This is a genomic window from Lentzea sp. NPDC004789 (genome assembly GCF_053601075.1).
The window spans coordinates 1-54,486 of record NZ_JBSGBE010000015.1; the positions used below are offsets into that span (position 1 = coordinate 1).

Here is a 54,486-nt window from a genome sequence, read left to right on the forward strand (position 1 = left end):
CATGGTCGCGCTGGCGACGACGCCACCAACACCGAGCCCGACAATGCCATTACCAGCGACGACTCACAGGTCACGCCATGCGGCTGTAGTACTAGTGGTCAGGACGCTGGACTCTCAATCCGGAAACACGGGTTCGATCCCCGTACGCGCTACGTGGCCCGGTCTCAGTGGGGTGGACCGGGCCCGCCCGCACCGGGGTCCGTGTCAGACGGACCCAAAGAATCTTCGAAAACTTCGCCCGAATGGTCTAGGCGCCAGTTACGCTCTGCGAATGGCCGCGGTCCCCGCCTTCGCACGCTACGAGGTCGACGTACGTCGGCCGAACGCCGCGCGGATCCATGACTTCTATCTGGGCGGCGCCCACAACTACGCCCCCGACCGGGCCTTCGCCAAACAGGCGGTCCGGATCGACCCGGAGCTGCCGCTCGTGACCCGAGCGCATCGGGCGTTCCTCAAGCACGCCGTGCGCCACTGCTGGGCGGCCGGCGTCCGGCAGTTCCTCGACCTCGGCGCTGGCATCCCGACGTGCGGTGCCACGCACCAGACGTTGCCCGACGCGCGTGTCGTGTACGTGGACTCGGACCCGGTGACCGTGGCGTTCGCCCGCGGTTTGCTGCGGGGCGAGCCGCGGACGTGCGCCGTCGAGGCAGACCTGCGCCGTCCAGAGCAGGTGCTGAGGCATCCGGGCGTGGTGTCGCATCTCGACCTGCGTGAGCCGTACGCGGTGCTGATGGTCGACGTCCTGAGGTACGTGGACGACGCCACCGGGCCGGGACGGGTGGTGCGCCGGTACCGGCACGCGTTGCCGGCCGGAGGGTTCCTGGTGGTGTCGCACCCGGCTCCGGTCGAGCAGCTCATGGAGGGGCTGTCGATCGAGGCACCGTGCGTGGTGCCGGGCGCGTACGCGGGCATCGGACGCAAGCCCGGCCGTATCTGGCAAGCCCGCGGCGCCTCCTAAGGGAACGTGCGGGAAGCGCTTGAGCGGGCGAAAGCGTTGCGGTGGGCGGGAAGACCGGCGGACGCGGCGTGGGAGCTGCGCAAGGCGCTGGCCGGCACCGGTGACCGCGGCGAGCTGCTGTACCTGTTGTGGGACTGCCAGTTCGTGATGGGCGACCGGGCCGCCGCGCACGAGACCCTGCTGGAGGCCAAGGGTTTGGCCACGGGCGCCATGGTCGGGCGCGTCGCGGTCGCCGAGGCCAGCTGGCTCATGTCGCAGGGCGAGTACCGGGAAGCGTTGGCACTCGCCGGTTCGGTGGTCACCGATGATGCCGAGGTCCGTGCGTACGCGTTGAGCGTGCGCGGTGTGTGCGAGGCGTTTCTCGGCGATGTCGAACGCGGCACCGCCACCTTGGAGGAGGCGCGCACGGCCGCGCACCGCAGCGGTTCGGTCCGCGAGCTGACCAGGGCCGTGGGCAACCTGACCTTCGTGCTCGGCAGCTCCGGTCAGCACGAACGCAGCGCGCGCATCGGCAAGGAAGCGTTGGCACGCCTGAAGATCCAGGGTCTCTCACCGACGTTCAGCGCGGTGATCCGCTACAACCTCGCGACCAGCCTGCTCGCGCTCGGCCGGTGGCAGGAGCTGGACGCGCTGGAGGTCCCGGACTCGATCCCCGGCAACAAGGCCGCGCGGATCATGCTGTGCAAGGCGGAGGCGATGGCCTTGCGCGGGCAGGACGCGGACGACCTGATCGAGCACGCCGAGAAGGTCGTCGACGGGCCGGACGCGTTGTTCGTGGCCCAGTGCGCGTACACCAGAGCCGTTGCGGCCAGGGCGAAAGGCCGGTTCCGGGTCGCGGTCGAACTGTGCCGCGAGACGGTCGCCGACCTCCCGGAGGCGCTGACCGGCGGTGAGGTGCTGCGGCTGTGCGCGGCGGGCCTCGGCGCCGCGCGCGACCTGCAGGCGGCGGCCGGCCGGATCACCCGGCTCGACGATCCCGTCGCGACGGAACACGAACTGCTGGCCAGGCTGCCGGTTCCGCACGGACCGGAGGACGAGACGTGGCGGCGGCACGCGTTCGCGGAGACCGGGCAGGACTCGTGGGCGGAGATCGCGGTGGCGTGGGACCGGCTGAGGATGCCGTACCAGGCGGCCTACGCGCGAACCCGTTGCGGTGAACCGGAAGCGCTGCGGCACGCCCACCGGACCGCGCAACGGCTCGGCGCGCTGCCGTTGGTCAAGATGATCGACCGGCAGGCGCGCAGGCAGCGCATCCCGTTGCTGCACAAGGACAAGCCCGAACTGGGCACGTTGACGCCGCGGGAGCGCGACGTGCTGGAGCTGCTGGCGTGGGGCCGCACCAACAAGGAGATCGCCGCGGAACTGGTGCTCAGCGTGCGGACCGTGGGGCTGCACGTGTCGCACGTCCTCGCGAAGCTCGGCGCCGGCAACCGGTCGGAGGCGGCCCGGATCGCGCGCGACCAAACCTAGGTATTGCGACCGATGCGCGGGCGGTGGAACCTGAGTTCTCCTTGACGGGCCACCACGATTCCGGGCGCCGAGCGGTGGGCGCGGCGCCCGGAGCCCACCACCTGCGAGGGGGAGTCAGATGAACCCGACAGATCCACCCACCGATCTCGAACAGTGGGCCGTGCTGCACGTCGACGAGTTCGAGTTCCGCCTGGCCAAGCCGTGGAACCTGGACGCGCTGGCCGCGTCCCTGCGCAACGCCGCCGCACTCGGCACGCAGGTCGAGGTCCGCGTGTACGTCGAGCAGAACGCCGAGACGACCGTCCTCGTGAACCCCGCGCGAGCGCGCGTGGTGTACATCGGCAAGCGCAACGTCGTCCAGGTGCGAAACGGCATGCCCGACGTGTCCGTGAACGGTTTGACGGAGGTGCGCGCGGGGTAGTCAGCCGGGCGACAAGTACGGAGCCTGGAGGGCGTCATGACCCACCGCGTCACTGTCAAGGTCGCCGGTCTGCAACCGGTGCAGGTGCTGGCCGGACTGGCCGGTATCGCGTTCATCGTGTTCGGCGTCGTGGGCTTCACCCGCACCGGGGTGGGCGACTGGTCCACCCATTCGTTCGTGCTCGGGTTCTCGGTCAACCCGCTGCACAACCTGGTGCACGTCGCCGTCGGCGTGCTCGGTCTGCTCATGGCCATGGGGTCGGGCCTCGCCCGGCTCTACGGGTGGCTGCTGTTCCTCGGCTACGGCGCGATCTTCGTGTGGGGCCTGATGATCACCGGCATCCTCGCCCAGAACCCGGCCGCGCAGTACGGCAACCCGTTGGCGCTCAACACCAACGACAACTGGCTGCACCTCGGCCTCGCGCTCTTCGGCCTGCTGCTCGCGGTGCTGCCCGCGCGCCGCAAGGTGATCGAGGAGGAAGAGGAGCCGGTGCTCCCCGAGCAGCGTTCCGCCGCCTTCCGCGACAAGCGCGACGACACGCCGCGCATCGAGGAGATGGACCCGACCGTGAGCCCGAGGGAACACGAGCCCATCACCAAGGAGCGGGCGGCGATCGACCCGAAGACCGACCGCGTGAGCACGAACAAGATCAAGCACTGAGCACCCTGTCCGGACGGACGCGCTGTTGGAGCCCACATGCGGCTCTAACAGCGCGTCTGTTTCGATGGCGCGATGCCGGAGCTGACTCATGAGGTCGTGATCACCTGGGGCACCGCCCTGGCCGCCTTCCTGGCCGTAGCGCTGCACGGGATCTGGCGCGTCACCCGCAACGTCATCACCATCGCCCACGAAGGCGGCCACGCCCTGGTCGCGGTCCTCACCGGCCGCCGCCTCAGCGGCATCAAGCTGCACTCCGACACCAGCGGCCTCACCGTCTCGCGCGGCAAGCCCCGCGGCCCCGGCATGGTCCTCACCGCACTGGCCGGCTACATCGCCCCGTCGCTGCTCGGCTTCGGCGCCGCCGTGCTCATCACCAACGAGCAGATCCAGCTGATGCTGTGGATCAGCATCGGCTTCCTCGCCGCCATGCTGGTCATGATCCGCAACGTGTTCGGCGTCCTGTCCGTCATCGTCACCGGCGGTCTGTTCTTCTACGTCTCCTTCTACGCGACGCCCGAGGTCAGGGACACCGCCGCGTACGTCTTCGCGTGGTTCCTGCTGCTCGGCGGCGTGCGGCCGGTGTGGGAGCTGCAGGTCAAGCGGTGGCGCCGGCAGGCCCCGCGCAGCGACGCCGACCAGCTCGCCTGGCTCACCGGCGTGCCCGCGCTCGGCTGGGTGACGCTCTTCGGGGTGGTGAGCCTCGCCGCGCTCGTGGGCGGTGGCGCATTACTGCTTGGCCGGTGGTGAGATACTGAAATCCTTCAGCAGGATTTTCCTTTGGCAGGATTTCGGGAAGGTGGGCTCAGTGCTGCGTGGAGATGTCGGGCTCGAACTGGGCCAGCGGGTCGCGCGGGCGTTGCGTGCCGCTCTGGACGTGGACATCACCGCCGAGGAAGCGCTGATCCGACCGTCCAACCGAGACGGTGCCGACTACCAGTGCAACGTGGCCATGAGCCTCGCCAAGAAGGTCGGCAAGAACCCGCGTGAGGTCGCCGCGCTGATCGTCGAGCACCTCGACGCGGCGGACGCGGTCGAGCCGCCGGAGATCGCGGGCCCCGGCTTCATCAACCTCAGGCTGCGCCGCGAGTGGCTGGAGCAGGAGACCGCGAACCTCCGCGGCGACGACCGGCTGGGCGTGCCGACGACGGACGAGCCGCGGCGGATCGCGATCGACTACAGCAGCCCGAACGTCGCCAAGGAGATGCACGTCGGCCACCTGCGGTCGACGATCATCGGTGACGCGCTGTGCCGGCTGCTCACGTTCGCGGGCCACGAGGTCATCCCGCACAATCACCTCGGCGACTGGGGCACGCCGTTCGGCATGCTCATCGAGCACCTCACCGACGAGGGCCACGGTGACATCCAAAACAGGGCCTCCCACGAGATCAGCGACCTCAACGCCTTCTACCAGGAGGCGCGGCAGAAGTTCGACAACGAGCCGGGCTTCGCCGACCGCGCCCGGCGGCGGGTCGTGCTGCTGCAGGGCGGCGACGAGGCCACGCTGAAGCTGTGGCACGAGCTGGTGGGGGAGTCGCAGCGGCACTTCAACCAGATCTACGAGCTGCTCGACATCGGCCTGTCCGCCGAGGACAACTACGGCGAGAGCTTCTACAACCCCTACCTCGCCGACACGATCACCGAGCTGCAGCAGAAGGGCCTGGTCGAGACCAGCGACGGCGCGCTCTGCGTGTTCCCGCCCGGTTTCACCAACCGCGAGGGCGACCGGCTGCCGTTGATCGTCCGCAAGAGCGACGGCGGCTACGGCTACGCCACCACGGACTTCGCCACGGTCCGCTACTGGGTGCGCGACCGCAAGGTCGACGAGCTCATCTACGTCGTCGGCAACCCGCAGGCGCAGCACTTCCAGATGATCTTCGCGACGTCGAAGCAGGCCGGCTGGCTCGACGACGCCCACACCGCCGTGCACACGGGGTTCGGCACGATCCTCGGCTCGGACGGCAAGACCATCCGGACCCGCGCGGGCGGCAGCATCAAGCTCATCGAGCTGCTGACCGAGGCGGTCGAGAACTCCTACAAGGTCATGCCCGAGACGTCCGAAGTGGAGGGTGCGGAGAAGGACGCGCTCGCCCGCACCATCGGCCTCGGCGCGGTCAAGTACGCGGACCTCTCCAACGACCGCGAGAAGGACTACGTCTTCACCTGGGAGAAGATGCTCGCCACCACCGGCGACACGTCCGTGTACATCCAGTACGCGAACGCCCGCATCCTCTCCATCGGCCGCAAGGTGGGCCGGACGGCCCCCGAGGACGCGCCACTGGTCCTGCGGGAGCCGGCCGAGCGCGACCTGGCGCTGAAGCTGCTGCAGCTGCCCACGGCGATCCAGGCCGCCGTCGACGAACTCGCCCCGCACAAGCTCACGAACTACCTGTTCGAGACGGCGACGGCGTTCTCGACGTTCTACAACCACTGCCCGGTGGCGACCGCGGAGAGCCAGGAGCTGCAGGACTCGCGCCTGCACCTGCTCACGCTGACGTCCCGCGTGCTCACGCTCGGTTTGTCTCTGTTGGGCATCGGGGCACCCGAACGCTTGTAAGAGGTTTATCCCAGGTCAGACCACGGGTACGCAGTGATCGCAACTCTTCCGCCCAGCCATAGGGAGTCGCGATGACCTGCACGACCCGTCTGCCCAAGCCGGTCACCGACGTGTGGGACTGGCAGATGGAAGGTCTGTGCCGAGGACAGAACAGCGCTGTCTTCTTCCACCCGGACAACGAACGCGGCTACGCCAGGGCCGCGCGGGAGGAGAAGGCGAAGGCGATCTGCGCGCACTGCCCCGTGCTGGCGCAATGCCGCGAGCACGCCCTGGACGCGCAGGAGCCGTACGGGGTGTGGGGTGGCATGGGCGAGGACGAACGGCGCCAGATCATCGCCGCGGCCCGGCGCCGCGTTCGTGTCGCGAGCTAGTCGAGCTGATGCGGTGACCGCCGGCATTCGGGCGAAGGCCGGCGGTCACGCAGTCACTCCTCCAGCACGTCTCGCAGCTGCCGCAGCGTCTTCGCGAGCAACCGCGAGACGTGCATCTGCGAGATCCCGACCTTCTGCGCGATCTGCGTCTGCGTCATGTTGCCGAAGAACCGCATGATCACGATCTTGCGCTCGCGCTCGGGAAGCTTCTGCAGCAACGGGTGCAAGGCCTCCCGCTGCTCGATCATCGCGATCTCGGGGTCCTCCTCGCCGATGGTCGAGCCCAGCGAGATCGACGAGTCCTCCGACATCAGCATGTCGTCCAGGGACGCGCTCTGGTAGGCGTTGCCGGCCGCGAGTCCTTCGTGGATCTCCTCGCGCGACAGGCCGAGGTGCTCGGCGAGCTCCGACGGGGTCGGCGCGCGGCCGAGCGACTGGGACAGCCGCGAGGTGCCCGCGTTGATCGCGAGGTGCAGCTCCTTGAGCCGCCGCGGCATGCGCACCGACCAGCTGGAGTCGCGGAAGTACTTCCGGACCTCGCCCATGATCGTCGGCACGGCGAAGGACAGGAAGTCGCTGCCGCGGTCCGGGTCGAACCGGTCGACGGCGTTGATCAGGCCGACCGTCGCGACCTGCACCAGGTCCTCGTGCGGCTCCCCGCGGTGGCCGAATCTGCGCGCGATGTGCTGGGCGACCGGGAGGTGCTCGGTGACGAGCCGGTCCCGCAACGCGTCGCGCGCCGCGCCCTGCGGGGTCACCGCGAGCTCGGCGAACAGCGGCGCCAGGTGGTCGTAGTCACCGCCCGACCTGGTCGTCGTGGTGGTCTCCTCCGACCCGGTCACGCATCCACCGCCCCTGCCGAGGACTTCACGAGGTCGATGTGGACCACGAACCCTTCGGTCTCCTCGACTCTGGTGTCCACGGAGTCGACGAGCGCGGTCAGCACACGCCAGCCGAAGCTGTTCTCGTCCGGCCCGGCGGCCGACTTCGCCACGATCTGGGCGGACACCCTCACCGCCCCGGCCGCGTCCACCGCGAAATGACAGCTGAGCACGGCGTCCTGAGCCGCCAGCGTGATCAGCGTCGAGCACGTCTCGTCGACGGCGAGCTTCAGGTCCTCGATCGAGTCGAGGTCGAAGTCCTGCCGCATCGCGATGTCCGCCGCGACGGCGCGGGCGATCGACAGCTGCGTGGGATCCGCGGCCATCCGAAGTTCGACCCCTGACAATTGCGTCACACCCACCTCGTAGTCCGTTCTGCTGAAGGCCGGCATGTCGTTGCCGTACCCGAATCGATCCTGTTTCACACGTGTATTGGCCAGCAGGCCTGGGAAATCACCTTCTGGAGGCATGACCCACGGGAGGAGCGTTGTGCTGGTGCACGAAGACTTCCTGGCCCTCCGCTTCCCCGCAGACCCACGCGAGGTGGCGCCGGTTCGCCACCAGCTGCGCGAGTGGCTGCAGGACAGCGGTTTCGGTGAGGACGAGGCGAGTGATCTCGTCCTCGCGGTCAGCGAGGCGGTGAACAACTCCGTCGAACACGCGTACCCCGCCCCCGCCCGCGGCACCGTCGAGGTGCGCGCGAGGGTGGCGCGGGACGGCACGGTCGACGTCGACGTCACCGACCACGGCCAATGGCGCATTCCGCCACCCGCCCTCACCATGCGCGGCAGAGGACTTCTGCTCATGCGGGAGAGCGTGGACGAGGTCGTGATCGACCGCTCGGCGAGCGGCACGACCGTGCGACTGCGCCGGGCCCGGTCGCCGGTGACACTCGGGTCGCAGACGGCGGGCGACTGCGAGGTTCGGGTGCACGAGACCTCCTCCGGCGTCGTCGCGGTCGTCCGGGGCGACGTGCCGGCACAGGCCGGCCCGTCGCTGCGCCGCACGCTCATCACGGCGGCGCGCGGCGGCACCGTGCCGCTGACCGTCGACCTCACCGATCTGGGCAGCGACACGGCCGGCGTCCAGCAGGCGCTCCACGCGGTCGCGGAGGCCCTGGAGGCGGCCGGAAACCGCCTCACGGTCCGGACGCGTTAGGCACCGACAGCAGCGTCCACGGACTCGTGCACGCTGAACACCTCACCCAGTCCCGTGGCCTCCAGAGGCCGCGTCACGGCTCGTGCGGTGGCGACGACCTTGAGGGCCGCCGAATGTTGCGGCGCCAGCCGCGCGGCCTCCACCAGCACCGCCAGTCCGGCGGAACCGAGGAAGGTCACGCCGGTCATGTCCACGACGTAGGTGCCGCCGTCGGCCAGGCCGTTGACAAGGGCGTCGCGCAACGCGGGCGCGGACACCATGTCGACCTCGCCGGACACGGCGAGCACCGTGACACCGGCGGCAGGCTGAGTCGCCGTCAGTGCGATGGTCTGCTCCGCTCGCGGGTCCTGCACAGTCACCGATGTTCTCCCTCTCGCACCCAGGGAGCCGCCACTGCAGCGGCCCCGATGCGGCTGCTGGCTCAACCGCTGCGGCTTCACCGTACGGGAGCGGCCGCGTTACAGGACAGGTCGGCCAGTCGGTACCCGCTCCTCTCGCGGCTCAAACGTGCAGCGCCTCCCAAAGTCTTCGCGCGACGTCGAAGGCGGCGCGCGGCGGCTCGACGACCTCCTCCGCGCTGTCCTCCAGCGTTCCCCCGACGACGAGCACGAGCGCCGTGGCCACGTCCCGCAGCTTCACGTTGGCGTGCTGGCTGGACCGGACCAGGAGCTCGAACGCCTCGCCGGGCGCGCACTTGCGCGCTCCCATCACCAGGCCCTTGGCCTGTTCGATGTACCGGCGGTGCTGCACCATCCGCACCATCTGGTCGGCGCGCAGCACCTCGCCCGCGCAGAACTCGACCACCGCGGCGGCGGTCGCCACGAGCGGCTCGATCTCCTCGATGGCCTTGAGGTCCTCGACCCGCGGCGGGTGCGAGAGGTAGACGGTCAGCACCACCGGGCCGCCGTCGCCCCAGCTGCCCGGCACCGCGACGACGTCCACGCCGGCGACCTGACCGGAGACCTGCCGTTCGTCGCGGGAGGCTTCGACGAGCGGTCCGGCACCGGCGGCCAGCTGCTCCGCGTCCAGCTCGACCGCGGCACCGACGGCGCGCAGCAGCTTGCCGTCCGGCCACACGCTCAGGCCCACGCCCTCGCAGCCGGGCAGCTGCGAGCAGAGGTGGTCCATCAGCCGGGAGATGAGCTCCGTTCCGAATTTCACCTGGTCCACGCCCTGAGATTAGGCCAGGCCGATATGTCGCAAACGTTGTGCGGTCATCGGCGTACGACGAACGGTTGCATCGGCAAGGACCCGTTCATCCCCTCCGCTTCGGGTCCGAACAGCTCGGCGCGCGGTTTGATCCAGTTAACGCTTAGGACCCAAACAGGACACGTGTTCTGAACCACAGTCGTTCAGAATTCGTTCCCAGGGATAACGCCGGAGCCCCGGTGCGCGACATCCCTGATGTCACGGAGGGACTGAGATGAGAACCGCCATGGAGACCCAGCCGCAGGCCGCAGAGCTGCCCACGACGCCGTGCAGTGTCGTGTGGAGCAGGGGCCACGCGTACGTGCTCGAGGGTTTCCGCGCTCGCTGGGTGGGCCGTGACGACCGTGGCCGCCCGCACGCCATCACCGGCGAGGAGATGCAGCGCCGCGGGTGGACGCTCCACCGGACATCCTGATCTTTAACCTGTGTGAAACGAACGCCCCACGCCCACCCGCGACCAGCCGCACCGCGTGCCGTGACGCCATCCGGCAGCCGCCGCGCAGTCACTCGTTTAGAGTGCGGGTGTGCGTGACCCGGCTGATCGCCTGCTGACGATTCCGAACCTGCTCAGCGTGTTGCGGCTGGCCGGTGTTCCGCTCTTCCTGTACCTGTTGCTCGGACCCCGCGCGGACGGCTGGGCGCTGCTCGTGCTCGTCTTCGCGGGGCTGTCCGACTGGCTGGACGGCAAGCTCGCGCGCTGGCTCAACCAGATGAGCAACCTGGGCGCGCTGCTCGATCCCGCCGCCGACCGCCTCTACGTGTTCTGCACGTTGCTGGCGTTCGTGATCAGGGACATCATTCCGCTGTGGATCGCTCTCGTGCTCGTGGGCCGGGAGGTCGTCGTCGGCATCTGCCTGCTGATCCTGCGAGGACGGGGCTGGGGTCCGTTCGAGGTCACCTACCTGGGCAAGGCCGCGACCTTCAACCTGCTGTACGCGTTCCCCCTGCTGCTGCTCGCGCAGGGCGACTCGACGTGGTCGCAGATCGCCCAGCCGTTCGCGTACGCGTTCACGGCCTGGGGCGGAGCGCTCTACCTGTGGTCGGCGTTGCTGTACGTCTACCAGTTCTTCCAGGCCCTGCGGGTCACTCCCGGCAAGGCCGCGTGAAAAGATCACCCCATACAGGTTCAGCACGAGGAGCGCAGTCAGTTGATTCCCGAGGAGCTTCGCTACACCGAGGAGCACGAGTGGGTCGCCAGCACGGGCGAGAACACCGTGCGCGTCGGCATCACCGACTACGCCCAGGAACAGCTCGGTGACGTCGTCTTCGTCCAGCTGCCCGAGGTCGGCCACACCGTCACGGCGGGCGACACGTTCGGCGAGGTCGAGTCCACCAAGAGCGTCTCCGACCTCTACTCGCCGCTCGACGGTGAGGTCGTCGCGATCAACGACGCGTTGGTGCAGGCGCCCGACTCGGTCAACAGCGACCCGTACGGCGAGGGCTGGATGGTCGAGATCCGGTTGAGCGACCCGGACGCGCTGGAAGGCCTGCTGGACGCGGACGGGTACAAGGCGTTGGTGGAGAAGGAGTGACGTCGATCTTTCGCCGGATCTTCGGCCGGAAGGGGAGCCGCTCCTCGGGTGGCGACTCGAACGCGATAGGTTTTACCGGAAGTGACGGATCCAGCAGCAGGAGGAGAGCTCAGGTGAGCACGAACGACGGCCCAGGCGTTCCGCCGGAGCAGTCCCCGGAGCGGACCTCCGTCTTCCGGGCGGACTTCCTCGCCGAGGTCGAAGGCGCAGAGGCCCCCGCACAGGAGCCGGCCGTTGCCGGCGTTGACGCCCTTCCCGCCGGTTCCGCGCTGCTCGTGGTGAAGCGCGGCCCGAACGCCGGTTCCCGGTTCCTGCTGGACCGCGACACGACGAGCGCAGGGCGCCACCCCGACAGCGACATCTTCCTGGACGACGTGACGGTCTCGCGCCGCCACGCCGAGTTCCGCCGGGAGAGCGGCGAGTTCGTCGTCATCGACGTCGGCAGCCTCAACGGCACCTACGTCAACCGCGAGCCGGTCGACCAGGCCGTCCTCGCGAACGGCGACGAGGTCCAGATCGGCAAGTTCCGCCTCGTCTTCCTGACGGGTCCTGGCTCCTCCGGAGCCTGACGCGTGACGGCCGGGCGGCCACAACGTGGGGGACTGAGCATCGGGGCGGTGCTGTCACAGCTCCGCCCCGAGTTCCCAGAGGTCACCATCTCCAAGATCCGCTTCCTGGAAGCGGAGGGGCTGGTCCGCCCGGCACGCACCGCCTCCGGCTACCGCCAGTTCACCTCGGCGGACGTCGAGAGGTTGCGGTTCGTGCTGTCCGCACAACGCGACAGGTACCTGCCGCTCAAGGTGATCCGCGACCAGCTCGACGCCGCACCGGTGGACTCCGCGTCGGTGTCGCGGGCCGATCTGCTGGCCCAGACCGGAATCAGCGCGGACCAGCTGTCCCAGCTGGAACGTGACGGTCTGCTGCGCCCCGGCCTGGGTGGCCGCTTCACCACCGACGACATCACCGCGCTCCGCACGATCCGGACGATGACCGGACTCGGCGTCGAGCGCGAACACCTGCGCGCAGTTCGCGCTGCGGCGGACCACGAGGTGGTTCTGCTGAAGTCCTTCTCAGATCCCGAGACGGTCCGGGAATTGGCTGACCTGTTCACCTCGTTGCACACGTTGTTGGTAAGAGCGGGTTTGCGTCAGTCCGGGTGAGTTCGGTTGATCACGATCCGCCCGCAACGATTGAGCACACGGCCCGCTTGGCGGGTAGCGTCGAACGTGTACGCCGGGGGATGCTCGGGTGTGGATCCGGGTACTCCCCGAACGAGATAGAGGGAGGCGAGGCCCGATGAGCGAGATGCGTGTCGTCGGCGTGCGGGTGGAGCTGCCCCAGAACCAGCCGATCCTCCTGCTGCGCGAAACCGAGGGTGAGCGCTACCTGCCGATCTGGATCGGCTCCGTCGAGGCCACGGCCATCGCACTGGAGCAGCAGGGCGTCCGCCCGGCTCGGCCTCTCACGCACGACCTGTTGAAGGACGTCATCGGGGCGCTGGGGCGCAACCTCGAACAGGTGCGGATCACCGACCTGCAGGAGGGCACCTTCTTCGCCGAGCTCGTGTTCGACGGCGACGTGCGGGTCTCCGCGCGGCCTTCGGACTCGGTGGCGCTGGCGTTGCGGGTGGGGGTGCCGATCCACGCCGAGGAGTCGGTGCTGGCCGAGGCCGGCCTGATCATCCCCGACGAGCAGGAGGACGAGGTGGAGAAGTTCCGCGAGTTCCTCGACTCGGTGTCTCCCGAGGACTTCAGGGGCGCCGACACCTGAGTTTTCAGGGTGTCGCTGTCCGTCTCGTTTGGAACCGACGTACCACCGTTGCGTGTCGCTCTTTTGGGCTACTTTCCGCTCGATTTACCCGCTAAACGATCACTAAACGTCACCTGAACGTCCTACTTCGGGTGACGGTATGACTCTCTACCTGAGGTTGAGGGTCGACACTCCCCGCGCGTCGCGTTGACCTGCCCTCTGACCGGTCTTACCGTCGAACTCGAGTGGACGTCGCTGGTTCGCGTGAGCTGACGTAGCGGCTTGACGGCCATGAGTTTCGTGGTCGTTCCGAGGGGAGGCAGGCGTGGTCGAGGAAGCGCCCGTGCGGGCCGAATCCGGGCAGCAGGGTGAGCTGTTCCCGGACTCCTCGCTGCCGGACGAACTCGTCGGCTACCGGGGTCCCGCGGCGTGCCAGATCGCGGGCATCACCTACCGGCAGCTCGACTACTGGGCGAGGACCGGGCTCGTCGCGCCGACGGTGCGGATGGCTCACGGGTCCGGGAGCCAGCGGTTGTACTCCTTCAAGGACATCCTGGTCCTCAAGGTCGTGAAACGACTGCTGGACACCGGTGTCTCGTTGCAGAACATCAGGGTCGCGGTCGACCACCTGCGCCGCCGCGGCGTGCAGGACCTGGCGAAGATCACGCTCTTCTCCGACGGCACGACCGTCTACGAGTGCACCTCGCCGGAGGAGGTCGTCGACCTGTTGCAGGGCGGTCAGGGCGTGTTCGGCATCGCGGTGTCCGGTGCGATGCGCGAGATCAGCGGCACGATCCACGAGTTCCCGGCCGAACGCGCGGACGGCGTGGAAATCGCTCCCATGACGGAGGACGAACTGGCCCGCCGCCGCCGCGAGCGCGCCACAGGCTGACCCTCCCCCGCCTCCCGCCCCGCACGCGGGGACCCCACGTACTCCAGGAGAGTACGAAAGCTCCCCGCGTACCCATGTGCGTGCTCGCGCGCGACAGGCGGAGGCCCTGTCGTTCGGTTCGCACGCGGGGACCTCGCGTACTCCAGGAGAGTACGAAAGCTCCCCGCGTGCACATATGCGTGCTCGCGCGCGACAGACTGAGGCCTTGCTGTTCGGTTCGCACGTGGGGACCTCGCGTACTGCAGTGGAGTACGAAAGCTCCCCGCGTGCACATGTGCGTGGTCGCGCGCGACAGGCTGGGGCCCTGTCGTTCGGTTCGTACGTAGGGACCTTGCGTACTGCAGGAGAGTACGAAAGCTCCCCGCGTGTGCGTGTGTGTGGTCGCGCGCGACGGGCTGGGGCCCTGTCGTTCGGTTCGCACGTGGGGACCTCGCGTACTGCAGTGGAGTACGAAAGCTCCCCGCGTGTGCGTGTGTGTGGTCGCGCGCGACGGGCTGGGGCCTTGGTGTTCGGTTCGTACGTGGGGACCTTGCGTACTGCAGGAGAGTACGAAAGCTCCCCGCGTGCCGTTTCCGGGACTTCGGGGTGGCCTCGCCTGAGACGTAGGTCGCGCCGCAGGGACTAGCGGGGCTGCCTGCGGGTATTCTTCGCGGGTAGTCGCTGAACTCAGGCGGGAGAGACCGGGCCCCGAGTCCGGCGCCGAAGGAGCAATTCCCTCCCCGGGAACCTCTCAGGCACCCAGGACCGCGTGAGCGAGACGCCTCTGGAAAGTGGACCGCAGAAGTGTTTTCCGCGGTCCCGCCGACGGTGAAAGCCCCAGTCACGGCAGGGGTGAACCTCTCAGGCGCCCTTCGGGGTACGGACAGAGCGGGGAGGGCACCAGGACACGTGTGCCCTTAAGGCCCCCCGGAGGCGTTAGATGACGCAGGACCGCATTCCGCTCGCCGCTCTTGAGCACGGCACCCCGTTCGCCGACCGCCACGTCGGTCCGCGGCCCGCCGAACTCGCGCGCATCCTCGACGTCATCGGCGTCGGGTCGCTGGAGGAGCTGGCGCAGCACGCGGTGCCGTCGTCCATTCACGAGCGCGACCTCGTGCTGGACCTGCCCGCCCCGGCGACCGAGACCGAGGCGCTGGCCGAGCTGCGCGAGCTCGCGGCGCAGAACCGGCCGATGACCCAGATGATCGGTCTCGGCTACTACGACACCGTCACGCCGGGCGTGATCCTGCGCAACGTCCTCGAAAGCCCCGCCTGGTACACCGCGTACACGCCGTACCAGCCGGAGATCTCGCAGGGACGGTTGGAAGCCCTGCTGAACTTCCAGACCATGGTCGGCGACCTGACCGGCCTGCCGGTGGCGAACGCGTCCATGCTGGACGAGTCGACCGCCGCCGCCGAGGCGATGACGCTGGTGCGCCGCGCGGGCCGCTCCAAGTCGAACAAGTTCGTCGTGGACGCCGACACGCTGCCGCAGACGCTGGCCGTCATCGAGACGCGCGCCGAGCCGCTGGACATCGAGATCGTCGTCGCCGACCTGTCGCAGGGCATCGAGGGGCTCGGCCTGGGCGGGGACTTCTTCGGCGTGCTGCTGTCGTACCCCGGCGCTTCCGGTGTGGTGCGTGACCAGAAGGCGCTCATCGAGGAGATCCACGCCGCCGGTGCGCAGGCCGTCGTGGCCGCCGACCTGCTCGCGTTGACGCTGCTGCGCGCGCCGGGCGAGATCGGCGCGGACGTCGTCATCGGCACGACGCAGCGCTTCGGCGTGCCGATCGGGTTCGGTGGCCCGCACGCCGGCTACATGGCCGTCCGGTCCGGCTTGGAGCGTCAGCTGCCCGGTCGTCTCGTCGGTGTGTCCGTCGACGCCGACGGCTCGCTGGCCTACCGCCTGGCGCTGCAGACGCGTGAGCAGCACATCCGCCGGGAGAAGGCCACGTCGAACATCTGCACCGCGCAGGTGTTGCTCGCCGTGATCGCCTCGATGTACGCGGTCTACCACGGTCCCGAGGGTCTGCGGGCGATCGCGACCCGCGTGCACCGCATGGCCACCGTGCTCGCCACCGGCCTGTGCGAGGCCGGTCTGGACGTCGTGCACGGCGAGTTCTTCGACACCGTCCAGGTGCGCGTCGAAGGCCAGGCCGCCGCTGTGGTCGAGAAGGCTCGTGCGGCCGGCATCAACCTGCGCCAGGTCGACGCCGACGTCGTGGCCATCGCCTGCGACGAGAAGACGACGCGCGCGCACCTCGTCGCGGTGTGGGAGGCGTTCGGTGTCACCGGGTCCGATGTGGACGCGATCGACGCCGACACCGCCGACGGCATCCCGGCCGACCTGCGCCGCACGTCCGACTACCTGACCCACCCGGTCTTCCACGCGCACCGCTCCGAGACCGCGCTGCTGCGCTACCTGCGCGCGTTGTCGGACAAGGACGTCGCGCTCGACCGCAGCATGATCCCGCTCGGCTCGTGCACGATGAAGCTGAACGCGACCGCGGAGATGGAGTCCATCACGTGGCCGGAGTTCTCGACGCTGCACCCGTTCGCGCCCGTCGAGGACGCCAAGGGCCTGCTGAAGATCGTCTCGGACCTGGAGGCGTGGCTCGCCGAGGTCACCGGCTACGACGCGGTGTCGCTGCAGCCCAACGCCGGTTCGCAGGGTGAGTTCGCCGGTCTGCTGGCGATCCGCGCCTACCACCGCGCCAACGGCAACGCCGACCGCGACGTCTGCCTGATCCCGTCGTCCGCGCACGGCACCAACGCCGCGTCCGCCGTCATGGCCGGCATGCGCGTCGTCGTCGTGAAGTGCGACGACAAGGGCAACATCGACATGGGTCACCTGCGCGAGACGGTCGCCGAGCACGCCGACGACCTCGCCGCGATCATGATCACCTACCCGTCGACCCACGGCGTGTACGAGGACACCGTCCGCGAGGTCTGCGGCCTGGTCCACGACGCGGGCGGCCAGGTGTACGTCGACGGCGCGAACCTCAACGCGCTGATCGGCCTCGCCCGCTACGGCAAGTTCGGGTCGGACGTCTCGCACCTGAACCTGCACAAGACGTTCTGCATCCCGCACGGCGGCGGTGGCCCCGGCGTCGGCCCGATCGGCGTGCGCGCGCACCTCGCGCCGTTCCTGCCGAACCACCCGCTGCAGCCCACCGCGGGCCCGGAGACGGGCGTGGGCCCGATCAGCGCCGCTCCGTGGGGGTCCGCGTCGATCCTGCCGATCTCGTGGGCCTACGTGCGGATGATGGGCGGCGACGGCCTGCGCCGCGCCACCCTGACCGCCGTGGCCGCCGCGAACTACGTGGCGCGCCGCCTCGACGAGCACTACCCGGTCCTTTACACCGGTGAGGGCGGTTTCGTGGCCCACGAGTGCATCCTCGACCTGCGCCCGATCACCAAGGCCACCGGCGTGACGGTGGACGACGTGGCCAAGCGGCTCGCCGACTACGGCCTGCACGCGCCGACGATGTCGTTCCCGGTCGCCGGCACCCTGATGGTCGAGCCGACCGAGTCCGAGGACCTGGCCGAGATCGACAGGTTCATCGACGCCATGATCGCCATCAAGCGCGAGATCGACCGCGTCGGTGCGGGCGAGTGGCCCGTCGAGGACAACCCGCTGCGCAACGCCCCGCACACCGCGGCCTGCGTGACCGTCGGCGAGTGGAACCACCCGTACACCCGTGAGGAGGCCGTCTACCCGGCCGGTACGGGCGCTCCGAAGATCTGGCCGCCGGTCCGCCGCATCGACGGCGCGAAGGGCGACCGCAACCTGGTCTGCTCCTGCCCGCCGCTCTCGGCGTACGGCAGCTGACCTGTGTTCAACGGAAACGGGCGCACTCGGGGGTGCGCCCGTTTCTCATACCGCTGATCTCACCCCGCTGACGGGCAGGCGGGGTCGCCGCAGTCCTCGTCCTCGCGCAGCCCCGGCTTGGTGAGGTCGTGCTCGAACGCGTAGTGGAAGCACTCGGGGTGCATGCGCTCGAACAGCTCGAAGTCCTCCTGGCCGAGGTCGACGGGTTCGCCGCAGCGCTGGCAGATCTGGTCCTCTGACACGGCGAGATCGTCTCACTCGCAGAACGGCTCTGGCCGGTGCCGTCCGAACAGCGCGAGGGCGGCGATCCATGTGTCCGGGTCACCGTCCCAGTCCAGCGCCTTGATCTGGTCCACCGACCGCCGTCCGCCGATGGCCCGCATCAGCTCGAACGACGTCGTGCGCAACGTCCCGGCCGGCTCACCGTGCCCGAGCACGCGGTCGCCGTGCTCCAGCACGATCCGCAGTGCCGGCACCCCGTTCTCCCGCATCCGCTGATCGAGCTGCTGCAACGGTTTCGTGAGCGCCGACCGCACCGCGACGCCGTCCCGGTCGCCTGGCACGCCCAGCGCGGCGCGGAGGTCGTGCTCGTGCTGCACGATCTCGGCGATCAGCACGGACCCCATGGGCGTGTCGAACAACGGCGCCGCCAGCTCCCGGTTCGCGTCCCACTCCGCGAAGGCGTCGTCCAGCGAGTTGTCCCGGCGGTCGCGCACCTGCCGTTCGCCCCACTCGCCGGTCTCGACACCGTCGAACCGGCGGTCCACGAAGTCGCGCAGACCGCCGGCGAGGTGCGCCACCACGTCCTTGACCGACCAGCCCGGTGTCGCCGCGACGGGTGTCTGCGGGTCACGGCCCTCAACGAGCGAGGTGATCCGTTGGCGGGCCGCGTCGTAGACGGGGGCGTTGGTCATGATCAGACCTCGTACTCCAGGGTGTAGGTACCGCTGCCATCCTCCGCCCAGTCGACGGTGGCCGCACCTTTCGCGCCCGCGTACTTGCCGGTGCCGTCGACGATCTCGATGACGGCCTCGACACCGGTCCGGTAGGCGCCGACGTGCCGCAGCACCAGCGTGCCGTCGTCGGCCGCGATCTCCTCCAGCGCGGTCGTCCAGGCCACGTCGTCGCTGTAGTACATGAGGTAGCGGCACTGCGAGACGCCGCTGACGTCGCCCGCGTACGAGAACGAGACGTGCGCCTCGGTGAGCTTGCGGCCCTCGACCTCCTTGTAGGAACGGCCGTCCCAGGTGTTCTCGTCCCAGCTCTTCACTTCGATGCTTCCGGTTGCCTTCATGAGAACCACTCTGCTGGCAGAAACTGACAGTTCGTGTCAGGTTTACGGCATGAAATCCAGCCGGCTCATCCAGGTGCTCCTGCTGCTGCAGTCGAGGGGCCGGATGACGGCCGACGAACTGGCGGCCGAGCTGGAGGTCTCGCCGCGCACGATCTACCGCGACGTCGAGTCGCTGAGCGCCGCCGGCATCCCCGTCTACGCCGACCGCGGCCCCAGCGGCGGCTACCGGCTGATCGACGGCTACCGCACCCGCCTGACCGGGCTGACCGGCGCGGAGGCCCAGTCGCTGTTCCTCGCCGGCCTGCCGGGCCCGGCCGAGGAGCTGGGGCTCAAGGAGTTCGCCGCGGCGGCCCAGCTCAAGCTCCTCGCCGCGCTGCCGACCGAGCTGCGGACGCGCGCGGAGCAGATCCGCCAGCGCTTCCACCTCGACACCCCGACGTGGTTCCGCGGCGACCAGCCCACCGAGCACCTCGCGACGATCGCCGACGCCGTCTGGGAGCAGCGCCGGGTGCGGATGACCTACGAGCGCTGGGGCGGTCAGGCCGTGCAGCGCGAGGTCGACCCGTACGGGCTCGTGCTGAAGGCGGGCACCTGGTACTTCGTCGGCAGCGGCCGCACCTACCGCGTGTCGCGCGTGCTGGCTCTTCAGTCCACTCCGGACACCTTCGAGCGGCCGCGCGACTTCGACCTGGCGCGGTACTGGGCGGAGTGGTCGGAGCAGTTCGAGGCCCGCATGTACGGCGAGCGCATCACGGTCCGCATGACCCGGGCAGGCCTCGACAAGAGCCAGTACCTGCTCAGCGGTCATCAGGCCCGAGTCATCCGCGAAACGTCCCCGCAACCGGGCGAGGAATTCGGCTTTCCCACCGAGTCGACCCGGCACGCGGTCGCTGACCTGCTGAAATTCGGTGCCGACGTGGAGGTGGTCGCGCCAGTCGAGCTGAGACACGAACTGATCGAGACAATCAAGGCGATGCAGGACCTCTACAACGGTGCGAAGCTACGCGCATGGTTCCGATGATCTCGTTGAACAACGGAGTACGGATCCCTCAACTGGGCTTCGGCGTCTTCCAGGTGCCGGAGGACCAGGTGGCCGGTGCGGTGACGACCGCGATCGAAGCCGGCTACCGCAGCATCGACACGGCCGCCGCCTACCGCAACGAGTCCGGCGTCGGCGACGCGATCGCCGGCGTCCCCGACCTGTTCATCACGACCAAGCTGTGGAACTCCGATCAGGGCTACGACTCGACGCTGCGCGCGTTCGACGAGAGCCTGCGCCGCCTGCGCCGCGACGTGCTCGACCTCTACCTCATCCACTGGCCCGTCCCGTCCCGCGACCTGTACGCGGAGACGTGGCGCGCGTTGGAGCAGCTCTACGCCGACGGCAGGGTGCGCGCGATCGGCGTGTCGAACTTCCAGCCGCACCACCTGCAACGGCTGCTCGACGAGTTCCCGACGGTCCCCGCGGTGAACCAGATCGAGCTGCACCCGTGGCTGCAGCAGACGGAGATGCGCAAGCTCCACAGCGCGCACAAGATCGTCACCGAGGCTTGGTCGCCACTGGCCCAGGGCGCGCTGCTGGGCCGCATGGAGATCACCGGCCTGGCCGAGAAGTACGCCAAGACCCCGGCCCAGATCGTGCTGCGCTGGCACGTCCAGCTCGGCAACGTCGTGATCCCGAAGTCCGTCACGCCCTACCGGATCAAGGAGAACATCGACATCTTCGACTTCGAGCTGGCTCCCGACGACATGACCGTGATCGCCGAGCTCGACAACGGCACCCGCACCGGCCCGGACCCCGATCGGTTCAACGCCGCCTGAGGACCAGATCCGCAGCCCTGGCCGCGCCACCGGCCGCCGTGATCTTCCGGCCCAGCTCACGGACGCCGTGGCGCGGCTCCGACAGCACCTGATCGACCGCTTGCCGCAGGTTCCTCGGTGTCCTGCGGACGATTCCGGCTCCTGCCCGTGCCACTCTTCTCGCCACCTGGGCCTTGTCGAGCTCGCCCGGCACGACGACCATCGGCACGCCCGCCTCCAGCGCCGCCAGCACCCCGCCCCACCCGCCGTTGGTGATCATTGCGTCGGTGCGCGGCAGGAGCAGGTCGTGGGGGATGAACTCGGCCGCGCGCACATTGCCCGGCAACGTTCCCAACGCGTCGACCGGCGCACCCCCGGTCGTGGCCACCACCAGCGCGTCGTGCCCAGCGAGCGCCTCGATCGCGGGCTTGAGCAGGTCATCGGCGCCGGTCTCCAGCGTGCCCTGCGTCACGTGAACCACTGTCCGGCCGTCGAGCTCCGACCACCACTCGGGCAGGTCGTTCCGCGTGGCAGGACTGATCAACCGTCCGACGAACTCGACCTGCTCAGGCACGCGCACGGTCTCCAGCTCGCGAACTCCTTGCGCCAGCACGAGTTCCGGCGAGTAGAAGGCCTCCAGCCCGCCGGATTGAGGCTTCAGGCCCACCTCCGCGCGCATGCGGTTGAACATCCCGTCGACGATCAGCCGCGACACCACCCTGGCGAGTGGCCTGCTGACGACCAGCGGCGTCACCGCGACCGTCACCTGGGGCACGTTCCTGATCTCGGCGGCCATCGCGGCCCCGAACGCCAGGTGGTCCGTGACGACCAGGTCGAACTCGGCCTCCAGCACGTCCTTCGCCTGTGCCGCACCGGTTCCGACCAGCACGTCGCGGACGTTGGCGAAGTTCGCCCGCATGCCCTTGCCGTCACCGACGGCTGGGAACACCTTGTTGAGCTCGGCGTCGTCGAAGTCCGGCGCGTGCTTCCACGGCAGGTGCTCGGCGCCCTCGAACCGGTGCCGGTACTTCGCGCCCGTGTAGGCCACGACGTGGTGGCCGCGCTTGACGAGCTCGTTGGACACCGCCGCCATCGCGCCCACGTGCCCGGCGAACGGCAGTGATGCGACCAGGATCCGTTGTTCCCCCATGCCGGACAGAACGGCCGACGTCGCGGCTCGGTTCCCGTCAGGCCTTCGTCGACAGCACCTGGCCGAGCGCCGCTTCGATCCCGTCGTTCTCCACCACGGAAACCGATCCACCGGTGGTCTGCGCGATGTCCGTCAACGCGCCCTTGTCCACCTCACCGCCGATGGCGATGAAACTGATCGCCAGGGCCGTCCCGTGCAGCTGGGACTTCAACGCCGCCAGGTCGATCCCGCCGTCCGACTTCCCGTCGGTGATCACCACGACGCGGTTGACCCGCCCGGCCACGAAGCCGTCGTGCGCGCTCTCGTAGCAGGCCGCCAGCGCGCTGTAGAGCTGCGAGCCCTCCGCCGTCTTGAGGCCGTCGATCGACCTGCGCAACGCCTCGCGCTTCTCCGTGACAGGCGCGGTCGCGACGAGCTGCTTGTAGGGCTTGGTGCCGTCCAGGTCGCGGGCGAACTCCCAGAGCCCGAACGACCCGGACACCGATCTGTCGACCTGGCCGCGCAGCGCGGACTTCACCTTGTCCAGCCGGGGTTTCATGGACGTCGACACGTCCGTCAGCACCGTCACGACCTGGCCGCCGCGGTCCGCCGACGCCCAGGCCGAGGAGATCTGCTGGGTCGTCACGGCGTCGGCGGCGACGAGGTTCTCCGTTACGGGCGCCCAGGAAACGCCGGGGGAGGGCGACGGACGGTCCTGAGTGGACTCGACGCGCAGGCCGCCCTTCGCCAGGATCTTCTGCTGCGCGGGCTGGGTCATGAACTCGCGGAACGCCTGTGCCGCACGCTGTTCCGCCTCACCGACCTCGGAACCTCCCAGTGCCACGTACGGGAAGTCCGCCACGGGCGCGGGGCCGGCGGGCAGCACGCCGACGAGGGGTTTGGACGGCGCGTCCTTGCCGGTGTTGTGCTTGAACAGGTCCACTTCGGACACCGGTGTGACGGAGAAGCCCGCCGCGTTGACCGTCGCGCTGTCGCCGAGGCGTCCCAACGCGTCGCGCGTGGTGGCCGGCACCTCCGGCGGCACCGTGGCCGCGAGCTTCGACAGCTTCGCCTTCGCGGCCTCGGACGCGAGCGACTCCGCCGTCACGGGGCCCTTGCCGCCGGCCAGCGCCGCCTGGATCGCGAGTGCGGAGGCCGTGTTCGTGGCCGGGTCGGGCATCGCGACGCTGAACCGTCCCCAGGACTGGCCGAACCTGGTCCAGTCCGTCACGTCGGGCATGTCCGACCAGCGGAAGTCCTTGAGCACCGGTGCGGCCGCCTCGGGTGCGGCGAGCAGCACCGGCGAGGTGCCGACGGACTTCGGCGCCGCGCCGACGAGCTTCGCGTTGAGCGCGGTCAGCCGGTTCGCCCACAGCGTCGAGTCGGGCAGCCACGCGTGCGGGCGCTTGCCGAGCTTCGCCTCGTCCCAGGTCGTCGTCAGGCCTTCGAGCACCGCGGAGGAGTCCAGGGACGTCACCTCGATCGCGATGCAGTGGTCGTACACAACGGGCCGTGTCGCGCTGTACGCGCGCGCAACGTCCGCGACCGACTCCGCAACGCTGGGCGTGGCGGCGACCCGCAGCACCGAGTCGCCCTCGCTGCAGTTCTGCGCGAGAGCCTGGGAGCGCCGTTCGAGCACCCCGCCGGCCCACGACAGGGCGAGCCAGCCGAGGCCGATCAGCACGACGAACACGACGATGAGCACGGGCCACTTGGCGATCCCGCGCCGCACCTTCGCCCGCAGCGCGCGGTGTCGAGACATCGATCCCTCACAACTACTCAGCGGCCCCCGACGTCCACCAATCACGCTAACAGGTGAACTTTGTCAGCGAAGTGAAGTCACTCCAAGTATCGACTGGCATACGAACACGAGCCGTTCTCGCAACGGCTGTGCCCGCTCGGCGAACGCCGCCTGCCTGCGCACGTACTCCGCGCGCCCCTCGGGGGTCTCGATCGGCACCGGCCCGTACCCGAGCCCCGCCAGGTCGTACGGGGAGGCCTGCATGTCGAGTTCGCGCACGTCAGCTGCCAGTTCGAAGCAGTCCGCGACCAGGTCCGACGGTGTCGCGGGCTCCATCTTGTAGGCCCATTTGAACAGGTCCATGTTCGCGTGCAGGCACCCCGGCTGCTCGTTCGCGATCTGCTCCTCGCGCGTGGGCTGGAGGGTGTTGCGAGGCCGCGCGGGCTGCGTGAAGAACCGGAACGCGTCGAAGTGCCCGCACTGGATCCGGCTCGCCTCGACCACCCGATCGGTGCCGTCACTGCCCAGCCGCAACGGCCACGCGTTGTGCCGGACCTCCTCGGGCTGCTGCCGGTAGACCATCGCCCATTCGTGCAGCCCGAAGCACCCGAGCCGCGCCGGCCTGCTCAGCGTCGCGGTGAGCAGCGCCTGGACGAACTCCACGGTCTTGGCGCGCTGCTGGAGGAAGCTCTCGACGTCGAGCGCGACACCGTCCGGCGTGGCCTTGTAGTGCGGAAACTCCAGGTACTCGGCCGCGTCCTCAAGCACGACACCCGGCCCCGGATGCCACCGTTCGAGCCGCACGGGCCGATGGCTGTAGTACGTGAAGAGGAAGTCCATCACCGGGTGCTTCTCCTTGCGAAGCTTCCGCTCCTGATGCGGCCCGGTGAACCGCCGCATGCGCGCCACGTGCGCGTCGCGCAGCTCGTGCCATTGGGCTCGGGTCAGGACCTCCACGAGCGATTACCGTACGCGTCGGCGGCGACGGATCTCGACGACGGTCGCGACCACGACGCAGATCACGGTGGCGGGTGCGACGAGGTAGAACGTCAGCGCCCCGACGAGCAGCGCGAGGTCGCGGGAGCGTTCGCCACCGGTGTCGAGCACGATCGACAACGCGGTGAGCAGCGCGGTGGTGAGCACCGCGATGGCAGGGACGCGCCACAAGCTCATCTGCCGTCCACCTCCTCGAAGGCGAGCACCTCGTGGCCGGTGTCCCAGAGCAGGGTGAGCAGCGCGCGGATCGATGCCTGGTCGAGGTTCTCCACGATCAGCACCGTGCCGTCCGCGCCGGCCTCCGGCACCTGGCCGAACCGGGTCCGGATCACGTCCAGGAGGTGCTGCGCGAGCGGTGGGCGGAACCGCAGCTCGTGACGGGTGTTGGTCATGGCGTGCAGCGAACCGGTCAGGCGGGTGCCCGCGCACCACCCGGTGGCGAGAGCACCCCGGGGTGGTCTCAGATCAGGCCGAGGTCGCGGCCGACCGCGACGGCGTCCTGCCGGGAGGCGACGCCGAGCTTGCGGTAGAGGCTCTTGTTGTACGCCTTGACCGTGTTGATCGACAGGAACAACGCCGACCCGATCTCCCGCCGCGTCGCCGTTCCCCGCAACGCCCGCAGGATCGAGAGCTCGCGGTCGGTCAGCTCCTCCACGAGCGCACCCGAGCGCACGGCGGTCCGGCTCCCCACCCGGCCGAGCCGCGCTTCGGCCTGGTCGAGGCGCGCGGCCGGGTAGCCGCTCACCGGTTCCTCCTCCACGACCTCCCTGGCCCGCACCAGCGCCGCGCGGGCCGCCTGCTCGTCGCCGCGCGCGTGTTCGGCCTCCGCGAGGTACAGCAGCCCGAGGAACAGCGTCGTCGGCCGCGGGTGGAGTTCCGCCAGGGCGACCGCGCGGCGCAACCGGACGGCGGCCGTGCCGGCGTCTCCGCTCAGGTGGCCGCGCCGTCCGGCGGCGATCCGCAACGCGGCCAGGCCCGGCACGCTCGCCTCGCGGCCGTCGCGTTCGACGGCTTCCGCCATCGGACCGGCCTCGCGCAGCACCCGGTCGCACGCTTCGTCCCGGCCGGCCTCGACGAGGCTGATCGCCAGCGTGCCGGCCAGCGCGATCAGCGTCCACGGCCGCCAGAACTCGTGGTGGCGCTGCTCCCAGGCGTCGAGGAGCACGTCCGCGGCCTCCTCGAACCGGCCGTCGCGGGCGAGCACGCCACCGAGGGTCGCGGGCACGTGCGGATGCGCGGGCTCTCCGCCACCGGTCTCCAGTTCGAGCGCCTGTCGTGCCAGGACGACGGACCGCGCGGCCTCGGCGTCCGGCAGACCGAAGCCGGCCCGGAGGGTGAGCACGGCACCGCGGAAGCTGTGCCAGCCCGGCAGGGCGGTGTCCGGGGTGGCCCTCGCGTCGCAGACGTCCAGCCAGCGGTTCACCCCGGCCTGGTCACCGCACAGCGCCGCCGCGAAGGCCAGCGAGTAGGCCAGTTGCGGACCCACCGAGCCGGCGGTCATCTCCTCGCCGAGCCGCAGGAACGTCGTGGCCGCGCCGCGCTCGAAGAACCACGTCCACGCGTTGCTCGCCATCAGCTCCGCGGCGGCGCCATCACGACCGGCGCGCTGCAGGTGGCGGACCGCGTCGTCGATCCGGCCGTGGCCGGCGAACCAGGTCGCGGCGCGGTCGAGCACCTCGCGGTGACCGGCGGCGCCATCGCGGGCCAGGGCCTCGCGCAGCAGGTGATGGCACCGGTACCACTGCCGGTCACCGTCCAGCGCGGCGACGAACAGATCCGCCCGCACCAGGTCGTCGAGCACCTCGGCCGACCCGTCCACCTGCAGCACCGCGTCGCACAGCGGGCCGGAAAGCCGTTCCAGCGGCGCGCAGCGCACGAGCAGGTCGCGTTGCCTCGGGGCGAGGCCGGGCAGCACCTCGGTGGCGAAGTAGTCGAGCAGGTGCCGGTCGTCGGCGTCGAGCTTCGCCGGGTCGGCGCGCAACGCGAGCGCCGCCAGCTGCAGCCCGGCGGCCCATCCCTCGGTGCGTTCCCACACGGCCGCCGCCACCTCCTGGCCGAGGTCGTGGCCGGACACCTCCGCCACCAGGGCCGCGGCCTCGTCGGGCCGGAACCCCAGCTGGGCCGCGCGCAGCTCCGTCAGCTCACCGCGGGCACGCAGCCGGGCGACCGGCAACGGCGGATCGGCGCGACCGGCGACGACCAGCCGCAGCGAGGCGGGCAGGTACGTCACCAGGTACTCGACGGCCTCGTGGATCCGCGGATCGGTCAGCACGTGGTAGTCGTCGAGCACCAGGACGTGCCGCACGTCGGTCGCCGCGAGCTCGTTCAGCACCATCGGCAGCGCCAGGTCGACCGCGGCGAGGCCCACCCCGTCCAGCGCCTGCAACGGATCGGCGCTGATCTCACCACTGGCGCCGTGCAACGCCGTCAGCACGTACCGCCAGAACCGCACCGGTTCGTCGTCGCTCTCGTCGAGAGAGACCCACGCGATGCGCCGGTTCTCCTCCGGATCGGCGGCCCATCGGCTCAGCAGGCTGGTCTTGCCCCAGCCGGCCGGCGCCACCACCAGGGTCAGCCGGGTTTCGGCCTGGCGCAGCACGCGCAGCAGGCGCTCGCGCGGCACCACGCCCGCGCGGGACGGCGGGACCAGGTGCTTCACCGCGAGCAACGGCCTGTCGAGTGTCATGACGCTCCCGGCGGGGCGGCCCGGCGCCGCGCTGTCGCGGTCAGTCTGCCAGCAGGACCACCCCGGGTACATCGGGTCGTGGGTGGTGTGCGGGCACCCCGTTCGCCGCGATCGTCGTCACCACATCAGGCCGGGCGAACAGGAGAGCGCAATGGCCACCAGCACTGTCGACACCGATCCCCGAGGAGCGAACGTGAGCCGCCGGTCCGTGCTGAAGATGACCGGCCTCGGACTCGGCGCCGTCGCCGCCGCGGGCGTGGGAGCGGGCACCGTCCGGGCCGGCACCAACGGCGCGTTCACCGCGGGATCAGGCGATCCGTACGAACTCTGGCACGACTGGCAGGCGATGTCCGGCGTCGACCGCGTGGTCGCGGCGGGCGTCCTCGCCTGCAACCCGCACAACACCCAGGCCTGGCGGTTCGCCGTCACCGGCGACGTGATCGACCTCCACGCCGACCCCGGCCGCCGGATGCCGCTGAACGACGCGAGCGGCCGCGAGCACTTCGCCGGGCTCGGCTGCGCCGTCGAGAACATGGTGATCGCCGCAGGACCAGCCGGGTACACCCCGGCCGTCACCCTGTTCCCGGACGGCACCGGATCCGACCACGTCGCCCGGCTCGTGCTCAGGTCCGGCGGTTCAGGTCTCGACCGGGAGCTGGCCGACGCGATCCCGCGAAGACACACCAACCGCGGCCCGTACCGCGACCTGCCCGTCGACCTGAGCGGTTTCGCCGAGCAGGGCTCCCGGATCGCGGGAGCGGGCGTGCAGTGGATCACCGGCCGCGCGGCGCGGGACCGGCTGGGCGCGCTCTACGTCGAGGCCACCGAGGGCATCACCGCGGACACCGCCCAGTCGGAGGAGGCCTTCGCCTGGTTCCGCAACGACCGCGGCGACATCGACCGGCACCGCGACGGGCTCACGCTCGACGGTCAGGGGCTCGGCGGGCTGACCCTGCTCGCCGCGAAGGTCCTGCCGGCCCAGTCGCGCACCGACGGTGACGCGTTCTGGGTCAAGGCCACCCGCGACGTGCACACCGCCACCGCCGCCGCGTACGGCGTGATCACCGTTGACGACGTCACCGACCGCTTCGCCCAGGTCAACGGCGGGCGGCTGCTGGCCCGCCTGCACCTCACCGCGACCGCGCTCGGCCTCGGCTTCCACCACATGAACCAGATCACCGAACGCATCGACCGCGACCACGCGGCCGGGAACACCGACGTCTTCTCCGCCCGCTGGGCCGCCCTGCTCGGCCGCCCCGCCTCCACCGGCCTGGTGTCGTTCCGCCTCGGCCACCCCGAACGCACGCCGGGCCTCAGCCCGCGCCGCAGCCTGAAGGACGTGATGACCAGATGACCGACCACACCACCGTCGCGATCGTCGGTGCCGGACCCACCGGCCTGCTGCTCGCCGGCGACCTCGCGCACGCCGGTGTCGACGTGACCGTGCTCGAACGACGTGGCGCGGAGTCCAACCTGACCCGCGCGTTCGGCGTGCACGCCCGCACCCTGGAGCACCTCGACGCCCGCGGCCTGGCCGACGAGCTCATCGCCACCGGTGCGCCGGTCCGGCGGCTGCGCCTGTTCGAACGGGTCCAGATCGACCTGGCCCTGCTCCCGTCGAGGTTCCCGTTCCTGCTGATCACTCCGCAGTACCACGTGGAGCGGCTGCTGGAGGAGCGGGCGAAGGCGGCCGGCGCCCGCATCGTGCGCGGCGCGGAGGTCACGGCCCTGAGCCAGGACGCGGACGGGGTCGACCTGACCGTCGACGGTGCCGTTCTCCGCGCGGACCACGTGGTGGGCGCCGACGGTGTGCACAGCGTGGTGCGGGAAGCGCTGGGCCTGCCGTTCCCGGGGAAGTCGGTGCTCACGTCGATCATGCTCGCGGACGTGCGGCTGTCCCAGGCCCCCGAGGACGTGCTCGCGGTCAACGCGGTCGGTGACGCGTTCGCGTTCGTGGCACCGTTCGGCGACGGCTGGCACCGGATCTTCGCGTGGGACCGCCGCCACCAGGTCCCCGACACCGCGCCGGTGACGCTGGACGAGATCCGCGCCGTCACCCGCCGTGCGCTGGGCACCGACTTCGGCCTGAAGGAAGCGCGCTGGACGTCCCGCTTCCACAGCGACGAACGCCAGGTCCCGCACTACCGCTCGGGCCGCGTGTTCCTGGCGGGCGACGCGGCGCACGTGCACTCGCCGGCCGGCGGCCAGGGCATGAACACCGGCCTGCAGGACGCCGCCAACCTCGGCTGGAAGCTCGCGGCCGTCGCCCGCGGCCAGGCACCGGACCGCCTTCTCGACACCTACGAGACCGAACGGCACCCGGTCGGCGCACTCGTCCTGCGCAGCAGCGGCGCCATCATCCGGGCGGCCATGATCCGCTCCCGCGCCGGCCGGTTCGCCCGCGACGTGCTCGGCGCAGCGGCACTGCGCCTGCCACCCGTGGCGCGCAAGGCCGCGGGCACCATCTCCGGCATCGGCATCGACTACCCCGGCGCACCGAGGGCGCAGGACGTCCCGCTGCAGGACTCGCGCCTTTACGAGGCGCTGCGCGACGGCAAGTTCGTCCTGGTGGCGCCCGACGAGGCCAAACCCGCGATCGACGGCGCGCACGACCGCGTGACGCTGGCCGCCCCAGCCGACGCGGCCACGCCGTGGACGCTGGTCCGGCCGGACGCCCACGTCGCCTGGCGGGGTGACGCGTCGACCCTCGCCGCCGCCCTGCGGGAACACGGTCTGACCCGCTAGTTGTACTGACCACAGAGGTTGCGAACGGTCCGACACATAGTCGGATGATCTTGGTATGAGGGAGGGCCTCCGGGTTCGGTGTGGATTGCGACATCTGCACCGGCTAGCCAGGAGGCCCTCGATTACTCACGCTAACGCACCGCTGACCGAGCTGGGCAGGCTGCGCCTGGCCCGGTGTGTCGTCGAGGACGGCTGGCCACTACGACGGGCCGCCGAACGGTTCCAGGTCTCGGTCAGCACCGCGCAACGCTGGGCCGACCGCTACCGCCAGTTCGGCGTGGCGGGCATGGCCGACCGATCCTCACGCCCGTGGTCGAGCCCGCGCCGGACCCCGACCCGTATCGAGCGGCGCATCATCAAGGTCCGGCTGGCACGACGGTGGGGGCCGGCACGGATCGCCTACCTGCTGGGACTGGTGCCCTCGACCGTGCACCGGGTCCTGGCCCGCTACGGCCTGGCCCGGCTCCGCCACGTGGATCGCGCGACCGGGCAGCCGGTGCGCCGCTACGAACGCGCCACACCGGGCGAGCTCGTCCATGTCGACATCAAGAAGCTGGGCAACATCCCCGACGGCGGAGGCCACAAGATCCACGGCAGGCAGGCCGGTCAGCGCAACAGCTCCGCGCACCGCGACCCGAACCGTCCCCGCAAGATCGGCGGCCGCCCCAACCTCGGCTACAGCTACCTGCACAACGCCGTGGACGACCACTCCCGCCTGGCCTACAGCGAAATCCTGCCCGACGAGACCAAGGAAACCGCCGCCGCGTTCTGGCAGCGAGCACAGACCTTCTTCCACGCCAACGGGATCACCGTCGAGCGGGTGCTCACCGACAACGGGGCCTGCTACCGCTCCCGGCTCTGGCGCGACACCCTCGCCGCCGCCGGGATCACCCACAAACGCACCCGCCCCTACCGGCCCCAGACCAACGGCAAGGTCGAACGCTTCAACCGCACCCTGCTCGACGAATGGGCCTACGCCCGCCCCTACCGCACCGAGACCGAACGCCGCGAGGCGTTCCCGCGGTGGCTGCACACCTACAATCACCACCGCGGTCACACCGCACTCAAAGGCTAGCCACCCGCCAGCCGCGTTCCGAACCTCTCAGGGCAGTACAGCTAGTGCTCGGCCTCGTACCGGGCGACTACGACCGGTACGGGGCCGCCGCGACTACTGTGGGCGCATGGTGCAGAGCAAAGCCGCCACGGTCGCCGAGTACCTCGCCGGACTGCCCGACGACCAGCGCCCCGAGGTCAGCACCGTGCGCGACGTCGTCCTCGCCCACCTTCCCGACGGCTACGTCGAGGGCATGCTGTGGGGAATGATCACCTGGCACGTCCCGTTGCAGGTGAGCGGTCCGACGTACAACAGGCAGCCTCTCGCCTACGTGGCCCTTGCCGCCCAGAAGCGCTACTGCTCCGTCTACCTCACCACCGTGGTGGGCCCTGACGAGGAGTCGTTCCGCACGCGCTACCTCGCCACCGGCAAGAAGCTTGACATGGGCAAGGCCTGCATCCGCTTCAAACGTGCCGAGGACCTGGCCCTGGACGTCATCGGCGCCGAGGTGGCCCGCCTCTCCGTCCCGGACTTCCTCGCCTGGCACCGAGCCGTCAGAGCGGCGGCACCAACCCGGTGAACGTGCGCGCCCCGTTGCAGTGCGGGCACTCGCGACCGTTGTCCACGGTCCGCGGCGCACCCCCGATGATCGCCAGCGTGGGCGCCGCGATGTAGCTCGCGCCCCCGCACAGGTGGCACACCGTGCGCGGTTCGGGCGTGACGGCGAAGAGGTCGTCGGCGTCTTCCTCGTCCTCGAAGTCGTCGTCCTCGGCGAACTCGTCCTCGTCGTCCTCGCTCATGCCGATCAACCTACTCGGTGCCGGGCCGACCGCCGCGCAACCTCCGCGGCTTGCCCTTGCGCGTACCTCGTCGTCCGACGCGGTGATCGCCGACTTTCTCGGCTACGGCGCGCGGGTCAGCGATTCGGGTGTCGCTTCCTCGCCGCAGTGGGCGCACACGACGCGTGGCTCCAGCACATGGCCACAAGAGTGCTGCCACACGAGAGGGAGGGGACCCTCGGTCACGTAAGTGTCGCCCCACTCCTTGAGCATCAGCATCACGTTGTGGAGTGCGCGCCCCGACTCGGTCAGCAGGTACTCGAACCGCGGCGGGTGGTCGGAGTACTGGCGCTTCTCCAGCACGCCGAACGCGACCAGCTTCTTCAGACGGGTGGCGAGGATGTCACGAGAGGCGCCGGTGTACGCGGCGATCTGGTCGAAGCGGGTGTTGCCGGCGAACACCTCGCGCAACGCCAGCAGCGACCAGCGTTCGCCGACGATCTCCAGGGCGTTCGCCATGGAGCAGGTTCGCGGGGTCATGTGACCATCCTAGCAGTGGGTTGGCAAATCCAACTTAGCTCGCTAACGTGAGTCCGGAAATCCAACCTAGGAGGTAGCGGTGGACATCGACGGTGCGGTGGTGCTGGTGACCGGGGCCAATCGCGGGCTCGGCCGTGCGTTCGCGCGGGAGTTCGTGAAGCTCGGGGCGAAGGTCTACGCCGGTGCGCGCAACCCTGCGTCCGTTGTGGACGAAGGGGTCGTGCCGGTTCAGCTGGACGTGACCGACGACGCGTCCGTCGCGGCCGCGGCCGAGGAGCTCGGGGACGTCTCGATCGTCATCAACAACGCCGGCGTGCTCGTCGGGGGCGAGGACGTTGACAGCATCAAGGCAGAATTCGAGGTCAACTTCTTCGGAATCGTCCGCACGACGGACGCGTTCGCGCCCATTCTGAAAGCCAATGGCGGCGGCGCGGTTGTGAACGTGCTCAGCATCGTGTCGTTCCTCGGTGTTCCGGGCTGGCGTGGTTACGCGGCGTCCAAGGCCGCGGGGTGGTCGCTGACCAGGTCGACGCGGGAAGCGTTGCGGGAGCAGGGAACCAACGTCATCGCGGTGCACGCCGGCTTCATCGACACGGACATGGCGGCCGGTCAGGACGGCCCCAAGATCTCGCCGGAGGACGTCGTGTCCCAAGTGGTGCAAGCGATTCGGAATGGTGATGACGAGGTGCTCGCCGACGACGCCACTCGTGCGGTGAAGGCCGCACTGGCCTCTTGAGACGGTCTGCACATGTGAGCCTGTCTCGAGAACTAGGTGTTACCCCCGAGTGCCCGGCGTAGGTTCCGCCGCATCCACACCGCCGCGGAAGCGTTCTCACCGACGCATCCGCCTGGGGCGCTTAGGGGAACAGCGATGCTCAACAGACGAGGCGTGCTCGCCGCGGGAGGTCTCGCGGCAGGGGTGCTCGGCGTGCCGCAGCTGCTCGCACCGGCCGAGGGTCACGAAGACCCGAGGCACACCGTGCACACGTTCCAGGAGTCAAAGACCTTCACCGGCACAAAACCGGAAATAGTGCCGTGGACACGCCCGATGCCGGTGGCGCCGGTGCTCAGGCCGCTGGTGTCCACGGCGAAGCAGGAGGTCTACCAGCTCTCGATCGAACGCACGACCGCCGAGATCCTGCCCGGCCTGCGGTCGCCGGTCATGGGCTTCGGCGGTCAGTTCGTCGGCCCGACGATCAGGGCGAAGACCGGTCGCAAGACCCTCGTCATGGTCCACAACAAGATGGACGAGGCCGCCAACGTCCACCTGCACGGCGGTCACGTGGCGCCCGAGCACGACGGTCACCCGAAGGACGTCGTCGAGCCCGGCGCCACCCGCCTCTACCTCTACCCGAACAGCCAGCAGGGCACGACCCTCTGGTACCACGACCACAGCCACGGCACCGAAGCCGCGCACGTCTACTTAGGACTGCACGGCGCCTACATCATCGAGGACGACTCCGAGCGCGCGCTCAACCTGCCGTCCGGTGCGTACGACATCCCGATCCTGTTGCGCGACATCCAGTTCGACGACAGCGGCAACATCGTCGTCTTCGACGACCCGACCAAGCGCACGGTCGTGCTCGCCAACGGCGTCCCGCAGCCCTACTTCGAGGTCGCCGCCCGCAAGTACCGCTTCCGCCTCATCAACTCCGCCAACCAGCGCGTCTTCAAGCTCAAGATCGCCGGTGAGAAGTTCACCCGCATCGGCTCCGACGGCGGCCTGCTCCCCAGCACGCTGGAACTGGACGAGCTCGTCCTGTCCTCGGCCGAGCGCTCCGACATCGTCATCGACTTCTCGAAGTACCCGATCGGTTCCAAGGTCGTCGTGACCGACGCGGTGGCGGGCGAGATCCTCCGCTTCGACGTGGTGCGCCGCGCCTCCGACCCGAGCCGCCTGCCGGCCACCCTGCGCCCGCTGCCGGCCATGCCCCTGTCCACTGTGGACCGCGAGGTCGACCTGGCGTTCCTCTTCAAGCCCAACGACCGCCCCGACGGCACGATCAACGGCAAGGTCTTCGACATGGACCGCGTCGACTTCACGATCAAGCGCAACGCCACCGAGACCTGGCTGATCAAGAGCTCCGACCCGACCGGCGTCAAGCACAACTTCCACCTGCACCTGGTCCAGTTCCGGGTGCTGGAGCGCAACGGCGGCCCGCCCCTGCCCAGCGACGCGGGCCTCAAGGACACGATCCCGATCGTCGCGGGGGACACGGTGAAGGTGCAGGCGACCTTCGGCCCCTACACGGGCCGCTACGTCTTCCACTGCCACTTCCTCGAACACTCGTGGATCGGCATGATGGCGCAGCTCGAAATCGTGCCCTAGCGCCTCAGCTCCCAGACCACGTCCACACCGGCGCGGCGGCGTGCGGCGGCCGATCTCGGTGAACCCGAAACGCCGCGGCACGCCACCGCTCGCGGTGTTGGCCGCGTCGTGCCAGATCTGGACGCGCCGCACACCGTCGAGCGCGAACGCGAAGCCGACCACCTCGGCGCGGGATGCAGCCAGTAGCCGATCTCCACGAGGTCCTCCGGCCGGTGCGGTCCGCCGAGACCACGCCGACGATCGCGCCGCCGACGGTGATGGCGTGGTTGAACAGCGTCCCGCCGGCCCAGCCCCGCGCGGACTCGGCGAGGAACTCGGCGACGGCCGAGGCGTCGAAGTCGTCGGTCGCCCACGACTGCCATGGCCGCAGATGAGCGAGCGACTCCGTGACGGCCCGCAGCAGCTCCTCCGCGTCGGCCTCACTCAGCTGCCGAAGTCTCATACCTCACCTTGTACCGCAGGTGCGTCACCGCGGTGCCCTCGATGACCGAGACCGGCCCTTCCAGCCGGTAACCCTTGCCGGGCGCGAAGAACGGCGTGCCGGCGCCGAGGATCACCGGCACCAGGTCGAGGAAGATCTCGTCCACCAGCCCGGCGTCGATCGCCTGCCTCGCGACCTCGCCCGCGTTCAGGCCGACGGCCTTGTCGCCCGCCTTGGCCCGCGCGATCTCGATCGCCTTCTCGATGCCGTCGCTGCAGAACGTGAAGTGCTCGTTGTCCTCCAACGGCCGGTGCGTGAGCACGACGGTGTGCACGCCCATTGGGTGCTGACCGCCCCAGCCGTTGGTGATGTCGTAGAGCGTGCGCCCCACGACGAGCGCGCCGGTCGCCTGGATCAGGCCGGTGAAGTACGCGGCGCTGGGCGGGGTCAGGTGGAAGGTCATCGTGCCCGTCGGCGCCGGCACCACCACGTCACCCTCCTGGAGCCAGCGGAAGAGCTCGTCGAAGCCGGAGTTGCCCGGGCCCGCGACGTAGCCGTCGATCGAGGTGCTGGCCTGCGTGAAGATCTTGCCCATTTCGTGTGCCTCCCGTGTGCGTCCGTTGCCCGTGCGTCGAACGGGAGACACGGACATCGACAACACACGTCGCCACGCATACTCGGCCGGTCAGCGACTCGATCCCGCCGAACGGAGGCCGCGGATGCGCGAGCAGCACGAGTTCTTCCCGGTCGACTCGCTCGACTGGCGCCCGGCCGATCCGGGCGTCACCGAACGGGTCCTCAGCCGCGACCCGGACACCGCGACCCTCACCCGACTCGCCCGCTGGGAACCAGGCCTGGAGACGTCCGGGGTGATCCGGCACGACTACCACGAGGAGGTCTACCTGCTGGAAGGCGAGCTCACCGACCTGACGCTCGGCCAGACCTTCCACGCCGGCCACTTCGCGAGCCGCCGCCCCGGCATGCCGCACGGTCCGTACCGGACCGAAACGGGCTGCCTGATGCTGGAGATCCGCTCAGCCGATGTCGACCGAGGCAGGTGACCGGCGGCAGGCGTTCTGGTAGACGTGCCACGCGATCACCAGGTCCTGCATCGGCAACCCGGCCGGGCTGTACACGGTGACCTGGTCCGCGCGGGTCCGTCCGGGATGCTCGCCGCGCAGGACCGCTCCGATCGTCGTGTCCGCCGGAACGTGCGCCAGCGCCGGGTCGTCCACGACGACCAGCGCCTCGGCGAGCAGGTCCGCGGCGAGCTCGGTCTTGCCGGGCTCGTCGGCGCCGAGACTGGTGACGTGGGTGCCGGGCGGGACCTCGTGCAGCACCGGCTCCCGCGACCACGTGGCCATCAGCACGATCTCGCCTTCGGGGCCGGCCGTGATCCCGAGGCTCTCGGCCCACGGCGTGAACGCCTCGGCCGCCGCGGGGTTCGTGTCCCGCACGCACACCGACTCGATCGGCCGGAGCGCGGCGAGCGCCTCCAGCTGCGCGCGGCCCTGGGCGCCGGCGCCGATCACCGTCACGGTCCGGGCGCCGGGGTTCGCCAGCAGGTGGGCGCCCAGTGCGCCGCCCAGGCCGGTGCGCAGCGCGGTCAGCGGACCGCTGTCGATCAGGGCCAGCAGGTCGCCGGTCGCCAGGTCGTGCAGGCAGATGACACCGGTGATGGCTGGGGAGCGGTTCGGGTTCTTGGCGTGCACCTTCACCGTGTAGGCCGGGATGCCCGGCGCCAGCCCCGGCACCAGGATCATGGCCGTGACGTCGGCGGTCACCGGGACGCGCACGCGGTGGCCGGGCTCCGCGGGACCGGCGCGGAGTGCGACGGTCAGCTCCTCGGCGAGGCGGGGCAGGTCGACCTCGACGTCCCCCGCCCCGATCACGATCGCCACGGCCGGCAGGGGACGTTGCCGGCCGGACGCGTGCCCTGCCGAGCGCGAACCACGGCCACTACACCCAGCGGACGTGCGTGCCGTCGCGCACGGTGCCCACGTACTCCTCGACCAGGTCCTCCAACGCCACCACACCGCGCACGGAACCGTCAGCGGACACCGCGCGCGCGAGGTGCGACTGCACGCGACGCAACGCGGCCAGCGCCTCGTCCAGACGAGCGTCCACGGGCACCTCGGGCAACCCGCGCACCCGAGCGCGCGGCACCAGGGTCGACGCGCCCTCCAGGTCCAGCACGTCCTTGACGTGCAGATACCCGATCAGCCCTGCCTCGGACAGCACCGGGAACCGCGAGAACCCGGTGGCGGCGACGGCGGCCTCGATCTCGCCCACGGTCGGCGAGGCCGACACGGTCGTCAGCCGGTCCAGGGGCACCAGGACGTCCGCCACGGTGCGCTCGGCGGACGACAGGGTCTGCGCGAGACGGCGGTGCTCGGAGTCCTCCAGCAACCCCTCGGACCGGGACTGGCCGATCAGCAACGCCAGGTCGTCGGGCGTGTAGGCCGACTCCAGCTCGTCCACGGGCTCGACGCCGACCCGGCGCAGCACCCACCGGCCCACCGCGGTGAACAGGGCCAGCACGGGCGCGATCATCCGCGAGAACGCGTAGTGGACGGGGACCAGCCACACCGCGGCCCGCTCCGGACCGGCGATGGCGAGGTTCTTCGGCACCATCTCGCCCAGGATCGTGTGCAACGCGACGACGATGACCAACGCCGCCGCGAACGCCACACCGTGCACCACGGCCAACGGCAGCCCAACGGCACCCAGGGGTGCCTCCAGCACGGAAGCCAGCGCGGGTTCGGCAATGGCGCCCAGCCCCAGCGAGCACAGCGTGATGCCCAGCTGCGCGCCCGCGATCAGCAACGGCAGCTGCTGCGACGCCTTGATCGCGGTACGGGCGCGCGAGGAGCCCTTGTCCGCCAACGCCTCCAGCCGGTCGCGCCGCGCGGTGATCACCGCGAACTCGGCGCCGACGAAGAAGGCGTTGCCCGCCAGCAGCAGCACGACGACGAGGAAGTTCACGACGACACCACCCGCAGCTCGGCCACGCGATGGCGGTCCATCCTCATCACGGTCACCCTCCAGCCGTCGACGCGGATCTCGTCGCCGACGTCGGGAATCCGCCCCAGCCTGGCCAGCACCAGCCCGGCCAGCGTCTCGTAGTCGCCCTCGGGCATGCGGAACCCGGTCGCCTCGGCCACCTCGTCGTCGCGCAGCAGGCCCGACACGAGCCAGCTGCCCTTGCCCAGCGACCGCACCGGCGGTGCCTCGCCCCGGTCGTGCTCGTCGCGCACGTCGCCGACGATCTCCTCGACGACGTCCTCCAGCGTCACCATGCCGGCGGTGCCGCCGTACTCGTCGACGACCAGCGCGGTCTGCAGGCCGGAGGCCCGCAACCGGTCCAGCAGCGCGTCGCCCTCCAGCGTCTCCGGCACCGAGTACACCGGCCGCGTGAGAGCCGAGAGAGGAGTCGTCCCGCGCAGTGCGGCGGGCACGGCGAACGCCTGCTTGACGTGCACCATCCCGCGCACCTCGTCCAGCGACCCGTCGTGCACCGGGAACCGGGAGAAGCCCGTCTCCCGCGCCTTCCGCACGAGGTCCGCGACCGTCGCGTCGGCCCGCAACGCCTCCACCCGCACGCGCGGCGTCATCAGCTCACCCGCGGTCCGGTCGCCGAACCGCAGCGACCGGTCCAGCAGCACCGCGGTGCCCTGGTCCAGCGTGCCGTGCTCGGCGGACGTGCGGACGAGCGCGCCCAGCTCCTCCGGTGACCTGGCGGACGCCAGCTCCTCGACCGGCTCCACGCCCAGCCGCCGGACCAGCCAGTTCGCCGAGTTGTTCATCCAGTTGATCAACCAGCGGAAGACCGTGGAGAACGCCGACTGGATGCCGACGACCAGCCGCGCGGTCTCCAGCGGCTTCGCGATCGCCAGGTTCTTCGGGACCAGCTCGCCGAACACCATCGACAACGCCGTGGCGATCGCCAGCGCCAGCGCCAGCGACACCCCGGCGGCCACCGCGTGCGGTACGCCCAGACCGGCGAGTCCCGGTTCGATCAGCGCGGCGATCGCGGGCTCCGCGATGTACCCGGTGATCAGCGTGGTCAGCGTGATCGCGAGCTGGGCGCCGGAGAGCTGGAAGGACAACGTGTGGTGCGCGCGGTCGATGGTCCGCGCCTTCGTGTCACCGACCTCGGCGACGTGCCGCTCGACCGTGCTGCGTTCCAGGGCGGTCAGCGAGAACTCCGCGGCCACCGCGATGAAGGTGCCCGCGGTCAGCGCCACGACGGCGAGCAGACCGAGCACGCTGAGAAGGACTCCGGTCACCGGCGCGCTCCACCAGAGCGGGGGACCGGATTGCTATGCCAGCCAGGGCCAGACCCCATGGGGACGGCTCAACTCCTCGTGACTAAGTACGTGAACAGCCAGATGAGTCTAATTGTGAGCAGTCGAGGCCCTGAGCACCACCTCGCCCGCCACCCGGACGGTGCGGGCCTCGTCACCGCCCGCGTCCAGCACGAGACCTGCGGCGATCTCGCCCATCTCCTCCAACGGCAGCCGCACGGTCGACAACGCCGGCACCGTGTCGCGCAGCGTCGGGATGTCGTCGAACCCGGCGATCGACATGTCCTCGGGCACCCGCACGCCGCGTTCGCGCAGCGCGGCCATGGCGCCCATCGCCATCACGTCGGTCACGGCGAACACGCAGGTGGCGCGGGACTTCGACGCCAGCAGCTCCAGCGCCGCCTCATACCCGCCGTCACGCGTGAACGCGCCGTTGATCACCATCGGCGGTGCGACGCCGGCGTCGGAGAGGCCCGCCTTGAACCCGGCGAGCCGGTCGCGCGCCACCACTAGGTCGGAAGGTCCACCCAGCACGGCGAACTTCTTGTGCCCGAGTGCGGTCAGCTCACGCGCGAGCGCCCGGCCGCCCGCCCGGTTGCCGGGCACGACCGTGTCGGTGCCGAGCTTGGCCTGCGACACGCACGCGACCCGGCCGCCCTGCTCGGTGAAGGCCTCGATCTCGGCCGCGAGCCGGGACTGCGACGCACGGTCAGTGGTGCGTGAACCGGCCAGAACGACCGCACGCGCCCGGTGCGCGCGCAACGTGGACAGCAGCTCCACCTCACGCTCGGGACGGCGACCGGTCGTGCCGAGCACGACGACGAGCCCGGCCTCCTCGGCCACCCGCGTGACGCCCGCCGCGATGCACGAGAAGTACGGGTCGGTGATGTCGTGGACCACCAGCCCGACCAGCGAGCTGGAGTTGCGGGCCAGCGCCTGCGCGGACGCGTTCGGCACGTAGCCGAGCTGCTCCGCGGTGCGCAGGACGCGGTCGCTCAGCTCCTCGCTGACCTGTCGCGTGCTGCCGTTGAGCACGCGCGAGGCGGTCGCCAGCGACACACCCGCCTGCCTGGCCACCTCGGCGAGCGTCACCTGTCGTGCGGACACGACCACCTCCGTCAACGTGCATGTGAGCGCTGAGACTAACTCGCGAGGAGGTTGACGGCCGTCAAGTACCGCGATTAGCGTGGCGGGAAAGCGCTTTCCAGCGCTGCTACCAGGGAGGTGCGATGGCGGTTCGGACCATTGGCGTGGCGGTCAACGGCGTCACCGGGCGGATGGGTTACCGCCAGCACCTGGTCCGGTCCCTCCTCCCGTTGCGCGAGGAGGGCGTGCGGCTTCCGGACGGGACCGTGATCAAGGTCGAACCGGTGCTCGTCGGGCGCAACGCCGACAAGCTCAAGGAGATCGCCGAACGGCACGACCTCGCGCGCTGGACCACCGACCTCGACGCGGCGCTGGCCGACCCGTCGGTCGAGATCTACTTCGACTCGCAGGTGACGTCCAGGCACGTCGAGTCGATCACCAGGGCGCTGGAGGCGGGCAAGCACGTCTACACCGAGAAGCCGGTCTCCGAAACGGTCGAGGAAGCACTCCAGCTGGCCCGCCTCGCCGACGACAGGGGCCTCAGGCACGGTGTGGTCGCCGACAAGCTGTACCTGCCCGGCATCCGCAAGCTCAAGCGGTTGATCGACGGCGGCTTCTTCGGCCGGATCCTCAGCGTGCGCGGCGAGTTCGGCTACTGGGTCTTCGAGGGCGACTGGCAGCCCGCGCAGCGCCCGAGCTGGAACTACCGGGCCGAGGACGGCGGCGGCATCGTCTCGGACATGTTCTGCCACTGGAGCTACCTGCTGCACAACCTCTTCGGCCGCGTCGAGGCCGTCACCGCGAAGGCGGTCACGCACATCCCGACGCGCTGGGACGAGCAGAACAACGAGTACGCGGCGACCGCGGACGACGCGGCGTACGGCATCTTCGAGATCGAGAACGGAGTCATCGCCCAGATCAACTCGTCGTGGTGCGTGCGGGTGCGCCGCGACGAGCTCGTCGAGTTCCAAGTGGACGGCACGGAGGGGAGCGCGGTCGCCGGCCTGCGCGAGTGCTTCGTGCAGCCCCGCGCCGTGACGCCGAAACCGGTGTGGAACCCGGATCTGCCGGTCACGCACCCGTTCCGCGACCAGTGGCAGCAGGTGCCGGACAACGAGGACTTCGACAACGGCTTCAAGGTGCAGTGGGCGGAGTTCCTGCGGCACGTCTACCAGGGCACGCCGTTCCCGCACGACTTCCGCGCGGGCGCGCGGGGGGTCGCGCTGGCCGCCGCCGGTCTGCAGTCCTCTTCGGAGGGTCGGCGCGTGGAGATCGAGAATGTCTAGCCGAGATCAACATGACCGCGTGGTGTTCGCCGCGGCACACGTCGTGGCGAAGGACGAGCGCACGGTCGACTGGGACGCGACTTTGGCGTTCCGGCACCACCTGTGGTCGCACGGCCTGGGCGTCGCGGAGGCGATGGACACCGCGCAGCGCGGGATGGGCCTGGACTGGCCGACGGCGGCCGAGCTGATCCGCCGCAGCGCCGCCGAGAAGGCCGGCCGGATCTGCGCGGGCGTGGCCACCGACCACCTCACCGGTGAGATCGGCCTGGACGACGTGCTCAAGGCGTACCTGGAGCAGCTCGACGTCGTGCAGGAGGCGGGCGCGCAGCCCGTGCTGATGTGCTCACGTCAGCTCGCGGCGTGCGCGCGCGGGCCGGAGGACTACCGGAAGGTGTACGGGACGCTGCTCGACAACGTCAGCGAACCGGTGGTCCTGCACTGGCTCGGCACCGCGTTCGACCCGGCGCTGGAGGGCTACTGGGGTGCCGCGGACGTCGACGAGGCCACCGACAACTTCCTCGCGATCATCGCCGAACGCCCGGACAAGGTCGACGGCGTGAAGGTGTCGCTGCTCGACGCCGACCACGAGATCGGCCTGCGCCGCCGGCTGCCGGCCGGGGTCCGCTGCTACACCGGCGACGACTTCAACTACCCCGAGCTGATCGCGGGCGACTCGGAAGGCCACAGCGACGCGCTGCTCGGCATCTTCGACCCGATCGCCCCGGTGGCCGCGAAGGCGTTGCGCAAGCTCGCCGAGGGCGACACCGACGAGTTCCACCGGATCATGGCGCCGACGGTGCCGTTGTCGCGCCATCTGTTCAGCACGCCGACCTACTTCTACAAGACCGGCGTGGTGTTCCTGGCGTGGCTGGCCGGTCACCAGGACCGGTTCCTGCTGCTCGACGGCCTCGAGACCGCGCGCAGCGTCGAGCACCTGGCCGAGGCGAAACGGCTCGCGGAGATCGCGGGCGTGATCGAACCGGAGTTCGCGGAACGGCGGTGGCAGCAGTGGCTCGCCTCTCGCTGAACCAGGCCACGATCAAGCGCGCGACGGTCGCCGAAGCCGTCGAGGGCTGCGTTCGGCACGGGATCGAGTCCATCGGCCTGTGGCGCGAACCGGTCGCGGACCACGGCCTGGAGCGCACCGCGAAGCTCGTCGCGGACGCCGGCCTGCGGGTGTCGTCGTTGTGCCGCGGCGGATTTCTGACGGCGGTCGACAACCGCGCCGCGCTGGACGACAACCGGCGCGCGATCGAGGAAGCGGCGGCGTTGCGCACCGACACGCTGGTCATGGTCGTCGGCGGGGTGGCGGGCGACAAGGACCTCGTCGGCGCACGTCAACGCGTCGCGGACGCGATCGCGGAACTGTCCGTTGAGGCGAGATCCGCGGGCGTCACGCTCGCACTGGAACCGATGCACCCGGTGTTCTGCGCGGATCGCGGCGTGCTGTCGACGTTGTCCCAGGCGCTCGACATCGCGGAAGAACACGAGTCGGTCGGTGTCGTCGTGGACGCGCTGCACGTGTGGTGGGACCCGGATCTCGACGCGCAGATCGTGCGCGCGGGGGAGCGCATCGTGTCGTACCAGGTGTGCGACTGGCTCACGCCGGTGCCGGCGGACGTGCTGCTGGGCCGGGGTTATCCGGGTGACGGCGACATCGACCTCGACCGCCTGACCAGGCACGTTGCCGCGACGGGCTATGCGGGGGACGTCGAGGTGGAGATCTTCAACGCCGACATCTGGGCGGCGGACTTCGACGAGGTGATCGCGGAGGTGTCACGCAGGTACCACGCCATTGTGGAACCGGCGCTGTAGACAACGCGGGGAAGCCGGTCGTCGACGGCGGCGACGACCGACCCCGGCGTTGGTTATGTATATATCCGAAAACCGGAGGTCTTTGGTCCAGTTTTGGAGATGAATTTCGGGAATCAGCCGCCGTTGAAGAACCTGTAAACCTTTGCACGGTGTTTCGGCTTGGTCGTCGTGATCTTGATGACCGCGTCGAACATCGACCGCCCCAGCTCGGCACGAGCTGCGATGGCCGGGTGCGTGGTGCTGAAGTCCTGGTCGTTCTGCGCCTTGTCGCCGGCGAACGTGCCGGACGCGAACATCGAGTAGATCAGGATTGCCCGATTGTCCTCGCTGAACATGATCCCGGCCTCGTTGCGGCCGTCTTCGAACCAGCCGGCCTTCGTCGCGACGCGCAGCCGTTCGTTCGTCGTCAGGTTCAGCCGCACGCCGTCGGTGAAGCTCGACGTCGACCGGAGGATGTTGAGCAGGTAGGCGGTCGACGCGGCGGACAGCAGCTGGCCGTCGACCAGCTTCTGCAGCAGCGTGTGCATCTCGCGCGGGGTCGTGGTGCCGAGGTAGAACCGGTTCGGGTTCGCGACCGGCACGACCTGCGTGTGCACGAATCCCTTGTCCCGCAGGATCTGGTTCAGCTCCAGCGCCGGCACGACCAGGCCGCACAGGCGCACGGCGGTGTTGTCCGAGACGGTGAGCAGGTTCGCGAGAGCGTGTCCAACGGTGACCTCGCTGGGGTACGCGCCGTCGAGCGCGAAGATCCCGTCGGTGTCCTGGATGACGATGCTCGCCGACACCGTGACCGTCTGGTCGAGCCTGATCAGCCCGCGGTCCACCTTGTCCAGCACGGCGACGGCGACCGCCACCTTGTTGACGCTGTAGGCCTCGACGACCTTGTCCGCGTCCTCCTCGACGGCCGCCTTAGTGGTGCCGTCGAGGTCGGCGATCGTGATCAGCGACGACCAGGTGCCCCGCGCCTTGCGGACCTGTCGCCGGTAGATCTGCGCCACGCGTTTGCGTGACCGGTCCGCGGTGGTCGGGGAACGTTCGATCTCGACCTCCGCGTCTTCCTGAGCCTGCGCTGCCCCGTTGGAGCCGAGCACTGCCGTCGCGGCCGCGACGGTTCCCAGCCCGAACACCGACCTGCGGTTCAAAGTCATGCGAGACATCAAAACAGGCGGCACTGACACTTCCCTGACTAGGGTTCCGGATCATGGAACACGTCTTCGTGGTGACCGGAGCCTCCCGCGGCATCGGGGCGGCGACCGCCGCTTTGGCGGCCGACGCGGGATACCGCGTGGTCAGGGCCTCGCGGTCGGCGGAGGAAGCCGTCGGTGACCGCGGCTGGGACGCGAAGTGCGACGTCTCCTCGTGGGATTCCGTGCAGGACCTCATGGCACGCGTGGAATCCCGGTGGGGCCGCATCGACGTCGTCTTCGCCAACGCGGGCGTGTCCGTCGACACCTCCTTCACCACGTCCGCCGGCGCCGAGCCGCGGGAGTGGACGAACATGGTGGTGACGAACGTGTGCGGTCCCGCGTTCACGGCCCGTGCGGCAATGCCCGCGCTGATCCGCTCCGGCGGCCACCTCGTGCTGACCGGCTCGGCTGCCGGGCGCGGCGTGCGGCCCGGCAACCTCTACTCCGCGACCAAGTGGGCGATCACCGGGCTGGCACAGGGAATCCGGGCCGAGGCGGTGGGCACCGGCGTGCGGGTCACCGTGGTCCAGCCCGGGCTCGTCGACACGGAGGCCATTCCGGCGTCGCGGGCGGACGAGCCCAAGCTCGCGCCGGAGGACGTGGGCAGGGCGGTGCTGTACGCGGTCTCGCAACCGTCCACAGTGGACGTCAACGAGATCCTGATCCGGCCGACCGGTCAGGCCGCGCACCGCTGAGGCTCACGTGCTGACCACGCGCTTCGCGGGCAGGATGTTGTGCCACAGGTTGAAGACGTTGCCGGGGTCGTACTCGGCCTTGATCGCGGCGAGCCGGTCGTAGTTCTGCCTGCCGTACCCGGCGACGACGCGGTTCGCGCCCTCGTCGCCGATGAAGTTGAGGTAGACGGCGCCGGTGGTCCACGGTGCCAGCACGTCCCGCACGTGGTGCGCCCAGTCGCGCGCCCGCTGGTCGTCCGCCGGGTTCTCCCACAGCCCCAACGGATGCGCGACCCACGGAGTGTCGCGGTTGGCCATCGGCCAGTCCGCCGCGTTGCGGGCCACCGCGCCGCCCCACGGGATCATGCCCTGCTGCGAGGGTGACGGCGTGATCATCCGTTCGGAGGCGGCGCAGAACGCGTGCACGGCCTCGTCGGGCAACGATCGCAGGTACTCGGCGGACCAGTGGTTCCGGAAGCCGGGGGGATCGTCCAACATGGACTGGAAGTGCGCGTAGGGGACGTCGGTCACGACCAGCGCCCGCGGTTGCAGCGCGGCGAGCGGGGCGACGAGGTCCGGCAGGTCCTCGGCCTTGCCCAGGTACGTCACGAGAACTCCGCAGCACAGCGTGCCGACGAGCTCGGCGGGCACGAACTCCTCCGGTGGCGCGGTCAGGTAGATCGCGCCGCCGCCGACCTCGTCCGGCGCGCTGTCCATGAAGTCGCGGTAGGCGCGGATCGCGGGTTCGCCCTCCTCGGCGGGCCACAGCATCAGCGCGAAGGAGAACTCCGGCAACGGGTGCAGCCGGAACGTGAACGACGTGGCCACCCCGAAGTTGCCGCCACCGCCGTGCAACGCCCAGAAGAGGTCGGGGTGCTCGGTCTCGCTGGCGGTCACCGTGCTGCCGTCGGCGAGCACCAGGTCGACGGCGAGGAGGTTGTCGCACGCCAGCCCGCACTTCCGCTCGATCCAGCCCGATCCGCCGCCCAGCGTCAGCCCGGCGACACCGGTCGTGGAGACCCGGCCGCCCGTCGTGGCGACGCCGAACGGTGCCACGGCCTGGTCGAACGCGCCCCACGTGGCACCGCCGCCCACCACGGCGCTGCGCGCGTCGGGTGCCACGGAGACGCCGTTCATCCGCCGCAGGTCGAGCACCAGCCCGTCCTGCACGAGGCTCGCGCCCGCCACGCTGTGACCGCCGCTGCGCACCGCCACCGGCATCCCGGCCCGCTGGGCGAACGCGAGCGCTTCCCGCACGTCGGCGGTGTTGTCGCATTGGGCGATGACCGCCGGTCTGGTCTCGATGGCGCTGTTGAACAAGGCCCGTGCGTCCTCGTACGCCTGGTCCTGCGCGGTGAGCAGGGCTCCGGAGAAGGTGGCGCGTAGGCTCCCGAGGTCTGTCATGGCTGAACCTCCCTGAGTGGTTGGTGTCACTCAGGTTCCGCTGTTCGCGCGTCGTCCGTCCGTCCAGTAAGGACCTCGTAAGGAGATGGGATCTTGGCACGCGTCGTGCTCTTCGCCGCCGGTGGTGGCGGTGACCCGGAGCGGCACCGGCCGTTGCTGGACGCCTTGGCGGACCGGGGTTTGCCGGTCGTCGCACCCCGCTTCGACCGCCTGCTGCCCCACGCCGCCACCGAGGAGCTGCTGGTGCGGCCCCGCGGGTTGGCCGAGGCGTTGGGCGACACCGATGCCGAGGTCGTCGTGATCGGTCACTCGATCGGCGCCTGGGCCGCGCTGTGCCTGGCGGGCGCGGTGCCGTGGGGACGTGACGGGCGGCCGATCGAGGTCCCGCGCGAGCCCAGGATCGCTCGGCTGGTGCTGCTCGCGCCCGCGGCCGGGTGGTTCGCGGCGCCCCGTGCGCTGGACGGGGTCGGCGTGCCGATGCTCGTGTTCGCGGGCTCGGCCGACGTCGTGACGCCGGTGTCGCAGGCCGAGCTGCTGCTCGGCGCGCCCGGTCCGGTCGATCTGCGGGTGGTGCCCGGTGCGGGGCACTTCAGCTTCATGCACACGTTGCCGCCCGGCGTGGCCGAGGAGTCTGGGTTCGACCGCGCGGGCTTCCTCGCCGAGATGGTCGAGGCGACCGTCGAGTTCAGTCTGAGCTGAGCACTTCCGAACACCGCTGCAGGAGCGCGCGCAGCTGCGTGCGCTCCTGGGGCGTGAACGCGTCCGCCAGCTTCTGCTCCACCGCGACCGCGCCCTTGTCCGCCTCGCGGAACTTCGCGTAGCCGGCCTCGGTCAGCCGGTTCTCCAGGACGTTGCGCTGCCACTGGTGCGGTGTGCGTTCCACGAGCCCCATGGCGACCAGGTTCTGCAGGATCGTCGTCATCGTCTGCGGCGTGACCAGGCACAACCGGGCGAGCTCCGCCGCGGGGGCGCCGGGGTGGTCGCTCAGCGCGAGCAGGGCCGAGTACTGCGGCACGGTCAGGCCCGCCGGCTTCACCGCCGCCGCCTTCGCGGTCATCAGCTCCAGCTCGGCGCGCTTGATGTCTCCGCCGATCCGGTCACCAATCCGCATCCGTTCATCGTAGGAGTGTGATAAGAGTATTGATAGTTATCAGAACTCTGATAGCTATCAGTGCTCTTACTGGAGGGAACGACATGCGCATCGCGCTTGCTGTCATGGCGGCGTTGTTGCTGCTCACGGGCGCGGCGTCGGCCACGCCCCGGCACATCTCGGGCGTGTCGCCGGCGCTGCACCCCGAGGGCGTGCAGTGGGACCCGACCCGCGGGCAGTTCCTGGTCAGCTCGGTCCGCCACGGCACGGTGTCGCTGGTCAGCCCGTCCGGCCAGGTCCGGCCGCTGGTCACGGGCACGAAGATGGTGTCCACGTTCGGCATCCAGGTCGACCGCGGCCGCGTGCTGGTCGCGTACGGGGACATCGGCCTGGGCGAACGCTCGGTGCCAGGCCAGTCCGGGCTGGGGATCTTCGACCTGCGCACCGGGCGTGCGCTGAAGTTCGTCGATGTCCCCAACGGCGCCAACGACGTGGCGGTCGACCCGCTCGGCAACGCCTACGTCACCGGCCCGGCGGGGGACACCATCTGGCAGGTCTCGCTCTCGGGCGAGGTCTCGGCGTTCGCTGCCGACCCGCGCCTCGGCGCGACCATCGGCAACAACGGGATCATCTGGGACCCCAGGGGATTCCTCGTCACCGGCAACTACACGAACGGCACGCTGTTCAAGGTCACCCGCGGCCACGTGGAGCAGCTGCCCGCACCCGCGCTGATCGGTGCGGACGGCCTGACGCTCACGCCGCAGGGCCTCGTCGTGGTGACGAACAGCCTTGGTGCGCCCGGGAAGAACGCCGTCACGGTGCTCGACACCCGCACGTGGCAGGTGAAGTCGCAGCGCTCGTGGCCGACTTCACCGACCACCGCGGCTCGCACGCCGCACGGCACCTACGTGGTGAGCGGCCACCTCGACGTGCTGCTGAAGGGCGGCACGTCGGACGAGTTCAGCCTCGACCGATGAACTCGACGAGCAGCCGGTTGACCTCGTCCGGCCGCTCCAGGTAGCCGATGTGCCCGCAGCCGGCGACCTCGGCGTAGCGGGCACCGGGGATCGCGTCCGCCACCTCGCGGGACAGGCGAGGTGGCAGGACGAGGTCGTCCGCGAACCCGATGACCAGTGACCGCACCGAGATCCGGCGGTAGGCGTCGAGGCGCGACCCGTAGTCGTTCAACGCGAGTTGCGCGCGCAGGCCGGGACCGACCGACGAGCCCGAGAACTCGTACATCTGCAACCAGTCGCGGGCGGCCGCCGGGTCGGCCAGCGTGGCGGGGGAGAGGTTCCTGATCACCGAGGCGACCGCGTAGAACTGCGCCGGCACCTCGACGCCCTTGTCGTAGGCGTCCATCAGGCTGCGCGACCAGGCCTGCTGCACCGGTTCGGGACGGCCGGCGGTCGCCATCAGCACCGTGCTGCGCACCAGGCCGGGGCGGGCCAGCGCGAGCTCCTGCACCACGCGGGCGCCCAGCGACGTGCCGATCACGTGGGCCGGGCCGCCGAGGTGCTCGATCAGCGCGGCGGTGTCGGCGACCATGTCGTCGATCGTGAAGCCGTCCGCGCACTCGGACGACGGCGGGATGCCGCGGTTGTCGAAGTAGGCGACCCGGTAGCCCGCCTTCACCAGCGCGGGCACCTGGTAGGTGCGCCAGACCCGGCCGGGGCTGCCGGTGCCCATGACCAGCACGACGAGATCGCCGATGCCCTCGGTCTGGACGTTCAGCTCGATGCCGTTGAGCGGGACGATCGCCATGCCCAAGATCGTAGTGCGGTGATCGCGATCTTCACGGTCGCTTCCGGCGTGCAGTGGGGCGATGCACCCGCCTGAACGTCGAAATCGAGCGGCAAAGGTCGCGATCACCGCACTAGAAGCGGCACAGAGGCCTGATCTCCGCGGCGTGAGACGGATAACGCACGCACAGGTCGTCCGCGTGGCCGAACGAGACGATGTCGTCGGTGTACGGCGGCACCACCACCGTGCCCACCAACGACCACTCACCCGCGGGCGCGCTGCCCTGCCACACCCCCGCCGGCACGACGACCTGCGGGTTGGCCGCGGACAGCAGCGGCTGGGTGACCGAACCGTCCGGGTGCAGCAGCAGCATCCGCAACGGCGACCCGGCGTGGAAGTGGTAGATCTCCAGGTGCTTCAGCACGTGCATGCCGGAGAAGTCGGGCCTGCGCAGCAGGTACGCGATCGCGGACACCTCGTCGGACCGGTGGGTCTGCGCGAAGAAACCGCCCTCGACGGGAAGTTCCCGCAGGCCGAGCTCGCTGATCAACTGCTCTGGGGTCACGTCATCTCCGGAAGCGGTGAACCGTGCACGACGACCATGCCCTTGCCGAGCCGTTTCGCCGTGTACATCGCGGCGTCCGCGGCACCGAGCACGTCGTCGGCGGTCACGGACGGGTCGTGCGAAAACCGTTGTGCCACACCGATGCTGGCGTGCACGCGGTGGATCCGGCCGTGCACCTCGTGCGGGTGCGCCAGCGCCGCCAGCAGCCGGGCGCCGATCTCGTCGGCGTCGCCGCCGTCGACCAGCACGCCGAACTCGTCGCCGCCGAGCCGGGCCACGGTGTCCTCCGCGCGGACGCTGTGCTCCAGCCGTGCGGCGACGTTGCGCAGCACGATGTCGCCCTCGGCGTGCCCGTGGTTGTCGTTGACCGCCTTGAACCCGTCGACATCGATGAACAACAGGATCAACGGCCGTGTGCGCTCACGGTCCGCCAGCGCGCGCTCCAGCCGTTCGCGGAACAACGAGCGGTTCGCGACGCCGGTCAACGGGTCGTGTGTCGCCTCGTGGCGCAACTGTTCGCGGCTCACCCGAAGCTGGTCCATCAGCCGGACGTTGTCCACCAACGTGAGGAGCTGCCGCACGATCACGAGGCACACGACCGCGAGACCGACGTAGATCTCGATCGGGTTGAGGCGGCCGCCGGTCGCGGTGTTCCACAGGATGAACAGACCGGTGATCGCGAGCGGCAGGTACGGCACGAACAGGTGCAGCAGGTCGGCCATGCGCATGCGGCCGGACGTCGGTTCGAGGTTGCGCGCCGGGGCGAGCGCGCTGAGGAAGAACAACGCCGGGCACAGCATGAAGCCGATGTCCGCGGTCGCCGGGATCGCCGTGATGCCCTTGGAGATGTAGAACGCGAACACCCAGCCCGACGACGACTGCGCGACACCGGCCAGTGCGACGAAGAGCATCGGCCACTGACGCACGGACTGATGCGTCCACGACATCACGACGATCGCCACGAGCAGCACGAGGTACGCGGCGGGATGCGCGACCACCGTGGCGAACCCGGGACCCTCGGTCGCCCACGCGCGGGTCAGCGACTCCAGTGCCGACACCCACGTCAGCACGAACAGCGACCCGATGACGATCAGCCCGTCGAGCACCACGACCGCGCGGCCGCGGTAGTTCGGCAGCAGGTCGTCCGCGCGGCGCTTCTGCGCCTCCACGACCACCGCGGCCAGGCACAGGACCGGCACGAGCGTGAACCCGAGCGGCGCGATCGTGGACGTCGGCAGTTGCACACCGAGGATCTGCTGACCCCAGATCCACGCGGACAACCCGACCGTCAGGCTCGTCATCGCCGCGGTCATCCACCCGTTGCGGCGCCGCGCATAGGCCAGAAGAGCGGCCACGGCGAACACCAGCTGCACGACCTTGTCGACCGCGATGCCGGCCTCGCGCGGCAGGGTGAGGGCCGTGAGGATGGTGGCCGCCATGAAGGTGCCGACGCACCCCGCAACGAGCCAGAACCTCTTCACCGCGTCTCCCGTGATCGAAGCCCGACCACCGTAGTGATCGCGGCGCCGACTTGTCGAATGGCGTCGAATCGTGTCGGTGCGAGTTCCTTCCAGGCGCACCGGATATGGTTCGAACTGTTGTTCGTTCCGGTCGTGGGGAGCTGTCGTGCGGGTGTTCGGGGTCGACCCCGGTCTGACCAGGTGCGGCTTCGGCGTCGTCGACGGCGGGCCCGGCCGGACCGTGCGCGCGGTCGCCGTCGATGTCCTCCGCACGCCCGTTGACGCGCCTCTGTCCGTGCGGCTGCACGAGTTGTACGTCGGCGTCTGCGAGTGGCTGGACCGCTACGAGCCACAGGTCGTGGCCATCGAACGGGTCTTCGCGCAGCACAACGTCCGCACCGCGATGGGCGTCGCGCAGGCCTCCGGCGTGGTCGCGCTGGCGGCGGCGCAGCGGAACCTGCCGGTCGAGTTCCACACGCCGTCCGAGGTGAAGGCCGCCGTCACCGGATCGGGACGGGCGGACAAGGCGCAGGTGACCCTGATGGTGACCAAGCTGCTCGGGCTGAAGGTGGCGCCGAAGCCCGCGGACGCGGCGGACGCCCTGGCGCTGGCGATCTGCCACCACTGGCGCGCGCCGATGCGCAACCGCATGGAAGAAGCGCAGGCCAAGGCTGCGGAACTGGCTCGCGTGCACAAGGCCCGCTTGGCCGAGGCCGCGAAGCGCACGAACTAAGGTCCAGCACGTGAAGTCCGGAGGAACCAGGTGATCTCGTCACTGCGCGGCCAGGTGCAGCACGTCGGCCTCGACCACGCCGTCGTCGAGGTGGGCGGGGTCGGGTTCGCCGTCCAGATGACGCCGAGCACGCTCGCCACGCTGCGCCGCGGTGAGGAGGCGAGCCTCGCCACCACGCTCATCGTCCGCGAGGACAGCCTCACCCTGTTCGGGTTCGCCGACGCCGAGGCCCGCGAGCTGTTCTCGCTCCTGCAGACCGTCAGCGGCATCGGCCCGCGCATCGCGCTGGCGACGCTGGCCGTGCTGGAACCGGACAAGCTCCGCCACGCGCTGGCCGAGGGCAACATCACCGTGCTCACGCAGGTGCCCGGCATCGGCAAGAAGGGCGCGGAACGGCTCATCATCGAGCTCCGCGACAAGGTCGGTGCCCTGCCGACGCCGACGACGCCCGCGCACAGCCAGACGCGCGACCACGTCGTCGAGGCGCTGCTCGGGCTCGGCTTCCCGGCCAAGGCGGCGGAGGCGACCGTCGACAGCGTGCTCGCCGACAACCCGGAGCAGTCCACGTCCGCCGTCCTGCGCCGGGCGCTCGCGACCCTGGGGCGCAAGTGACCGAGGACGAGCTCAGCCCCTTCGCCGCGCCGGCCGAGCGCGACCTCGAAACGAGCCTGCGGCCCGCCGACCTGCACGAGTTCGTCGGCCAGCAGCGGGTGCGCGAGCAGCTGGAGCTGGTCCTGCACGGCGCGATGCGGCGGGGCACGGCGCCGGACCACGTGCTGCTCAGCGGCCCTCCCGGGCTGGGCAAGACCAGCCTCGCCATGATCATCGCCAAGGAGCTGAACAGCGCCATCCGCATCACCAGCGGGCCCGCCCTGGAGCGCGCGGGCGACCTGGCCGCGATGCTGTCCAACCTGGTCGAGGGCGACGTCCTGTTCATCGACGAGATCCACCGCATGGCCCGGCCCGCCGAGGAGATGCTGTACCTCGCGATGGAGGACTTCCGCGTCGACGTCGTGGTCGGCAAGGGGCCCGGCGCGACCAGCATCCCCCTCGACATCGCGCCGTTCACCCTGGTCGGGGCCACGACCAGGTCAGGAGCGCTGACCGGGCCGCTGCGGGACCGCTTCGGGTTCACCGGCCACATGGAGTTCTACAGCGCCGACGAGCTGGACCTCATCGTGAAGCGCAGCGCCAAGATCCTCGGCGTCGACCTCCACGACGACGGCGCCATCGAGATCGCGAGCCGGTCGAGGGGCACGCCCCGCATCGCGAACCGGCTGCTGCGTCGCGTCCGCGACTTCGCCGAGGTCAGGGCCGACGGCAGGGTCACGGAGGAGATCGCCAAGCAGGCGCTGGAGGTCTACGACGTCGACCAGCTCGGCCTCGACCGGCTCGACCGCGCGGTCCTCTCGGCGCTGGTCAAGAGCTTCAACGGCGGACCGGTCGGGGTGTCGACGCTCGCCGTCGCGGTCGGTGAGGAGCCGACCACGGTGGAAGAGGTGTGCGAACCGTATCTCGTGCGGGCTGGCATGCTGGCCCGTACACCGCGCGGCCGAGTGGCGACGCCCGCCGCGTGGCACCACCTGGGTCTGGAACCGCCCGCCGGTGATCAACTGTGGTGACCTGGCACAATCGGTGAAAGCACCTGGACATATCGGACGTGCGTCGGAGCATGTCCAACTGATCGGAGAATGATGGGCGGCCTTGGCAATTTGATGTTCCCGTTGCTGCTGGTTCTGCTGGCGGTGCCGCTGTTCCTCAGCGCGCGCAAGCAGAAGCGCGCGATGGCCGAGCAGCAGTCTCTGCAGAACTCGCTCGAGCCCGGCGACAAGGTGATGACCACGTCTGGTCTGTACGGCACCGTCGCCGACGCGAGCCACGACACCACCATCGACATCGAGATCTCCGAGGGTGTCGTCACGAGGTGGCTGCGCGCCGCCATCCGCGAGAAGGTCG

62 protein-coding genes, 1 tRNA gene and 1 riboswitch (1 of these 64 only partly in view) are annotated in these 54,486 nt (G+C 70.1%); of the genes, 36 read left to right on the top strand and 27 right to left on the bottom strand.

Annotated elements, in window-relative coordinates; translation table 11 throughout:
* Window positions 1-87 precede the first annotated feature (87 nt).
* The 8 genes from ACWEIJ_RS29765 (at window position 88) to ACWEIJ_RS29800 (ending at window position 6,434) form a co-directional block, all read left to right on the top strand.
* Window positions 88-149, top strand: a tRNA-Glu gene (locus tag ACWEIJ_RS29765).
* Between the two features lie 122 nt (window positions 150-271).
* Entirely contained in the window at window positions 272-958 is a 687-nt protein-coding gene (locus tag ACWEIJ_RS29770) for an SAM-dependent methyltransferase (protein ID WP_449840556.1), read from the top strand.
* Between the two features lie 6 nt (window positions 959-964).
* Window positions 965-2,428 carry a LuxR C-terminal-related transcriptional regulator gene (locus ACWEIJ_RS29775; protein ID WP_449840557.1) on the top strand — a complete coding sequence of 488 codons (1,464 nt, stop codon included), beginning with the start codon at window positions 965-967 and terminating at the stop codon, window positions 2,426-2,428.
* Window positions 2,429-2,546: 118 nt separating this feature from the next.
* On the top strand, window positions 2,547-2,849 hold the full coding sequence (locus ACWEIJ_RS29780; RefSeq protein ID WP_449840558.1) for a hypothetical protein: 303 nt from the start codon (window positions 2,547-2,549) through the stop codon (window positions 2,847-2,849).
* A gap of 36 nt (window positions 2,850-2,885) precedes the next feature.
* A complete protein-coding gene (locus ACWEIJ_RS29785) occupies window positions 2,886-3,509 on the top strand; it encodes a DUF4383 domain-containing protein (protein WP_449840559.1) in 624 nt (207 codons plus the stop codon).
* A 72-nt stretch (window positions 3,510-3,581) separates the two neighbouring features.
* Window positions 3,582-4,256, top strand: coding sequence for a M50 family metallopeptidase (locus ACWEIJ_RS29790; RefSeq protein ID WP_449840560.1), 675 nt, complete (start codon window positions 3,582-3,584; stop codon window positions 4,254-4,256).
* Window positions 4,257-4,314: 58 nt separating this feature from the next.
* Window positions 4,315-6,063, top strand: coding sequence for an arginine--tRNA ligase (gene argS / locus ACWEIJ_RS29795; protein WP_449840561.1), 1,749 nt, complete (start codon window positions 4,315-4,317; stop codon window positions 6,061-6,063).
* 71 nt (window positions 6,064-6,134) lie between these two features.
* Window positions 6,135-6,434 carry a WhiB family transcriptional regulator gene (locus ACWEIJ_RS29800; RefSeq protein WP_363761749.1) on the top strand — a complete coding sequence of 100 codons (300 nt, stop codon included), beginning with the start codon at window positions 6,135-6,137 and terminating at the stop codon, window positions 6,432-6,434.
* A 53-nt stretch (window positions 6,435-6,487) separates the two neighbouring features.
* Here ACWEIJ_RS29800 and ACWEIJ_RS29805 read toward each other — a convergent pair whose 3' ends face one another.
* The gene (locus ACWEIJ_RS29805; protein WP_449840562.1) at window positions 6,488-7,276 is read right to left on the bottom strand and encodes a SigB/SigF/SigG family RNA polymerase sigma factor; all 789 of its coding nucleotides are present in this window, start codon (window positions 7,274-7,276) and stop codon (window positions 6,488-6,490) included.
* A complete protein-coding gene (locus ACWEIJ_RS29810) occupies window positions 7,273-7,740 on the bottom strand; it encodes an ATP-binding protein (protein WP_449840563.1) in 468 nt (155 codons plus the stop codon). The genes ACWEIJ_RS29805 and ACWEIJ_RS29810 overlap by 4 nt, the downstream gene beginning before the upstream one ends.
* A gap of 64 nt (window positions 7,741-7,804) precedes the next feature.
* Here ACWEIJ_RS29810 and ACWEIJ_RS29815 point away from each other — a divergent pair, with 64 nt between their 5' ends.
* Window positions 7,805-8,473, top strand: a complete 669-nt coding sequence (locus ACWEIJ_RS29815; protein ID WP_449840564.1) for an ATP-binding protein — start codon at window positions 7,805-7,807, stop codon at window positions 8,471-8,473.
* Here ACWEIJ_RS29815 and ACWEIJ_RS29820 read toward each other — a convergent pair.
* Together ACWEIJ_RS29820 and ACWEIJ_RS29825 are read right to left on the bottom strand one after the other, a co-directional pair.
* Window positions 8,470-8,832 carry an STAS domain-containing protein gene (locus tag ACWEIJ_RS29820; protein WP_355453220.1) on the bottom strand — a complete coding sequence of 121 codons (363 nt, stop codon included), beginning with the start codon at window positions 8,830-8,832 and terminating at the stop codon, window positions 8,470-8,472. The genes ACWEIJ_RS29815 and ACWEIJ_RS29820 overlap by 4 nt on opposite strands.
* A gap of 142 nt (window positions 8,833-8,974) precedes the next feature.
* On the bottom strand, window positions 8,975-9,643 hold the full coding sequence (locus ACWEIJ_RS29825; protein WP_449840565.1) for an ANTAR domain-containing protein: 669 nt from the start codon (window positions 9,641-9,643) through the stop codon (window positions 8,975-8,977).
* Window positions 9,644-9,896: 253 nt separating this feature from the next.
* Here ACWEIJ_RS29825 and ACWEIJ_RS29830 point away from each other — a divergent pair, with 253 nt between their 5' ends.
* From ACWEIJ_RS29830 to gcvP, 8 genes are all read left to right on the top strand, one after another.
* A complete protein-coding gene (locus ACWEIJ_RS29830) occupies window positions 9,897-10,097 on the top strand; it encodes a hypothetical protein (RefSeq protein WP_449840566.1) in 201 nt (66 codons plus the stop codon).
* A gap of 109 nt (window positions 10,098-10,206) precedes the next feature.
* Window positions 10,207-10,788, top strand: coding sequence for a CDP-alcohol phosphatidyltransferase family protein (locus tag ACWEIJ_RS29835; protein ID WP_449840567.1), 582 nt, complete (start codon window positions 10,207-10,209; stop codon window positions 10,786-10,788).
* Between the two features lie 42 nt (window positions 10,789-10,830).
* Window positions 10,831-11,214, top strand: a complete 384-nt coding sequence (gene gcvH / locus ACWEIJ_RS29840; RefSeq protein WP_449840568.1) for a glycine cleavage system protein GcvH — start codon at window positions 10,831-10,833, stop codon at window positions 11,212-11,214.
* Between the two features lie 113 nt (window positions 11,215-11,327).
* Window positions 11,328-11,783, top strand: a complete 456-nt coding sequence (gene garA, locus ACWEIJ_RS29845; protein WP_109637261.1) for a glycogen accumulation regulator GarA — start codon at window positions 11,328-11,330, stop codon at window positions 11,781-11,783.
* A 33-nt stretch (window positions 11,784-11,816) separates the two neighbouring features.
* Entirely contained in the window at window positions 11,817-12,374 is a 558-nt protein-coding gene (locus ACWEIJ_RS29850; RefSeq protein WP_449840770.1) for a MerR family transcriptional regulator, read from the top strand.
* Window positions 12,375-12,510: 136 nt separating this feature from the next.
* Window positions 12,511-12,984, top strand: coding sequence for a bifunctional nuclease family protein (locus tag ACWEIJ_RS29855; RefSeq protein WP_030468959.1), 474 nt, complete (start codon window positions 12,511-12,513; stop codon window positions 12,982-12,984).
* A 304-nt stretch (window positions 12,985-13,288) separates the two neighbouring features.
* Window positions 13,289-13,855 carry a MerR family transcriptional regulator gene (locus ACWEIJ_RS29860; RefSeq protein WP_109637263.1) on the top strand — a complete coding sequence of 189 codons (567 nt, stop codon included), beginning with the start codon at window positions 13,289-13,291 and terminating at the stop codon, window positions 13,853-13,855.
* Between the two features lie 661 nt (window positions 13,856-14,516).
* A riboswitch (glycine riboswitch) is annotated at window positions 14,517-14,612 on the top strand.
* 162 nt (window positions 14,613-14,774) lie between these two features.
* On the top strand, window positions 14,775-17,666 hold the full coding sequence (gene gcvP, locus ACWEIJ_RS29865; RefSeq protein ID WP_449840569.1) for an aminomethyl-transferring glycine dehydrogenase: 2,892 nt from the start codon (window positions 14,775-14,777) through the stop codon (window positions 17,664-17,666).
* A gap of 59 nt (window positions 17,667-17,725) precedes the next feature.
* On the opposite strand, the gene ACWEIJ_RS29870 is transcribed toward gcvP, so the two are convergent.
* From ACWEIJ_RS29870 to ACWEIJ_RS29880, 3 genes are read right to left on the bottom strand one after another with little or no spacing between them, the layout of a single operon-like run.
* The gene (locus tag ACWEIJ_RS29870) at window positions 17,726-17,908 is read right to left on the bottom strand and encodes a hypothetical protein (RefSeq protein ID WP_449840570.1); all 183 of its coding nucleotides are present in this window, start codon (window positions 17,906-17,908) and stop codon (window positions 17,726-17,728) included.
* Between the two features lie 12 nt (window positions 17,909-17,920).
* The gene (locus ACWEIJ_RS29875) at window positions 17,921-18,580 is read right to left on the bottom strand and encodes a maleylpyruvate isomerase family mycothiol-dependent enzyme (RefSeq protein ID WP_449840571.1); all 660 of its coding nucleotides are present in this window, start codon (window positions 18,578-18,580) and stop codon (window positions 17,921-17,923) included.
* Between the two features lie 2 nt (window positions 18,581-18,582).
* Entirely contained in the window at window positions 18,583-18,960 is a 378-nt protein-coding gene (locus tag ACWEIJ_RS29880; protein ID WP_449840572.1) for a DUF3224 domain-containing protein, read from the bottom strand.
* A 49-nt stretch (window positions 18,961-19,009) separates the two neighbouring features.
* Here ACWEIJ_RS29880 and ACWEIJ_RS29885 point away from each other — a divergent pair, with 49 nt between their 5' ends.
* Entirely contained in the window at window positions 19,010-19,981 is a 972-nt protein-coding gene (locus ACWEIJ_RS29885; RefSeq protein ID WP_449840573.1) for a helix-turn-helix transcriptional regulator, read from the top strand.
* Window positions 19,969-20,781: an aldo/keto reductase gene (locus ACWEIJ_RS29890; RefSeq protein WP_449840574.1), complete on the top strand. Its 813-nt coding sequence runs from the start codon at window positions 19,969-19,971 to the stop codon at window positions 20,779-20,781. Before ACWEIJ_RS29885 ends, ACWEIJ_RS29890 begins: the two co-directional genes overlap by 13 nt.
* On the opposite strand, the gene ACWEIJ_RS29895 is transcribed toward ACWEIJ_RS29890, so the two are convergent.
* The 6 genes from ACWEIJ_RS29895 to ACWEIJ_RS29920 all read right to left on the bottom strand — a co-directional run bounded on the left by ACWEIJ_RS29895 (window position 20,768) and on the right by ACWEIJ_RS29920 (window position 27,312).
* Window positions 20,768-21,910, bottom strand: coding sequence for a glycosyltransferase (locus ACWEIJ_RS29895; protein WP_449840575.1), 1,143 nt, complete (start codon window positions 21,908-21,910; stop codon window positions 20,768-20,770). The genes ACWEIJ_RS29890 and ACWEIJ_RS29895 overlap by 14 nt on opposite strands.
* Before the next feature lie 37 nt (window positions 21,911-21,947).
* Entirely contained in the window at window positions 21,948-23,651 is a 1,704-nt protein-coding gene (locus ACWEIJ_RS29900; RefSeq protein ID WP_449840576.1) for a substrate-binding domain-containing protein, read from the bottom strand.
* Window positions 23,652-23,714: 63 nt separating this feature from the next.
* Window positions 23,715-24,530 (bottom strand): 3-methyladenine DNA glycosylase, encoded by an 816-nt coding sequence (locus tag ACWEIJ_RS29905; protein ID WP_449840771.1) that lies wholly within the window; start codon window positions 24,528-24,530, stop codon window positions 23,715-23,717.
* 63 nt (window positions 24,531-24,593) lie between these two features.
* The gene (locus ACWEIJ_RS29910; protein WP_449840577.1) at window positions 24,594-24,803 is read right to left on the bottom strand and encodes a hypothetical protein; all 210 of its coding nucleotides are present in this window, start codon (window positions 24,801-24,803) and stop codon (window positions 24,594-24,596) included.
* A complete protein-coding gene (locus tag ACWEIJ_RS29915; RefSeq protein ID WP_449840578.1) occupies window positions 24,800-25,018 on the bottom strand; it encodes a hypothetical protein in 219 nt (72 codons plus the stop codon). The genes ACWEIJ_RS29910 and ACWEIJ_RS29915 overlap by 4 nt, the downstream gene beginning before the upstream one ends.
* A gap of 68 nt (window positions 25,019-25,086) precedes the next feature.
* Window positions 25,087-27,312 (bottom strand): LuxR C-terminal-related transcriptional regulator, encoded by a 2,226-nt coding sequence (locus ACWEIJ_RS29920; RefSeq protein WP_449840579.1) that lies wholly within the window; start codon window positions 27,310-27,312, stop codon window positions 25,087-25,089.
* Between the two features lie 151 nt (window positions 27,313-27,463).
* On the opposite strand from ACWEIJ_RS29920, the gene ACWEIJ_RS29925 reads away from it, so the two are divergent.
* From ACWEIJ_RS29925 to ACWEIJ_RS29940, 4 genes are all read left to right on the top strand, one after another.
* Window positions 27,464-28,666: an Acg family FMN-binding oxidoreductase gene (locus ACWEIJ_RS29925; protein ID WP_449840580.1), complete on the top strand. Its 1,203-nt coding sequence runs from the start codon at window positions 27,464-27,466 to the stop codon at window positions 28,664-28,666.
* Window positions 28,663-30,057, top strand: a complete 1,395-nt coding sequence (locus tag ACWEIJ_RS29930; RefSeq protein ID WP_449840581.1) for an FAD-dependent monooxygenase — start codon at window positions 28,663-28,665, stop codon at window positions 30,055-30,057. The genes ACWEIJ_RS29925 and ACWEIJ_RS29930 overlap by 4 nt, the downstream gene beginning before the upstream one ends.
* A 121-nt stretch (window positions 30,058-30,178) precedes the next feature.
* Window positions 30,179-31,132, top strand: a complete 954-nt coding sequence (locus ACWEIJ_RS29935) for an IS481 family transposase (protein WP_449840772.1) — start codon at window positions 30,179-30,181, stop codon at window positions 31,130-31,132.
* Window positions 31,133-31,238: 106 nt separating this feature from the next.
* Window positions 31,239-31,691, top strand: a complete 453-nt coding sequence (locus tag ACWEIJ_RS29940) for a DUF1801 domain-containing protein (protein ID WP_449840582.1) — start codon at window positions 31,239-31,241, stop codon at window positions 31,689-31,691.
* Here ACWEIJ_RS29940 and ACWEIJ_RS29945 read toward each other — a convergent pair.
* Window positions 31,666-31,911, bottom strand: a complete 246-nt coding sequence (locus ACWEIJ_RS29945) for a hypothetical protein (protein ID WP_449840583.1) — start codon at window positions 31,909-31,911, stop codon at window positions 31,666-31,668. The two genes, ACWEIJ_RS29940 and ACWEIJ_RS29945, sit on opposite strands and share 26 nt — an antisense overlap.
* 102 nt (window positions 31,912-32,013) lie before the next feature.
* Window positions 32,014-32,430, bottom strand: coding sequence for a winged helix-turn-helix transcriptional regulator (locus ACWEIJ_RS29950; protein ID WP_449840584.1), 417 nt, complete (start codon window positions 32,428-32,430; stop codon window positions 32,014-32,016).
* Window positions 32,431-32,509: 79 nt separating this feature from the next.
* On the opposite strand from ACWEIJ_RS29950, the gene ACWEIJ_RS29955 reads away from it, so the two are divergent.
* Both ACWEIJ_RS29955 and ACWEIJ_RS29960 read left to right on the top strand, forming a co-directional pair.
* On the top strand, window positions 32,510-33,166 hold the full coding sequence (locus tag ACWEIJ_RS29955) for an SDR family oxidoreductase (RefSeq protein ID WP_449840585.1): 657 nt from the start codon (window positions 32,510-32,512) through the stop codon (window positions 33,164-33,166).
* 135 nt (window positions 33,167-33,301) lie between these two features.
* Complete coding sequence (locus tag ACWEIJ_RS29960; RefSeq protein ID WP_449840586.1) at window positions 33,302-34,759, top strand: multicopper oxidase family protein; 1,458 nt, start codon at window positions 33,302-33,304, stop codon at window positions 34,757-34,759.
* 4 nt (window positions 34,760-34,763) lie between these two features.
* On the opposite strand, the gene ACWEIJ_RS29965 is transcribed toward ACWEIJ_RS29960, so the two are convergent.
* Together ACWEIJ_RS29965 and ACWEIJ_RS29970 are read right to left on the bottom strand one after the other, a co-directional pair.
* Window positions 34,764-35,201: a hypothetical protein gene (locus tag ACWEIJ_RS29965; RefSeq protein WP_449840587.1), complete on the bottom strand. Its 438-nt coding sequence runs from the start codon at window positions 35,199-35,201 to the stop codon at window positions 34,764-34,766.
* On the bottom strand, window positions 35,179-35,775 hold the full coding sequence (locus ACWEIJ_RS29970; RefSeq protein ID WP_449840588.1) for a dihydrofolate reductase family protein: 597 nt from the start codon (window positions 35,773-35,775) through the stop codon (window positions 35,179-35,181). The genes ACWEIJ_RS29965 and ACWEIJ_RS29970 overlap by 23 nt, the downstream gene beginning before the upstream one ends.
* 124 nt (window positions 35,776-35,899) lie before the next feature.
* Between ACWEIJ_RS29970 and ACWEIJ_RS29975 the strand changes: the two genes are divergently transcribed.
* Window positions 35,900-36,241 carry a cupin domain-containing protein gene (locus ACWEIJ_RS29975; protein WP_449840589.1) on the top strand — a complete coding sequence of 114 codons (342 nt, stop codon included), beginning with the start codon at window positions 35,900-35,902 and terminating at the stop codon, window positions 36,239-36,241.
* On the opposite strand, the gene ACWEIJ_RS29980 is transcribed toward ACWEIJ_RS29975, so the two are convergent.
* The 4 genes from ACWEIJ_RS29980 to ACWEIJ_RS29995 all read right to left on the bottom strand — a co-directional run bounded on the left by ACWEIJ_RS29980 (window position 36,215) and on the right by ACWEIJ_RS29995 (window position 40,594).
* Window positions 36,215-37,081: an ornithine cyclodeaminase family protein gene (locus ACWEIJ_RS29980; RefSeq protein WP_449840590.1), complete on the bottom strand. Its 867-nt coding sequence runs from the start codon at window positions 37,079-37,081 to the stop codon at window positions 36,215-36,217. The genes ACWEIJ_RS29975 and ACWEIJ_RS29980 overlap by 27 nt on opposite strands.
* Before the next feature lie 58 nt (window positions 37,082-37,139).
* Window positions 37,140-38,165, bottom strand: coding sequence for a hemolysin family protein (locus ACWEIJ_RS29985; RefSeq protein WP_449840591.1), 1,026 nt, complete (start codon window positions 38,163-38,165; stop codon window positions 37,140-37,142).
* Window positions 38,162-39,469, bottom strand: coding sequence for a hemolysin family protein (locus ACWEIJ_RS29990; RefSeq protein ID WP_449840592.1), 1,308 nt, complete (start codon window positions 39,467-39,469; stop codon window positions 38,162-38,164). Before ACWEIJ_RS29990 ends, ACWEIJ_RS29985 begins: the two co-directional genes overlap by 4 nt.
* Window positions 39,470-39,577: 108 nt before the next feature.
* Complete coding sequence (locus tag ACWEIJ_RS29995) at window positions 39,578-40,594, bottom strand: LacI family DNA-binding transcriptional regulator (protein ID WP_449840593.1); 1,017 nt, start codon at window positions 40,592-40,594, stop codon at window positions 39,578-39,580.
* 122 nt (window positions 40,595-40,716) lie between these two features.
* Here ACWEIJ_RS29995 and ACWEIJ_RS30000 point away from each other — a divergent pair, with 122 nt between their 5' ends.
* From ACWEIJ_RS30000 to ACWEIJ_RS30010, 3 genes are read left to right on the top strand one after another with little or no spacing between them, the layout of a single operon-like run.
* Window positions 40,717-41,859: a Gfo/Idh/MocA family protein gene (locus ACWEIJ_RS30000; protein WP_449840594.1), complete on the top strand. Its 1,143-nt coding sequence runs from the start codon at window positions 40,717-40,719 to the stop codon at window positions 41,857-41,859.
* Window positions 41,852-42,886, top strand: a complete 1,035-nt coding sequence (locus tag ACWEIJ_RS30005; RefSeq protein WP_449840595.1) for a dihydrodipicolinate synthase family protein — start codon at window positions 41,852-41,854, stop codon at window positions 42,884-42,886. Before ACWEIJ_RS30000 ends, ACWEIJ_RS30005 begins: the two co-directional genes overlap by 8 nt.
* Window positions 42,868-43,674: a sugar phosphate isomerase/epimerase family protein gene (locus ACWEIJ_RS30010; protein ID WP_449840773.1), complete on the top strand. Its 807-nt coding sequence runs from the start codon at window positions 42,868-42,870 to the stop codon at window positions 43,672-43,674. Before ACWEIJ_RS30005 ends, ACWEIJ_RS30010 begins: the two co-directional genes overlap by 19 nt.
* A 113-nt stretch (window positions 43,675-43,787) precedes the next feature.
* Here ACWEIJ_RS30010 and ACWEIJ_RS30015 read toward each other — a convergent pair whose 3' ends face one another.
* Window positions 43,788-44,822 (bottom strand): serine hydrolase, encoded by a 1,035-nt coding sequence (locus tag ACWEIJ_RS30015; protein ID WP_449840596.1) that lies wholly within the window; start codon window positions 44,820-44,822, stop codon window positions 43,788-43,790.
* Between the two features lie 50 nt (window positions 44,823-44,872).
* On the opposite strand from ACWEIJ_RS30015, the gene ACWEIJ_RS30020 reads away from it, so the two are divergent.
* On the top strand, window positions 44,873-45,556 hold the full coding sequence (locus ACWEIJ_RS30020; RefSeq protein WP_449840774.1) for an SDR family oxidoreductase: 684 nt from the start codon (window positions 44,873-44,875) through the stop codon (window positions 45,554-45,556).
* Window positions 45,557-45,559: 3 nt separating this feature from the next.
* On the opposite strand, the gene ACWEIJ_RS30025 is transcribed toward ACWEIJ_RS30020, so the two are convergent.
* Window positions 45,560-46,939: an FAD-binding oxidoreductase gene (locus tag ACWEIJ_RS30025; RefSeq protein WP_449840597.1), complete on the bottom strand. Its 1,380-nt coding sequence runs from the start codon at window positions 46,937-46,939 to the stop codon at window positions 45,560-45,562.
* 93 nt (window positions 46,940-47,032) lie between these two features.
* Between ACWEIJ_RS30025 and ACWEIJ_RS30030 the strand changes: the two genes are divergently transcribed.
* On the top strand, window positions 47,033-47,638 hold the full coding sequence (locus ACWEIJ_RS30030; protein WP_449840598.1) for an alpha/beta hydrolase family protein: 606 nt from the start codon (window positions 47,033-47,035) through the stop codon (window positions 47,636-47,638).
* On the opposite strand, the gene ACWEIJ_RS30035 is transcribed toward ACWEIJ_RS30030, so the two are convergent.
* On the bottom strand, window positions 47,625-48,050 hold the full coding sequence (locus ACWEIJ_RS30035) for a MarR family winged helix-turn-helix transcriptional regulator (protein WP_449840599.1): 426 nt from the start codon (window positions 48,048-48,050) through the stop codon (window positions 47,625-47,627). The two genes, ACWEIJ_RS30030 and ACWEIJ_RS30035, sit on opposite strands and share 14 nt — an antisense overlap.
* Window positions 48,051-48,133: 83 nt before the next feature.
* Between ACWEIJ_RS30035 and ACWEIJ_RS30040 the strand changes: the two genes are divergently transcribed.
* A complete protein-coding gene (locus tag ACWEIJ_RS30040; protein ID WP_449840600.1) occupies window positions 48,134-49,006 on the top strand; it encodes a hypothetical protein in 873 nt (290 codons plus the stop codon).
* Here the strand turns inward: ACWEIJ_RS30040 and ACWEIJ_RS30045 are convergent.
* The 3 genes from ACWEIJ_RS30045 to ACWEIJ_RS30055 all read right to left on the bottom strand — a co-directional run bounded on the left by ACWEIJ_RS30045 (window position 48,990) and on the right by ACWEIJ_RS30055 (window position 51,818).
* Entirely contained in the window at window positions 48,990-49,793 is an 804-nt protein-coding gene (locus tag ACWEIJ_RS30045; protein WP_449840601.1) for an alpha/beta fold hydrolase, read from the bottom strand. The genes ACWEIJ_RS30040 and ACWEIJ_RS30045 overlap by 17 nt on opposite strands.
* Before the next feature lie 112 nt (window positions 49,794-49,905).
* Window positions 49,906-50,337, bottom strand: coding sequence for a cupin domain-containing protein (locus ACWEIJ_RS30050; RefSeq protein WP_449840602.1), 432 nt, complete (start codon window positions 50,335-50,337; stop codon window positions 49,906-49,908).
* Window positions 50,334-51,818 (bottom strand): diguanylate cyclase domain-containing protein, encoded by a 1,485-nt coding sequence (locus ACWEIJ_RS30055; RefSeq protein WP_449840603.1) that lies wholly within the window; start codon window positions 51,816-51,818, stop codon window positions 50,334-50,336. Before ACWEIJ_RS30055 ends, ACWEIJ_RS30050 begins: the two co-directional genes overlap by 4 nt.
* 145 nt (window positions 51,819-51,963) lie before the next feature.
* On the opposite strand from ACWEIJ_RS30055, the gene ruvC reads away from it, so the two are divergent.
* From ruvC to yajC, 4 genes are all read left to right on the top strand, one after another.
* Window positions 51,964-52,530: a crossover junction endodeoxyribonuclease RuvC gene (ruvC, locus tag ACWEIJ_RS30060; protein WP_449840604.1), complete on the top strand. Its 567-nt coding sequence runs from the start codon at window positions 51,964-51,966 to the stop codon at window positions 52,528-52,530.
* A 30-nt stretch (window positions 52,531-52,560) separates the two neighbouring features.
* Complete coding sequence (gene ruvA / locus ACWEIJ_RS30065) at window positions 52,561-53,142, top strand: Holliday junction branch migration protein RuvA (protein ID WP_449840605.1); 582 nt, start codon at window positions 52,561-52,563, stop codon at window positions 53,140-53,142.
* Complete coding sequence (gene ruvB / locus ACWEIJ_RS30070; RefSeq protein WP_449840606.1) at window positions 53,139-54,152, top strand: Holliday junction branch migration DNA helicase RuvB; 1,014 nt, start codon at window positions 53,139-53,141, stop codon at window positions 54,150-54,152. The genes ruvA and ruvB overlap by 4 nt, the downstream gene beginning before the upstream one ends.
* A gap of 93 nt (window positions 54,153-54,245) precedes the next feature.
* Window positions 54,246-54,486 carry the 5' portion of a preprotein translocase subunit YajC gene (gene yajC, locus ACWEIJ_RS30075; protein ID WP_449840607.1) on the top strand. It continues 104 nt past the right edge of the window, so 241 of the gene's 345 nt are visible here — the first part of the coding sequence; its start codon is at window positions 54,246-54,248; the stop codon falls past the right edge of the window.

Bases quoted from the DNA above. Each gene is read 5' to 3' on its own strand.
- ACWEIJ_RS29855 (WP_030468959.1), top strand. From the start codon at position 12,511: ATGAGCGAGATGCGTGTCGTCGGCGTGCGGGTGGAGCTGCCCCAGAAC.
- ACWEIJ_RS30015 (WP_449840596.1), bottom strand. From the start codon at position 44,822: ATGACTTTGAACCGCAGGTCGGTGTTCGGGCTGGGAACCGTCGCGGCC.
- ACWEIJ_RS29945 (WP_449840583.1), bottom strand. From the start codon at position 31,911: ATGAGCGAGGACGACGAGGACGAGTTCGCCGAGGACGACGACTTCGAG.
- ACWEIJ_RS29790 (WP_449840560.1), top strand. From the start codon at position 3,582: ATGCCGGAGCTGACTCATGAGGTCGTGATCACCTGGGGCACCGCCCTG.
- ACWEIJ_RS29880 (WP_449840572.1), bottom strand. From the start codon at position 18,960: ATGAAGGCAACCGGAAGCATCGAAGTGAAGAGCTGGGACGAGAACACC.
- ACWEIJ_RS29915 (WP_449840578.1), bottom strand. From the start codon at position 25,018: ATGACCAACACCCGTCACGAGCTGCGGTTCCGCCCACCGCTCGCGCAG.
- ACWEIJ_RS29920 (WP_449840579.1), bottom strand. From the start codon at position 27,312: ATGACACTCGACAGGCCGTTGCTCGCGGTGAAGCACCTGGTCCCGCCG.
- ACWEIJ_RS29785 (WP_449840559.1), top strand. From the start codon at position 2,886: ATGACCCACCGCGTCACTGTCAAGGTCGCCGGTCTGCAACCGGTGCAG.
- ACWEIJ_RS30045 (WP_449840601.1), bottom strand. From the start codon at position 49,793: ATGGCGATCGTCCCGCTCAACGGCATCGAGCTGAACGTCCAGACCGAG.
- ACWEIJ_RS30035 (WP_449840599.1), bottom strand. From the start codon at position 48,050: ATGCGGATTGGTGACCGGATCGGCGGAGACATCAAGCGCGCCGAGCTG.
- ACWEIJ_RS29890 (WP_449840574.1), top strand. From the start codon at position 19,969: ATGGTTCCGATGATCTCGTTGAACAACGGAGTACGGATCCCTCAACTG.
- ACWEIJ_RS29930 (WP_449840581.1), top strand. From the start codon at position 28,663: ATGACCGACCACACCACCGTCGCGATCGTCGGTGCCGGACCCACCGGC.
- ACWEIJ_RS29885 (WP_449840573.1), top strand. From the start codon at position 19,010: ATGAAATCCAGCCGGCTCATCCAGGTGCTCCTGCTGCTGCAGTCGAGG.
- ACWEIJ_RS29875 (WP_449840571.1), bottom strand. From the start codon at position 18,580: ATGACCAACGCCCCCGTCTACGACGCGGCCCGCCAACGGATCACCTCG.
- ACWEIJ_RS29780 (WP_449840558.1), top strand. From the start codon at position 2,547: ATGAACCCGACAGATCCACCCACCGATCTCGAACAGTGGGCCGTGCTG.
- ACWEIJ_RS30000 (WP_449840594.1), top strand. From the start codon at position 40,717: ATGGCGGTTCGGACCATTGGCGTGGCGGTCAACGGCGTCACCGGGCGG.
- ACWEIJ_RS29975 (WP_449840589.1), top strand. From the start codon at position 35,900: ATGCGCGAGCAGCACGAGTTCTTCCCGGTCGACTCGCTCGACTGGCGC.
- ACWEIJ_RS29910 (WP_449840577.1), bottom strand. From the start codon at position 24,803: ATGAGCTTGTGGCGCGTCCCTGCCATCGCGGTGCTCACCACCGCGCTG.
- ACWEIJ_RS29965 (WP_449840587.1), bottom strand. From the start codon at position 35,201: ATGAGACTTCGGCAGCTGAGTGAGGCCGACGCGGAGGAGCTGCTGCGG.
- ACWEIJ_RS29830 (WP_449840566.1), top strand. From the start codon at position 9,897: ATGAGAACCGCCATGGAGACCCAGCCGCAGGCCGCAGAGCTGCCCACG.
- ACWEIJ_RS29905 (WP_449840771.1), bottom strand. From the start codon at position 24,530: ATGCGGCGGTTCACCGGGCCGCATCAGGAGCGGAAGCTTCGCAAGGAG.
- ACWEIJ_RS30005 (WP_449840595.1), top strand. From the start codon at position 41,852: ATGTCTAGCCGAGATCAACATGACCGCGTGGTGTTCGCCGCGGCACAC.
- ACWEIJ_RS30040 (WP_449840600.1), top strand. From the start codon at position 48,134: ATGCGCATCGCGCTTGCTGTCATGGCGGCGTTGTTGCTGCTCACGGGC.
- ACWEIJ_RS30025 (WP_449840597.1), bottom strand. From the start codon at position 46,939: ATGACAGACCTCGGGAGCCTACGCGCCACCTTCTCCGGAGCCCTGCTC.
- ACWEIJ_RS29800 (WP_363761749.1), top strand. From the start codon at position 6,135: ATGACCTGCACGACCCGTCTGCCCAAGCCGGTCACCGACGTGTGGGAC.
- ACWEIJ_RS29940 (WP_449840582.1), top strand. From the start codon at position 31,239: ATGGTGCAGAGCAAAGCCGCCACGGTCGCCGAGTACCTCGCCGGACTG.
- ACWEIJ_RS29970 (WP_449840588.1), bottom strand. From the start codon at position 35,775: ATGGGCAAGATCTTCACGCAGGCCAGCACCTCGATCGACGGCTACGTC.
- ACWEIJ_RS29950 (WP_449840584.1), bottom strand. From the start codon at position 32,430: ATGACCCCGCGAACCTGCTCCATGGCGAACGCCCTGGAGATCGTCGGC.
- ACWEIJ_RS29900 (WP_449840576.1), bottom strand. From the start codon at position 23,651: ATGTCTCGACACCGCGCGCTGCGGGCGAAGGTGCGGCGCGGGATCGCC.
- ACWEIJ_RS29960 (WP_449840586.1), top strand. From the start codon at position 33,302: ATGCTCAACAGACGAGGCGTGCTCGCCGCGGGAGGTCTCGCGGCAGGG.
- ACWEIJ_RS29895 (WP_449840575.1), bottom strand. From the start codon at position 21,910: ATGGGGGAACAACGGATCCTGGTCGCATCACTGCCGTTCGCCGGGCAC.
- ACWEIJ_RS29925 (WP_449840580.1), top strand. From the start codon at position 27,464: ATGGCCACCAGCACTGTCGACACCGATCCCCGAGGAGCGAACGTGAGC.
- gcvP (WP_449840569.1), top strand. From the start codon at position 14,775: ATGACGCAGGACCGCATTCCGCTCGCCGCTCTTGAGCACGGCACCCCG.
- ACWEIJ_RS29770 (WP_449840556.1), top strand. From the start codon at position 272: ATGGCCGCGGTCCCCGCCTTCGCACGCTACGAGGTCGACGTACGTCGG.